The organism is Salipiger sp. D13 (genome assembly GCF_003703915.1).
Classification (GTDB): domain Bacteria; phylum Pseudomonadota; class Alphaproteobacteria; order Rhodobacterales; family Rhodobacteraceae; genus Salipiger; species Salipiger profundus.
On record NZ_RAPJ01000040.1, the window covers coordinates 1 to 54517 of the forward strand.

A 54517-nucleotide genomic window follows, 5' to 3' on the forward strand; every position below is an offset into this window, starting at 1 on the left:
GGTCTTCGGACCGCTGGGGCTCGTGGTGCGGGTCGCGGGCGCCGACGACATGGAGCGCCTGGCGCGCGGCTTCGAGGGCCAGCTGACGGTGACGCTGCACATGGACGAGGGCGACACGGCGCAGGCGCAGCGGCTGATGCCGGTGCTCGAGCGCAAGGCCGGCCGGATCCTCGTCAACGGCTTCCCCACCGGCGTCGAGGTCTGCGACTCCATGGTCCACGGCGGCCCGTTCCCGGCCTCGACCAACTTCGGCGCGACATCCGTCGGCACGCTGGCCATCCGCCGCTTCCTGCGCCCGGTCTGCTACCAGAACATGCCCGACGCGCTGCTGCCCGAAGATCTCGGGTGAGCGATGGCCGGGCCTCGGGCCCGGTCCTTTTCCGCCGCGCGGGTCGCGCGGCGGCGCGGGAGGGGGCGCTGCCCCCTCTTGGCGCGTGCCGCGCCAATTCACCCCCGAGGGTATTTGGAAAGAGAAGAAGCCGGGGCGTGGTACCTCGGTGCGCGGCTTGGGGTCAGGCGGTCGGCGGGATCTCGAGGCCGGTCCGCACCGCGGGGCGCTCGAGGAAGCGCTCGAGGTAGGCGACGCAGTTGGGGTGGTCGTGCCATCCCGTGACCTCGCGGGCGCCGTAGAAGTCGAGGGCGCGCAGCCAGGGCGCCAACGCCATGTCGGCGACGGAGTAGCTGCCGGCGATCCAGTCGCGACCGTCGAGCGCGGTCTCGACCACGCCGAGCAGGCGCCTGGCCTCGTTGATGTAGCGGTTGCGGGGGCGCGGGTCCTCGATCTCGGCGCCGCCCAGCTTGTAGAAGAACCCGAGCTGGCCGAACATCGGGCCCGTCCCGCCCATCTGGAACATCAGCCATTGCTGGATCTCGTGGCGCTCGCGCGCGGTCTCGCCTAGGAAGCGGCCGGACTTCTCGGCGAGGTAGAGCAGGATCGCGCCGCTTTCGAAAAGGCCGAAGGGCGTGCCGTCGGGGCCGTCGGGGTCGATGATCGCGGGGATCTTGCCGTTGGGGTTGAGCGAGGTGAAGGCCGCGCTTTTCACGTATTCGTCGCCGAGCGGCACGGTGTGGGCCTCGTAGGGCAGGGCCATCTCCTCGAGCGCGATGGCCGCCTTCACGCCGTTCGGCGTGGGATAGGAATAAAGCTGGATGCGGTCGGGATGGGCCGCAGGCCAGCGGGCAGTGATCGGGAATTGCGACAGGTCGGTCACGTTTCTTTCTCCGGATATGGTGGTGTCGGGCCCGCGATCGGCCATCTTGCCCGTTCCATCGGCGCCCGGCTTGTGGAACACATGAGAGCAAGCTGTGGCGTTCGCCGATCCGGTCAATCGCCGCGGTCGGGCGCAGCGGGAGAGGGAACGCAGACGTGATCAACGAATTCCGGGACTTCATCGCCAAGGGCAATGTCATGGACATGGCCGTGGGCATCATCGTGGGTGCGGCCTTTACCGGGATCGTGCAGTCGCTGGTGGGCGACATCCTCAACCCGATCATCGCGCTGTTTACCGGTGGCATCGACTTCTCGGGATGGTTCTACGCGCTCGACGGCGGCGACTACGTCTCGATCGACGCGGCGAAGGAGGCGGGGGCGCCGGTCTTCGCGGTGGGGCGCTTCCTGATGGCGGTGATCAACTTCTTCATCATCGCCTTCGTGGTCTTCGTTCTGGTGAAGATGGTGAACCGGGTGAAGGCGGCGGCAGAGAAGCCCGACGAGGTTGCCCCCGAGGTGAAGACCGGGCCCTCGCAGCTCGACATCCTCATCGAGATCCGCGACGCCCTCAGGAAGTGACGCCCCGCCGCCCGTGCCGGGCTTTCGCCGGAGCGGGAGGCGGGCTTGCGCCTCCGGCGATGCCGGCTCGGTTGCGCGGCGGGGGAGGCTTCGCTATCAGGCCCGCAGACGCGCAGAGGGTGCGCAGGGGATGCCATGAGCAAAGCCATGAAAATCGCCTACGGCAGCGTGCTGGTGGGCCTCGCGGTGCTCGCGATCAAGGCGTTGGCCTGGTGGTTGACGGGCTCCGTCGCGCTGCTGTCGGACGCGCTGGAAAGCATCGTCAACGTGGCCACGGCGCTGGCGGCGCTGATCGCGCTGCGGATCGCGCAGCAGCCGCCCGACGCCGACCATCCCTTCGGCCACCACAAGGCGGAGTATTTCAGTGCGGTGCTCGAGGGCGCCCTGATCGTCATCGCGGCCGTTCTCATCCTGCACGAGGCCTGGGGGGCCTTTCGCGATCCGCGTGTGATCGAGGCACCTTGGACGGGGCTCGCGATCAACCTTGGGGCGGGGGTGCTCAACGGCATCTGGTGCTGGGTGCTGCTGCGCGAGGGGCGGGCGCTGCGCTCGCCGGCGCTTTTGGCCGATGGCAAGCACCTGCTCACGGACGTGGTGTCCTCGATCGGGGTGACCGTGGGCGTGGTGCTGGCGGTGCTCACCGGATGGTACTGGCTCGACCCGGCGCTCGCCGCGCTGGTGGCGGTCAACATCCTCTGGTCGGGCTGGCAGGTGATGCGCGGCTCGGTCGGCGGGCTCATGGACGAGGCCGCTCCCGACGACGAGGTCGAACAGATGCGGGTGCTGATCTCGGACAACGCCGAGGGCGCGGTCGAGGCGCACGACCTGCGGTCGCGGCGCGCGGGGCGGGTGCTCTTCGTCGAGTTCCACCTGGTGGTTCCGGGCGACATGAGCGTGGATTCGGCGCATGACATCTGCGACCGGATCGAGGGGGCGTTGCATCATGCCTTCGAGGGCAGCCGCGTGACGATCCACGTCGAGCCAGAGCACAAGGCCAAGCACAGCGGCATCGTCGTTCTCTGAGCGATGCGGCGGCGGGCGGGCCCGCCACCGCCAGCCGGTTCAGCCGTTTTTCAGCGCCTCTTCGGGGGTGATCGCGTCGCGTCCGAGCGCCTCGCCCACCGCGAGGTTGGTCAGCCGTCCGGCGTGCACGTTGAGCCCGGCCCGCAGGTGCGGATCCTCCGCGCAGGCCGTCCGCCAGCCCTTGTCGGCCAGTGCGAGGATGAACGGCAGCGTGGCGTTGCCGAGCGCGATGGTCGAGGTGCGCGGCACGGCGCCGGGCATGTTTGCGACGCAGTAGTGCTGGATGCCGTCGACCTCGTAGACGGGGTCGTCATGGGTGGTCGCGTGCGAGGTCTCGAAGCAGCCGCCCTGGTCGATGGCCACGTCCACGAGCACGGCGCCGGGCTTCATGTCGGCGAGCATCGCGCGGCTGACGAGCTTGGGCGCGGCGGCACCGGGGATCAGCACCGCGCCGATCACCATGTCAGCCTCGGCCAGCAGTTCGGCCAGCGCACCCTCGGTGCTGTAGCGGTTGCGGAAGGTCGTGCCGAAGACGTCGTCGAGGTAGCGCAGGCGCGGCAGGGAACGGTCGAGCACAGTGACCTCGGCGCCCATTCCGGCCGCGATGCGGGCCGCGTGGGTGCCGACGTTGCCGCCGCCGACCACGACCACGTTGGCCGGCCCGACGCCGGGCACGCCGCCCATCAGCACGCCGCGACCGCCGTTGGCCTTCTGCAGCGCCCAGGCGCCCATCTGCGGTGCGAGCCTGCCTGCGACCTCGGACATCGGCGCCAGCAGCGGAAGGCCGCCGCGCGCGTCGGTGACCGTCTCGTAGGCGATGCAGGTCGCGCCCGAACGCAGCAGGTCCTCGGTCTGGCCGGGATCGGGGGCGAGGTGCAGGTAGGTGAAGAGCAGCTGGCCCTCGCGCAGCATCGCGCGCTCCGCCGGCTGCGGCTCCTTCACCTTGACGATCATCTCCGCCTCGGCAAAGACCTCTTCCGCACCCGGCACGATCCGGGCGCCGGCGGCGGTGTAGTCCGCATCCTCGAAGCCGGCGCCAAGCCCGGCGCCGCTCTGGATCAGCACGTCGTGACCCTGTGCCACGGCTTCGCGCGCAGCGTTGGGCGTGAGACCGACCCGGAATTCCTGCGCTTTGACTTCCGTGGGGCAACCGATTTGCATGAGCCTATCCTCCCGTCTGTTTTCACGGTAATCGTCGCATGCGCCGCTTGCAATTTCCGCGCGGATTTGGTGCGTTGCGCGGCATCTCATGCGCAGGACCTTCGACAAATGCCCGCTTCGACGAAAGAATCCACCATGGAACCGGACGAGATCGACCGCCGCATCCTGCGCGTCCTGCAGAAGCAGGGGCGGATGTCTAACGCCGAGTTGTCGGAACAGGTAAACCTGTCGCCCTCGGCCTGTCACCGGCGGGTGCAGCGGCTCGAGGCCGAGGGGTTCATCCGTGGCTACGTCGCGCTGCTCGATGCGCGCCGGATGAACATGCCCACCACCGTCTTCGTCGAGATCACCCTGAGCGCGCAGGCCGACGAGGTGCTCGAGGCCTTCGAAAAGGCCGTGGCGCTGGTGCCGGACGTGCTCGAATGCCACCTCATGGCGGGCAACGCCGACTACATCCTCAAGGTCGTCGCCGAGGATACCGAGGATTTCGCGCGCATCCACCGCCAGTATCTCACCCGGTTGCCGGGGGTGGCGCAGATGCAGTCGAGCTTTGCCCTGCGCACCGTCTTCAAGACCACCGCGCTGCCGGTCTGAACTGCCCCGGCACACCCGTTCTGCGCCGTGCTGTCGCGGCGTAAAGGGTCCGCTTGCGCCGGTTTCAAATGTCTGACATATCAAATGTCAGACATTTGAAATCGGGTTGCCGGAGGGGGGAGTCATGTCCTGGGATCACGTCATCATCGGTGCGGGCAGCGCGGGCTGCGTGCTGGCCAAGCGGCTGGCCGAGGGAGGCCGCCGCGTGCTGCTGCTCGAGGCCGGCGGGCGCGACACCTACCACTGGATCCATGTGCCCATGGGGTATCTCTACTGCATCGACAACCCGCGGACCGACTGGTGCTACCGCACCGCGCCCGACGCGGGGCTCAACGGCCGCTCGCTGATCTACCCGCGCGGCAAGGTGCTGGGCGGATGCTCCTCGATCAACGGCATGCTCTACCTGCGCGGGCAGGCGGCGGATTACGACGGCTGGAGGCAGATGGGCCTCGCCGGCTGGGGCTGGGACGACGTGCTGCCGTATTTCCGGAAGTCCGAGGATTTCGTCGAGGGCGAAAGCGAACACCATGGCGCGGGCGGCGAGTGGCGGGTCGAGAACCAGCGCCTGCACTGGCCGGTGCTCGACGACTGGCGCGATGCCGCCGCCGAGGCCGGCATCCCCAAGGTCGATGACTTCAACACCGGCGACAACGAGGGCGTCAGCTACTTCCGGGTCAACCAGCGCAACGGCTGGCGGATGAACACCGCAAAGGCCTTCCTGCGCACCACCGACAGCGAGAACCTGCGCGTCGAGACCCACGCGCATGTGCTGGGCCTGATCTTCGAGGGCCGCAAGGTTGTCGGCGTGCGCTACGAGCAGGGCGGGCAGACCCGCGAGGCCCGCTCGGGCGGCGATGTCATCCTGTCGGCGGGCGCGGTGAACTCGCCGCATCTGCTCCAGCTGTCGGGCATCGGCCCGGCAGAGATCCTGCGCGAGCAGGGCATCGAGGTGGCGCATGACGCGCCCGGTGTCGGCGGCAACCTGCAGGACCACCTGCAACTGCGCTGCTCGTGGCGGCTCACCGGCGCGAAAACGCTGAACCAGCTCGCCAACTCGCTGCTGGGGAAGATGGCGATCGGGCTGGAATACGTGGCGCGGCGCTCGGGCCCGATGTCGATGGCGCCCTCGCAGCTCGGCGCCTTCGCCAAGTCGCGCGAGGGGCTCGAGACCGCGGACGTGGAATTCCACGTGCAACCGCTGTCGCTCGACGCCTTCGGCTCGCCGCTGCACAAGTATCCGGCCATCACCGCGAGTGTCTGCAACCTGCGCCCGGAAAGCCGCGGCACCGTGCGCCTTGCCTCGAACGACCCGAAAGAGGCCCCGGTGATCGCGCCGAACTACCTCTCGACGGAAGGCGACCGGCGCGTGGCGGTGGACAGCATCAAGCTTTCGCGCCGGGTCATGGCGCAGCAGGCGATGGCGAAATACGCGCCCGAAGAGATCAAGCCGGGCCCGGCGTATCAGAGCGACGAGGAGCTCGCGCAGGCGGCCGGTGACGTCGGCACGACGATCTTCCACCCGGTCGGCACGGTCCGCATGGGCGCCGACGACGCGGCGCCGCTCGACGCGGAACTCCGGATGCGCGGCATCGGCGGCCTGCGGGTGGTGGATGCAAGCGTGATGCCGCGGATCGTCAGCGGCAACACCAACTCGCCCACGATCATGATCGCCGAAAAGGCCGCCGACATGATCCTCCGCGCCTGAGGCGTCCGCAACCGGACACCCTCCGCCCTTCTTCTCTTTCCAAATACCCTCGGGGGGAGCCGAAGGCGGGGGGCAGAGCCCCCTCACACCCTCGCGGCCAGCCGCGCCTCAGTCCTGCTTCGGCGCGTCGTCGTACTGCCCCGAGAGAATGCGCTGCGCGTTGCCCTCGGGATCGTCGTATTGCTTCGTCTTCACCGTCAGGATGAAGAACACCAGTCCCATACCGCCGAGAAACAGCGAGATCGGGATCAGGTAGAGCAGGATATTCATCGGATCACCTCAGTCTCAGCGCGTTCAGCGAAACGGTAATCGACGAGGCCGACATGGCCAATGCGGCGATCAGCGGCGAGCACAATCCCGCGATGGCGAGCGGCACGGCGATGACGTTGTACCACGTCGCGATACCGAAGTTCTCGCGGATGCGCTTCGTTGCGCGGCGCGCGGTGGCGATGGCCTCCGGCAGCGGTGCGAGCGCGTTGCCCAGAAGCACGATGTCCGACGCGACCCGCGCCGCGTCGAGCGCCGAGGCGGGCGAGATCGACACATGCGCTGCCGCCAGCGCGGCGGTATCGTTGAGCCCGTCGCCGACCATCAGCACCTTTGCACCATCGTCGGACAGGGCCCTGATCCGTGTCGCCTTGTCCTGCGGCAGCGCCTCGGCGATCCATTGCGGAATGGCCAGCCGCCGCGCCAGCGCCTCGACCGCCGCCGTGGTGTCGCCCGACATCAGGATCACCCGCTTGCCGGCTTCGACGAGACCGCGCACGGCCTCTTCAGCGCCGTCGCGCAGGCTGTCGGTGAAGGTGAACGCCTGCGCCGGGCCGTCGCCGACCTGCAGCCAGGCCGACGTCAGCTCGGACTGGCCGCCGCCGGTCCAGGCGGCACGGCCCAGCCGCACGGTGCGGTCGCGCCACCTGCCTTGCGTGCCATGGCCGGGCACCTCGGTGATGTCCTCGACCTCGGCGCGCGCGAGGCCGGCCTCGCGCAGCGCGGCGGTCAGCGCCACCGAGAGCGGGTGCGCCGAGCCCTCGGCAAGCGCCAGCGCGATCTGCAGGTCGGCACGGGTGAAATCGTCGATGTTGGTGACCTGCGGCGTGCCCGAGGTGAGCGTGCCGGTCTTGTCGAAGACCACGGTGTCGACCTCGGCGAGCCGTTCGAGCGCGGTCGCGTCCTTGATCAGCAGGCCCTTCCGGAACAGCCGCCCCGAGGCGGCGGTGGTCACCGCCGGCACCGCGAGGCCGAGCGCGCAGGGGCAGGTGATGATGAGCACGGCCGCCGCGATGTTCAGCGCGACGCGGAAGTCGGCGGTGTAGAGAAACCAGCCGATGAAGGCGAGCGCCGACAGGATGTGGACGCCGGGCGCGTAGAGCTTCGCGGCCTTGTCGGCGAGCGGTGTGTAGTTGGCGCGGCCCGATTCCGCCACGGCCACGAGATCGGCCATGCGATGCAGCGAGGTCTCACGGCCGACGGCGGTGGCGCGGACCACGAGCGGCCCGGTCAGGTTGACCTCGCCGGCGCTCACGCGGGTGCCGGGGGCGGCGTAGACGGGCAGCGTCTCGCCGGTCAGCAGCGAGCGGTCGAGTTCGGAGTGTCCTTCGGTGATCTCGCCATCGACCGGCATCCGGCCGCCGGGGCGAACACGGAGCAGGTCGCCGACGGCAAGTTCCGCGACCGAGACCTGCTCTTCGCCCTCGGCGGTCAGGCGCCAGGCGCGCGGCACCTCGAGCGCGGCCAGTTCCTCGGCGGCCGAGCGCGCGATGGAACGGGTGCGATGGTCGAGGTAGCGCCCGGTCAGCAGGAAGAAGGTCAGCGCGATGGCGGCATCGAAATAGGCGTGTTCGCCCGACAGCGCGGTTTCCCACAGCGAGGTCACGACCGCGAGCAGGATCGCGAGCGAGATCGGCACGTCCATGTTGAGCCGCCCGGCCTTGAGCGCCGACCAGGCGTTGCGGAAGAAGATCTGCCCCGAGAAGGCGATGGTCGGCAGGGTGATCGCCGCCGAGATCCAGTGGAACATGTCGCGGGTCGGCCCCTCGGCGCCGGACCAGACCGAGATCGACAGCAGCATGACGTTCATCATGGCGAAGCCCGCCACGGCGAGCCGCATCAGCAGGTCGCGGCCCGCCTTGTCGGTCTGCGTGGCCGACAGCGCGCCGGTGTCGAGCTCATGCGCCTCGTAGCCCGCGCCGGTGACCACCGGGATCAGATCCGCCGCCGTGAGGCCGGCGTCGGCCTCGATGCTCACCCGCTTCATGGTCAGGTTCACCCGCGCGGACTGCACGCCGGGCGTGCCGGCCAGCGCCTCTTCCACCGCGCGGATGCAGTTCGCGCAGTGGATGGTGGGCAGCGAGAGCACGACGGTGCTGTCGGTGGGCTCCTGCGCCGCGGCCAGTGCCTCGGCGGCGGGGGCGGCGGAGCAGGCGGGGCAGGCCGAGGCCGGCGGACGCAGGGCGGCGGTCATCGGGTCATCCCTTGACGTAGAGTTCCAGGCGCTGCTGGAACGTCGTGCCGTCGAAGGCCTCGGCCTCGAGCCAGATGTTCCAGTAACCGGGGGCGAGATCGTCGGCGGCAAGATAGGCGCGCCCGTCGAACCGGAAATCCGGTGTGCGGTCGTCGCGCACGGTGGTGGTGCGCCCGACCTTGGCGGTCAGCATCTTCGGCTGGACAGGGTAGCCCTTGGCGTCGGTGATCGCGAGCACGAGGCGCTCGCCGTCGTGGCTGGCCTCCACCGTCCAGCCAAGCGCCTCCTGCGCCTCGCGGCGGTCGTCGAAGGTCTGGCTTGCGATGTATGAGTTGTCGACCTCGAGCCCGGGGAAGGTGGCGACGGCGTTCCACGCCAGCGCGACGTTCACCCCGATGATGACGCCGAAGGCGCCGACGAAGATGGCCAGGACGTGCCAGCCGGTGAGCTTGAATTCGCGTGTCATCAGTTGTCCCGTCCGTTGAAGACCGTTTCCTTTTCGGCGCTGTCGCCGGTCGTGGTGTCCTCGAGCCGCAGCGTGAAGTCGGTGCGCTCGGCCTGCGCCTCGGGGGTGCCGCCGGGGGCGGTCACGTAGACGCGTTGAAGATACGTTTCGTTGGCCGGCACGTCGACGACAAGGTCGTCTTCGCCTTCGAGCGAGATCAGCAGTGCCGGGTTGTCGGTGATCGACAGCGCGTAGGGCCGGTCCTCGCCGTGCTTGTTGCGCAGCCGCACGTCGTAGGTGTTGCGGATCGAACCGTCGGAGAGCACCACGAAGGTGGGGTTACGCACCGGCGCCACGGTCATCTCGACCTCGGGGCGCAGGAACAGGGCGACGAGCAGGCCGACGCCCACCAGCGACCACAGCGCCGTGTAGAGGATCACGCGCGGGCGGAAGACGTGCTTCCAGACCGGACGGGGCGCGTGGCCCTCGCGTTCGCGGGTCTCGTCGGACAGTGCGAGGTAGTCGATCAGCCCGCGCGGCTTGCCGATCTTGTCCATGACATCGTCACAGGCGTCGATGCAGAGCGCGCAGGTGATGCAGGCCATCTGCTGGCCGTCACGGATGTCGATGCCGGTGGGGCAGACGTTGACGCAGGCGCGGCAGTCGATGCAGTCGCCGAGGTTCTCGGCACCGGGGCCCTTGCGGTGCTTGCCACGCGGCTCGCCGCGCCATTCGCGGTAGCCGACCGTCAGCGTGTCCTCGTCCATCATTGCCGCCTGGATCCGCGGCCACGGGCAGGCGTAGATGCAGATCTGTTCGCGTGCGAAGCCGCCGAAGGCAAAGGTCGTGCCGGTCAGCACGAGGATGGTGGTATAGGCCACCGGGTGCGCCTGCCCGGTCACGAGGTTGACCAGCAGGGTCGGGGCGTCGGTGAAGTAGAACACCCAGGCGCCGCCGGTGAACAGCGCGATCAGGAACCACGCCACCCACTTGGTGATCCGCAGGCGGATCTTGCGGGCGTCGAGCTTCTTCTGGCGGTGCAGGCGGAGGCGGGCGTTGCGGTCGCCCTCGATCCAGCGCTCGACGAGGATGAAGAGATCGGTCCAGACGGTCTGCGGGCAGGCATAACCGCACCAGACCCGTCCGAGCGCCGAGGTGAAGAGGAACAGCCCGAGCCCCGCCATCACGAGCAGGCCAGCGACGAAGTAGAACTCGTGCGGCCAGATCTCGATCCAGAAGAAGAAGAACCGGCGGTCGGCAAGGTCGAGCAGCACCGCCTGGTCGGGCAGGGCCGGCCCGCGATCCCAGCGCAGCCACGGCGTGATGTAGTAGATGCCCAGCATGACCGCCATCAGCACCCACTTGAGATTGCGGAATTTCCCGCTCACGCGGCGCGGAAAGATCGGCTCGCGCGCTTCATAGAGGGAAGGGGCGGAAGGTTGGGTATCGGCCACGGGGAATCGCTCCGGTCTCGGTTTGCCTGTTTGGGCTCCTTTTCGCGCCGCGGCCGGGTCGGAACCTTGACCTGCATCAATAATTACATCCCCGATGAAGCTTTTGCCGCCTCCCGCCGAAGCCATGAAACGAAGTGTCGCAGGGGCGGACGCATCACGCCGGGCCGGGTCACGAGGTAGTAGCCTTTCTTGCGGCGGTCCTCGAACAGCAGCCGCACCCGGCCGGCTGCGATGTCGGGTTCGACGAAGAGCCTCGCGGTGATCGCCACGCCCTGACCCTGCCGCGCGGCCTCGATCATCAGGTTGCCCGGCATCGCGGTCAGTCCGTGCTTGCGGTCCTGGCTGACACCATGTTCGGCGAACCACTCGGTCGCCTCGTTGGTCCCGAGTTCCTGCAGCCACGGGAAAGGCCGCAGGTCGGCGGGCGAGCGGATCTCGTGCTCTCCGACAAGCGTGGTCGCGGCGACCACGACGATCGGCGACTCCACGAGCAGGGCGCTCTCGACCCCCGTCCAGTCGCCGTTGCCGTAGCGGATCGCCACGTCGAGCCCGCCGGGTTCGAGCTGTCGCACCGCCGCCGAGGGATCGAGCGTCAGGCTCACGTCGGGGTGGCGTGCGCGAAAGCTCGGAAGCCGTGGCATGAGCCATGTCGCGGCGAAGCCCGGCGTGGCCGAGATTTCGAGCGGACGGTCGGCATCGCGCCCGGTCAGCTCGTCGGTCATGTGGAGGATCGTGCCGAAACCCTCGGCCAGCGACGCCGCCAGCCGCTCGCCCTCGGGTGTGAGGCGCATCCGGCGGCCGCTCCGGTCGAGCAGGCTCACGCCCAGCCATGTCTCGAGGTTGCGGATCTGCTGGCTGATCGCCGCGTGGCTCACGTTGAGCGCCTGCCCGGCCTCGGCCACCGAGCCGCGATCGGCATAGGCGGCAAAGGCGCGCAGCGCCGAGAGGGGAGGGAGTGCGGACCAATCCATGTCAGGTGAGCTTACATGTCGTCAGATTTCCTGACTCGCAGGAAAGGGGCCCGAAAGCGATATTGCAAGGGCAGAAGCGAACAGGAAGGAGATGACCCATGCTCGGTATCTACGCGAAAACTTTCATGACGGCGAGCCTTATGGAAAACACCCCCGCGCGCCGCGAGCGTCCCGTGGTGCCCGAGACCCGGATCGCCGGCACCCGCCGCAGGCCTGCCGGGCAGAAGTCGGAGCGGCGCGACTGACGCCGGTGCCGGGTTTCGCCGCGTCCCCGAGCGAAAGATGCATGTTCCGTGATGTTTGGAGCGGTGCGGGCTTGATCGGCGTGCGCGGCGGCTCATATGCTGGCGCACCCTCATGTGATCCGGCTTTGGCCGGCACAGACAAAAAGACGCCGGTGCCCCTGGAAACGCGCGAACAGGATGGGGCACCGGCGCCGGCCTCCGGGCCTTGCGGCCCGAAGGTGTCTCTTGCGAGGGCTTACTCTTCCGAGGCTTCGCCCCCGCCCAGCCCGTGGACGTAGGTGACCACGGCGCGGATCTCGGCTTCGCTCAACTCGGCGCCGCCCATCGGGGGCATGACCCCGTAACGGGCGTTGTAGACGGTCTCGTGCAGCGTGTCGTAGTCGCCGCCGTAGAGCCAGATCGCGTCGGTCAGGTTCGGCGCGCCCTGGAAGCGGTCACCGGTACCGTCGGCGCCGTGGCAGGCCGAGCAGTTGAAGTCGAAGACCTCGGCCCCCGCCTCGGCCATGTCCGGCGACGGCGGTGTCTGCCCCGAGAGGCTCATCACGTAGTTCACGACCTGCTCGATCTCCTCGTTGCTGAGCAGACCGTCACGACCGAAGGCCGGCATCTGCGAGAAGCGGGCGTCGGGATCGTCCTCGTTCCGGATGCCGTGCGACACCGTGTAGTGGATGTCCTCCATCGTGCCGCCCCACAGCCAGTTGTCGTCGAGCAGGTTGGGGTAGCCCTTGGCCCCCGCGGCGCCCGAGCCGTGGCATTGCGCGCACCAGGTGCGGAAGACCGCGGCGCCGGCGTTGTTGGCATAGGTGCCGAGCTCGGGGTCGTCGTTGATCGCGGTCAGCTCCACCGAGGCGAGCTGCTCGTTGATCGGCGCGAGGTCGGCCTCGTGCTGCTGGATGGCCTCTTCCACGTTGCCGCGGGTGGACCAGCCGAGCAGGCCGGCGGTGGCGGTCTTCACGCCCGGCCACGCCGGGTAGGCGATCGAGTAGCCGATGCCCCAGACGATGCAGGCGTAGAAGATCATCAGCCACCACTTGGGCAGGGGCTTGTTGTATTCCTCGATTCCGTCCCAGGAGTGGCCCGTGGTCTCGTATTCTTGGTGGTCGTTTTTCTTGTCGTCACTCATGTCCCGTGTCCTCAGTGCCTTGCCCGGTGGTCCGAAGCGGCCGTGGCGGGTTTGTCCTCGTTGCGGAAGAGGACGTTGGCGGCATCCGCGTGCTTCTTGCGGCTGCCCGGGCGCAGGGCCCAGACGATCACGCCGACGAAGAAGACGAACATGGCCAGCAGACCCCAGCTGTCCGCGAAATGCCGAAGGGCGTTATAGGTTTCGTGTCCCATCGGTCCCTCCTCAGCGGCTCGCGTCGGGCTCGAAGGTCGAGAAGTCGACCAGCGTTCCCAGCATCTGCAGGTAGGCGATCAGGGCGTCCATCTCGGTGATGCCCGGCGCGCCGTCGAAGTTGCTCACAGTCACGTCCTCGCCGTAGCGCTCGAGCAGACCGTCCCAGTCGCTGTCGGGATCGGCCTGGACCATGAAGTCCTGCATGCCGTTCTCGATCATCTCGTCGGTGTAGGGCACGCCGACGAAGCGGTGGGTGCGCATCAGGTCCTCGATGTGCTCGCCCTCGATCAGGCTGGCCGAGAGGAACCCGTATTTCGGCATCACCGATTCAGGCACCACCGACTGCGGATCGGTCAGGTGATCGACGTGCCACGCGTCCGAGTAGCGTCCGCCGACGCGGGCGAGGTCGGGCCCCGTCCGCTTCGAGCCCCACTGGAACGGGTGGTCGTACTGCGATTCAGCCGCAAGGCTGTAGTGGCCGTAGCGTTCGACCTCGTCCCGCATGGGGCGGATCATCTGGCTGTGGCAGACGTAGCAGCCCTCGCGGATGTAGATGTCGCGCCCCGCCAGCTCGAGCGGCGTGTAGGGGCGCATGCCTTCGACTTCCTCGATGGTGTTTTCGAGGTAGAAGAGCGGCACGATCTGCACCAGGCCACCGATGGTCACCACGATGAACGAGAAGATCGCCAGCAGCGTGATGTTCTTCTCGAGGATCCCGTGTTTGTCGAGAATTCCCATGATCTCGGCCCTCCTTATTCGGCCGGGGTGGCATGAGCCGCGGCGGCATCGGCTTCGACAGCCGGGCTCCGTTTCACGGTCATCCAGAGGTTGTAGCACATGATGATCGCGCCGGTGATGTAGAGGCCACCGCCAAGGGCGCGGACCACGTACATCGGGAACTTGGCGGACACGGTGTCGGCGAAGCTGTTGACCAGGAAGCCGTTGGCGTCGACTTCACGCCACATCAGGCCTTCCATGATACCGGTCACCCACATCGAGGCGGCGTAGAGCACGATGCCGATGGTGGCGAGCCAGAAGTGCCAGCTGACGAGCGACAGCGAGTACAGCCGTTCGCGGTTCCACAGGCGCGGGGTCAGGAAGTAGAGCGCGCCGAAGGTGATCATGCCGTTCCAGCCAAGCGCGCCGGAGTGGACGTGACCGATGGTCCAGTCGGTGTAGTGCGACAGCGAGTTGACCGCGCGGATCGACATCATCGGGCCTTCGAAGGTGGACATGCCGTAGAAGCCCACGGAGATCACCAGCATCCGCATGATGGGGTCGGTGCGCAGCTTGTCCCAAGCGCCGCTGAGGGTCATCAGGCCGTTGATCATGCCGCCCCAGGAGGGCATCCACAGCACGATCGAGAACACCATGCCGAGAGTCGATGCCCAGTCGGGCAGGGCGGTGTAATGCAGGTGGTGCGGACCGGCCCAGATGTAGATGAAGATCAGCGCCCAGAAGTGCACGATCGACAGCTTGTAGGAGAACACCGGACGCTCGGCCTGCTTCGGCACGAAGTAGTACATCATGCCCAGGAAGCCTGCGGTCAGGAAGAAGCCCACGGCGTTGTGGCCGTACCACCACTGGGTCATGGCGTCCTGCACGCCCGAGAACACCTGCACCGACTTGGAGCCCCAGATCGAGACGGGAATGCTCAGGTTGTTGAACACGTGCAGCATCGCGACGGTGATGATGAAGCTCAGGTAGAACCAGTTGGCCACGTAGATGTGCGGCTCCTTGCGCTTCACGATCGTGCCGACGAAGACGGCGAGGTAGGCGAGCCAGACGATGGTGAGCCACAGGTCGACGTACCACTCGGGCTCGGCGTATTCCTTGGACTGGGTGCCGCCGAGGACGTAGCCGGTTGCGGCCAGGACGATGAACAGGTTGTAGCCCCAGAAGACGAACCATGCCGTGTTGCCGCCCCAGAGCCGCGCCGCACTGGTCCGCTGCACCACGTAGAACGAGGTGGCGATCAGCGCGTTGCCACCGAAGGCGAAGATCACCGCCGAGGTGTGCAGCGGCCGCAGGCGACCGAAGTTCATGTAGCCCTGCGCCCAGTCGAAGTTCAGCGCCGGAAAGGCGAGCTGGGCGGCGATGAAGGTGCCGGCGGCGAAGCCCACGACGCCCCAGAAGGCGGTGGCAATGACGCCGTAGCGAACCACGCCGTCCATGTACGAGGTTTCGAGCACCCGGGCGGGCACGGGTTCGTCGGTGCGGCGCAGGGTCCACAGGAAAAGCCCTGCCGCCACCAGGAAGATGATGATGGCATGGACCATGTAAGCCACGTCTCGTGCGTAGTTGGCCGCGATCAGCGCGAAGACCGCGACCACACCCAGCACGAGGAGCTTGATGTAATTGAGCATTGTTCGTCCCTTCGTCTGACTCGCACGATTCGGATGCCGCACGAGCGGTTTTAGACTGTCCGGTTAATGCGGATTCCGATCCGGTCGCTCCTTGATCTGTATCAAGGCTTTCCCTTCCGGCGATTGAGCATGGTCAAAGTGTGTCCATTCGCGCAGGCGTAGAGTGGGCACGTAAGCCGGAGAAATCTGAGGAGACGAAAGACATGGGCTACAAGACGATACTGACGGTCGTGACGGATGACGCGCTGGCCCAGTCGACGGTCGAACACGCAGCCGCGGTTGCGGCGGGCTGGGATGCGCACCTCGATGTGCTGTGCTTCGGCGTCGACCGGACACAGACCGGCTACTACTACGCCGGTGCCAACGCGATGGTCCTGCAAGAGACCATCACCCGCGCCACGGCGGATGCCGAAGCGCTTGCCGTCAAGGTGCGCGGCCTGCTCGCCCGGACCGACGCCCGCTGGGCGGTCGAGGAGGGCGTGGCCCAGCTTGCCGACATCGGACGCCACGTGGCCAGCCGTGCCCGCTTCGCGGATCTCGTGGTGCTGCCGAAGCCCTATGGCAAGGACCATGGCGTCGAGCTGGAACCGGTGACCGAGGGGGCGCTCTTCGAGGGACAGACCCCGGTGCTGGTGGTCCCGGACAAGGTGAGCCCGGTGGCGAAGCCGTCACGGGTCGTGATCGGCTGGAACGAGAGCAACGAGGCGTTGCGCTCAGTGCGGGCTGCGATGCCGCTGCTTCAGTCCGCCGACAACGTGCACGTGGTGGTCATCGATCCGCCGCAGCACGGGCCGAACCGCTCGGACCCCGGCGGCGCGCTGTCGCAATATCTCGCGCGGCACGGCGTGAAGCCCGAGATCGACGTGCTGTCGAAGACCATGCCGCGGGTGTCGGACGTGCTCTGCCGCCACGTGCAGGACCTCGATGCCGATCTCGTGGTGATGGGGGCCTACGGCCATTCGCGCTTCCGCGAGGCGATCCTTGGCGGTGCCACCCGGAACATGCTCGAAAACGCCGAGGTGCCGGTGCTGCTGGCGCACTGAGCCTGCCGGAAGAGGGACAGATGGAGGGGGCGGCGCCTGCAGGGGCGCCGCCCTTCATCGTATCGCGTCGATCATCGCCTTCAGCGTGGCGGGATCGGCGTCGAGGTCGGCATCAAGCGCGTCATGTGCCGCCCGCCAGGCCGGGAGGGCCTGCTTGAGCAGCCCGCGCCCCTCCTCGGTAAGCGACAGCCGCCGTGTGCGCTTGTCGGCGGGGTCCGCCGCGGTGACGACCAGCCCGCGCCGCTCGAGCACCTTGAGGGCGGCTGTCAGCGTCGTGCGGTCTAGGGCGAGGAAAGGTGCAAGATCCGAGATTCGTGGCGGCTCGGGTCGGTTCAAGGACATCAGGATCGAGAACTGGCCGTTGGTGAGACCGTAGGGCTTGAGCGCCGCGTCGAACCGGCGCGCAAGCGCCCGCGCTGCCCGCTGCACCGACAGGCAAAGGCAACGGTCCCGCACATTCAGGGTGGTTTCGATCGGAAGGTCTGGGTCCATCACGTCAATAATGTTGATATCAACCTAGTATCGTGTCTATCCTCTTGAGATGCAACAGGAGGTATGCATCATGACCTATGTATCCGGCTTTCTGGCCGCCGTGCCCGAAGAGAACAAGTCCGCCTATCTCGAAAGCGCCCGCAAGAGCTGGCCTTTGTTCCGCGACTACGGCGCCACCGAAATGCGTGAATGCTGGGAGGACCTGGTGCCCGACGGCGAGGTGACGTCCTTTCCGATGGCGGTGAAGCGGCAGGACGGGGAAAAGGTCGTCTTCTCGTGGATCCTCTGGCCGGACAGGGAAAGCGCCGAGCGCTGCTGGCAGTCGATGGAGACAGACCCGCGCTGGAAGGAAATGGAGATGCCCTTCGACGGAAAGCGCATGATGTGGGGCAGCTTCGAGACCCTGTTCAAGGTCTGAAGGGGCAGGGGAGCGGACCGGGCAGGGATCGTTCCCTGCCGGGGGTCCGGGTGCCGGCGCCCTGAGGGGATCTCAGGCGAAGACCCCGCCGTCGGCATCGTCGCCGGCTTCTTCCAGCAGGCGGGTCATGTCCGGCACGGTGACGTGGCGCTTGCCCTCGAGAGAGATCACGCCGTCCTTGCGCAGCGCCGAGATCTGCCGGCTGACCGTCTCGAGCGTGAGACCGAGATAGTCCGCCATCGCCTCGCGCGTCAGCGGCAGGTCGAAGACCAGCGTGCCGGTGGTGACGCGCATGTTGATCGAGGCATCGCGGCGCGCGATGATCGACAGCAGCGATGCGATCTTTTCGCGCGCGGTCTTGCGCCCGAGCACCAGCATCCACTCGCGCGCCGCGTCGAGTTCGTCGAGGGTCATCTCAAGAAGGCGCTGGGCGATGTGCGGCGTCTCGCGCATCATCTCCTCGAACGGGCTTTTGCGGAAGCAGCACATCACCAGGTCGGTCGTCGCCACCACGTCGTAGGCGGCACTGCTGCGGCCGGGGCGGCCGACGAAATCGCTGGGCAGAAGCAGGCCGACCATCTGGGTGCGCCCGTCTTCCATGGTCTGCGTCAGGGTGGCGATTCCCGACACCACCGAGCCCACGAAATCCATTCGGTCACCGGACCAGATCACGGTCTGGCCGGCCTCGAACTTGCGGTAGTACTTGATCTCTTCCAGCCGTTCGAGCTCGTCGCTCTCGCAGCGCGCGCAGACAGCCCTATGACGGATCGGGCATTCCTCGCAGTGGGGTGACAAAGAAAGGCTGCGGTCGTTCAGCATGGCGGTCACAGTCCTGTTATCGGGCCATTCGGTCGGCTTGATCTGGGTCAAGGTTCGGCCCCTCGCGCAACTCTAAGTGTAAGCGCATGACCACGCGAACACAACTCTCGCGCCTTGGACTTTTCGATGCCAAAGTCCCGCGCTACACCAGTTATCCCACGGCGCCGCATTTCTCGGATGCGGTGAGTCCGGGCGATTTCGCCTCGTGGATCGAGGCGGTGCCGGAAAATGGCACGGTTTCGCTCTATCTGCACGTGCCGTTCTGTCGCAGGCTCTGCTGGTTCTGTGCGTGCCGGACGCAGGGCACCGCGACCCTGTCTCCCGTGGCCGCCTACGTCGAGACGCTCAAGGCCGAGCTTGAAATGCTCAAGGCGCATCTGCCGCGCGGGATCAGGCTGTCGCGTCTGCACTGGGGCGGAGGCACGCCGACGCTGTTGTCGCCGGAGATGATGCGCGACCTGATCGGCAAGGTGCAGGAGGTCGCGGATTTCGCCGATCACTACGAGTTCTCGGTCGAGATAGATCCGAACGAGATCGACGGCGAGCGACTCGACGTGCTGGCCGAAGGCGGGATGAACCGCGCCTCGATCGGCGTGCAGGATTTCGACGCGCAGATCCAGGAGACCATCGGCCGGCCGCAGGGTTACGAGCTGACCCGGCAGGCGGTCGAAATGATCCGCGCGCGGGGGGTGGCGAGCCTGAACGCCGACATCCTCTACGGTCTGCCGCACCAGAGCCGCGCCCGGATCACCGAGACCGTGCAGAAGCTGTTGTCCTTCGCGCCGGACCGCGTTGCGCTCTACGGCTATGCGCATGTGCCGTGGATGGCGAAGCGGCAACAGATGATCCCCTCGGACGCGCTGCCGACGCCCTCGGAGCGGCTCGATCTCTTCGAGACCGCGCGCAGGCTCTTCGTGTGGGACGGCTACGCCGAGATCGGTATCGACCACTTCGCGGCGCCCGACGACGGGCTGGCAATCGCCCAGAAGACCGGCAAGCTGCGCCGCAACTTCCAGGGCTACACCGACGACACCTCCGAGGTGCTGATCGGTCTGGGGGCGTCGTCGATCTCGAGGTTTCCGCAGGGCTACGCGCAGAACGCCCCGGCAACCTCGGCCTACACGGCCGCGGTGCGCGAGGGACGTTTCGCAACCTCACGTGGCCATGCCTTTCAGGGCGAGGACAAGCTGCGCGCCCGGATGATCGAGATGCTGATGTGCAATTTCCGGATCGACTCCGCCGAGCTGACGGCGCGCTACGGGGCCGATGCGGACGCGCTGTCGGCGATGTTCCGGCGCGCGAACGAGGCCTTCGACGACATGCTCGAGATCACCGAGGAGGGGCTGTTCATCCCACCGGAGGCACGACCGCTGACCCGGATGATCGCGCGCAGCTTCGATGCCTACGATCTGTCGAAGGCCGGACACAGCTCCGCAATCTGATCCAAAGAATTTTCGTCCGAAAATTCTTCCTCCCGCGCGATTGCCATCGCGCGGGTAAAAATCTTCGGACGAAGATTTTTGTCCGCCCCGCCCAGCCTTACCCGTCCAGCCTTACCCGGCGAGGTCGAAGGCTGCGGCAAAAAGCTTGCGGGTGTAGTCGGTTTCGGGGCGGGCAAAGACCTGCTCGGCCTCGCCCATCTCGACCACGTCGCCCTGTTTCATAACGATGATCTTGTGGCTCATCGCCCGCACGACCTTGAGGTCGTGGCTGATGAACAGGTAGGCGAGATCGTATTTCCGCTGCAGCTCGCGGAGCAGGTTCACGATCTGCACCTGCACCGTCATGTCGAGCGCCGAGGTCGGCTCGTCCAGCACCACCAGCCGAGGCCGCAGCACCATGGCCCGCGCGATGGCGATGCGCTGGCGCTGGCCGCCCGAGAACTCGTGCGGGTAGCGGTGCATCGTGGCCGGGTCCATGCCGACCTCGCGCATGACCTCTTCCACCGCCTGCCGCGCCGGCTTGCCGTCCGGCGAGCCATGCACGCCGAGACCCTCGGCGATGATCTGCTCGCAGGTCATGCGCGGGCTCAGCGAGCCGAACGGGTCCTGGAAGACGATCTGGATTTCCGAGCGCAGCTTGCGCAGCCGCCGTGTCGACCAGCCCCGCACATCCTCGCCGCGATAGGTGATGCCGCCCTCGGACTGGATGAGCCGCATCATCGCCAGCGCCAGCGTCGTCTTGCCCGAGCCGCTCTCGCCCACGACTCCCACTGTCTCGCCTGCGCGGACCGAGAAGCTCGCGTCGTTCACCGCCTTCACGTGGCCGACGGTCTTTTTCATGAAACCCTTCTGGATCGGGAACCAGATCTTGAGATGGTCGGCGCGGGCGACTTCCTCCGATTGCGGCGCTACCGGGTCCGGGGTGCCGGTGCTCTCGGCCGAGATCAGCATCCTGGTGTAGTCGTGCTGCGGGTTGCCGAAGATCTCCTCGGTGCGGCCCTGCTCGACGATCTCGCCGTTCTTCATCACGCAGACCCGGTCGGCGAAGCGCCGCACGATGTTCAGGTCGTGGGTGATGAACAGCATGCTCATGTGCTCGGCCTGCTTGAGCTCGGCCAGAAGCTCGAGGATCTGCGCCTGGATGGTCACGTCGAGCGCCGTGGTCGGCTCGTCGGCGATCAGCAGGTCGGGCCCGTTGGCAAGGGCCATGGCGATCATCACCCGCTGCCGCTGGCCACCGGACAGCTGGTGCGGATAGGCCGAGAGTCGGCTTTCCGGGTCGCGGATGCCGACCTTGTCGAGCAGGTCGAGAATGCGCGCCCGCGCCTTGTCCCCGGTCAGCCCCTGGTGCAGCGCGAGGCTTTCGCCGAGCTGCTTTTCCAGCGTGTGGAGCGGGTTGAGCGAGGTCATCGGCTCCTGGAAGATGAAGCTGATGTCGTTGCCGCGCACTTCCCGCAGGAGCTTGCCGGGGGCGCCGATCATCTCGCGGTCCTTGTAGAGCACCGAGCCCTCGACCCGCGCCGCGTCGCCTAGGAGCGACACGGTCGACAGCGCGGTGACCGACTTGCCCGAGCCGGATTCGCCCACCAGCGCCAGCGTCTCGCCCTTTTGCAGGTCGAAGGACACGCCCTTGACCGCGCGGCTTTCGACACCGTCCTGGCGGAAGGTGACGGCGAGGTCGCGAACCTGCAGAAGCGTGCTCATGAGAAGGTCTTTCTGGGGTCGAAGGCATCGCGCACGCCTTCGAAGATGAAGACGAGAAGCGACAGCATCAGCGCGAAGACGGTGAAGGCGGTGAAGCCCAGCCATGGCGCCTGGAGGTTCTGCTTGGCCTGCAGGGTCAGCTCGCCCAGCGACGGCGCCGAGGACGGCAGGCCGAAGCCGAGGAAGTCGAGCCCCGCCAGCGTCGAGATCGTGCCGGTGACGATGAACGGCAGCATGGTCAGCGTGGCGACCATGGCGTTGGGCAGCATGTGGCGGAACATGATGGTCATGTTCGACACGCCGAGCGCCTTTGCCGCACGCACGTATTCCAGGTTGCGGGCGCGCAGGAACTCGGCCCGCACCACGCCCACCAGCGCGGTCCAGCCGAAGAGCACGGTGAGGATCACCAGCAGCCAGAAACTTCGCCCGAGGATCGCGAAGAGGATGATGATGACGTAGAGCGACGGCGTTGCCGACCAGATCTCGATCACCCGCTGGAAGATGAGGTCGAGCCAGCCGCCGAAGTAACCCTGCAGCGCGCCGGCGACGATGCCGATGAGCGAGGCGCAGACCGTGACGATCAGGGTGAACAGGATCGACAGGCGGAAGCCGTAGATCACCCTGGCTGCCACGTCGCGCTTGGTGTCGTCGGTGCCAAGCCAGTTCTGGCCGTTCGGGGGGAGGGGGGCCGCGCCGGGCCGGTCGACGGGCGTGTTGAAGCTGTAGGGAATGGGCGGCCAGATGGTCCAGCCCTTCTGGAAGTCGCCCTCCTGCATCGTGCCTTCGTCGACCTGCTGCATCAGCCCCTCGGGGTCGTCGAAACAGGCATCCAGCCCGCCGGTGCGGATCAGGCACTGCACCTCGGGGTCGCGGTAGGCGGCCTCGGTGCGGAAGTCGCCGCCAAAGGCCGTCTCGGGGTAGAACTGGAAGATCGGCATCCGCAGCTCGCCGCGGTAGCTCACGAGGATCGGCTTGTCGTTGGCGATGAACTCGGCGAACAGCGACAGGGTGAAGAGGATCAGGAAGATCACCAGCGACCAGAAGGCGCGGCCGTTCTTTCGGAAGTTGCGCCAGCGCCGCTTGTTCAACGGCGAGAGCGCGAAACGGCCCGGCTTCGGTTGCGGCTCGACGGCGACGCCGGGCTCGGGCTGGGGGCGCAGGCCGCCGCCCATCTCGTAGCCGTCGTCGCGGCGCGCGGGATCGGTCTCGTAGCTCACGTCAGCCCTCCCGCTTCTCGAAGTCGATGCGCGGATCGACCAGAACGTAGGTGAGGTCCGAGATGATGCCGACCACGAGGCCGATCAGGCCGAAGATGAAGAGCGTGCCGAAGATCACCGGGTAATCGCGCGCCACCGCGGCCTCGAAGCCGAGCCGGCCCAGCCCGTCGAGCGAGAAGATCGTTTCGATGATCAGGCTGCCCGAGAAGAACACGCCGATGAACACCGCCGGGAAGCCCGCGATGACGATCAGCATGGCGTTGCGGAAGACGTGCCCGTAGAGCACGCGCCGCTCGGTCAGGCCCTTGGCGCGGGCGGTGATGACGTAGTGCTTCTTGATTTCGTCGAGGAAGCTGTTCTTGGTCAGCAGCGTCAGGGTGGCGAAGGCGGCGATGGTCGAGGCCAGCACCGGCAGCGCGATGTGCCAGAAGTAGTCGGCGATCTTCATCGGCCAGCTGAGAGCCTCCCAGTTGTCCGAGGTCAGACCCCGCAGCGGGAAGATCTGCCAGTAGGAGCCGCCGGCGAAGAGCACCAGCAGCAGGATCGCGAAAAGGAAGCCCGGGATGGCATAGGCCACGATGATGGCGCCGGAGGTCCAGGTGTCGAAGGAGGTGCCGTCTTTCACCGCCTTGCGGATGCCCAGCGGGATCGAGATGACATAGGCGATGAGCGTGGACCAGAGCCCCAGCGAGATCGACACCGGCATCTTCTCGAGCACGAGGTCGATCACGCTGATCGAGCGGAAGTAGCTCTCGCCGAAATCGAGCCGCATGTAGTTCCAGAGCATGGTGAAGAACCGCTCGAGGGGCGGCTTGTCGAAGCCGAATTCCTTTTCCAGCTCGGCGATGAAATCCGGCGGCAGGCCGCGCGCGCCGGCGTATTCATCCGATCCACCGCCGCCAGAGGCGACCTCGCCTCCGCCGCCGGCGAAGCCCTCGAAGACATCGCCCTGGCCTTCGACCTGGGCGATGATCTGCTCGATGGGGCCGCCGGGCACGAATTGCACGAGCGTGAAGTTGATGATCATGATCCCCAGCAGCGTGGGGATGATGAGCAGGAGTCGTCTTAGGATATAGGCGCCCATATGGGGTTACAGCGCTCCCTCGGCGCGCAGCTCGGCGGCCTTTTCCTCGTCCCACCACCACAGCGACATCACACCCAGCCCGTAGGGCGGCGGCGTGTCGGCGTAGGGGCGGTCATATACGTCGAGATAGGCGATGTTGTGCACGCCCTTGTACCACTGCGGCACCCAGATGTGCATCGCCCGCAGCACCCGGTCGAGCGCGTGAACGGCGGTGGTCAGTTCCTCGCGGCTCTCGGCGTCGGCGATGGCGCGGATCAGCTGGTCGACGCCTTCGTTCGACACGCCCGCGATATTGGCCGAGCCCGGCACGTCGGCGGTTTCAGATCCGAAGACCGAACGCAGCTCGTCGCCCGGGGTCTGGCTCATGGCGAAACGCTGGGTGACCACGTCGTATTCGAAATTCTTCTCGCGTTCCTGAGCCTCGGCGGCGTCGACGCGGTTGGCGTTGGCCTCGATCCCGAGCCGCTTCAGGTTCTCGATGTAGGGGTTGATGATCCGCTCGAACGAGGGGCTGTCGTTCAGCACCTCGACGGTCAGCCGTTGGCCGTCCTTGTAGCGAAAGCCGTCGTCCCCGACCTCCCAGCCAGCCTCGGACAGCAGCCGCCCGGCCTGCCGCAGGGTGCGGCGGTCGGCGAGATCGTCGGCGCTGGCCACGTGCGGGGTAAAGGCCTCTTCGGTGAAGACCGTCTCGGGGATGTATTCGCGGATGGGCTCGAGCAGCTCGAGCTCGGCCTCCGACGGCATGCCGGTGGCCTGCAACGTCGCGGAGTTCTCCCAGAAGCTGTCGGTGCGTTCGTAGAGGCCGTAGAACAGGCTTTCGTTCGACCACTCGAAGTTGAAGGCCATGCCGATGGCCTCGCGCACCCGCGGATCCTGGAACTTGTCGCGGCGCAGGTTGAAGAAGAAGCCCTGCGTGCCGGCGGGGCGCCCGTCGGGCAGGGTCTCGACCTCCACCGTGCCTTCCTGCACGGCGGGAAACTCGTAGCCGGTGGCCCAGATTTTCGACTGGAATTCCTCGCGGTACGTATAGGCGCCGCCCTTGAACGCTTCGAAGGCGGTCGTGTAATCGGCGAAATACTCCACGCGCAGAACGTCGAAATTGTTCTGCCCGCGGTTCACCGGCAGATCCCTGGCCCAGTCGTCGTCGCGGCGCTTGTAGGCGACCGAGCGGCCGGGCTCGACCGACAGCAGCTCGTAGGCACCCGATCCCATCGGCGGCTCGAGGCTGCTTTCGGCGAAATCGCGGTCCTCGTAGTAGGCCTTGGAGAAGATCGGCAGGCCGCCGGCGGTCATCAGGAGCTCGCGCAGCGGGCCGTCGGGGTTGAAGGTGAACTTCACCCGGTGCTCGTCGAGCGCCTCGGCTTCGAGGATGTCCTTGAACTGCACCCGGAAGCTCGGCAGGCCGTCCTCTACGAGGATGTTGAAGGAGAACACCACGTCTTCGGCCGTGACCGGCGTGCCGTCCCGGAACCGGGCCTCGGGGCGCATGTTGAAGACGATCCACTCGCGGTTCTCGGGGTACTCGACGCTTTCGGCGACAAGCCCGTACATCGCGTCGGGTTCGTCGAGCGTGCCGGTCAGCAGGCTGTCGTAGAACACCGAGGACATCGCCGCCGCGTTGCCCTTGAGGATGTAGGGGGTGAGGCTGTCGAAGGTGCCGAAGGCCCAAGTCGACATCTCCCCGCCCTTGGGCGCGTCGACGTTGACGTAGTCGAAATGGTCGAAGTCGGCCGGGTACTTGAGCTCGCCGAAGGACGAGACGCCGTGCGCCGTGATGATGTCGCTGTCGTCCTGCGCAAGGGCGGGGGCCGCAAAGGCAAGTCCGAGCGCGAGGATCGTTGATCCGATGAGGCGGGCGGGTCGGGTGGTGGCGGCGCGCGGCGTCGTCCGGATCATGTGCTCTCCCCTGTCTGGCGGCGGATGTCTCGCCGGTAGACGTAAGCTAGGCGCGCGCGGCGGCCATGTTCAAGCGGTCATTGCTAGAGAATACGTGAACAGCGCGCGACCGCTTTCGCGGCAGGCACCGCCGGACACGAAAAGGGCCACGGTTTCCCGTGGCCCGCAACCGGTCAAGCTCTGTGCGATCAGCCGTCGAGGCTGTCGAGGTAGGCGATCAGGTTCACCCGGTCTTCCGCGCTCTTGAGGCCCGCGAAGCTCATCGCGGTGCCCGGAGCACTCTCGCGCGGGTTCTCGAGGAAGTGGAAGAGGTTTTCCGGCGACCATACGTCGCCGACCTGCTCGAGTGCGCCCGAGTAGTTGAACCCGTCGACCGCGTCGATCTCGCGGCCCACGACGCCGTCGAGGTGCGGACCGGTGGCGTTGCTGCCGTCGATCTTGTGGCAGGCGCGGCACTTGCCGAAGACGCGCTCGCCGGCACCGGCGTCGGCCGAGGCCATCAGCGTCTCGAAGTCCTGGGGCTCTTCTTCCTCGGCGCTGCCGCCACCGCTGTCGGTCTCGATCACGTAGGCTGCGGCGTGCTCCTCGCCGTGACCGCCACCCACGCTGTAGAGGCTTTCGGCGACCCAATTGCCGAGCAGAAAGATCAGAAGAGCGCCGCAAACGCCGCCCACCGCCTTGGTAATCGTCATCGTGTCAAGCATGTGTAGCGTGTCCCAATTTTTCCCTCGCGGGTGTCTACGGCTTCCAATGGCTTCTGGCAAGGTATAGAAGCCGCGACCAAACGCGCAATAGGCGTTTTCCGTATCCAAAAGAAGAACAACCGGATGAGACGATGACAGACCGTATCGCCTTTCAGGGGGAGCTGGGCGCCTATTCCCACCAGGCCTGCCGCGACGCGCGGCCCGACATGGAGGCGCTGCCCTGCCACACCTTCGAGGAGGTGATCGAGGCGGTTCGCAGCGGCGCGGCGAAACTCGCCATGCTTCCGGTCGAGAACACCACCTACGGGCGTGTGGCCGACATTCACCGGTTGCTGCCGGAAAGCGGGCTGCGGATCATCGACGAGGCCTTCGTGCGGGTGCACATCAGCCTCATGGCGCTGCCGGGCACGCGCCTCGATGAACTCGAGAAGGTGCGTGCGCATCTCGTGCTGATCCCGCAGGCGGCAAGCTTCCTCGAGAAATACGGCATCAAGGGCGAGGCCTACGCCGACAGTGCCGGTGCCGCCGCCGAGCTGTCACGCACGCGGGACCGCACGACCGGGGTGCTGGCCTCGGACCTCGCGGCCGAGATCTACGGGCTCGAGATCCTCGCGCGGCACATCGAAGATCACGCCCATAACACCACCCGTTTCCTCATCATGGCGCCGCAGGCGGACCTTACGCGCCGGGGCGAGCATGGCATGATGACCACCTTCATCTTTCAGGTGCGCAACATTCCGGCGGCGCTCTACAAGGCGATGGGCGGATTCGCGACGAACGGCGTCAACATGACCAAGCTTGAAAGCTACATGGTCGGCGGCTCGTTCACGGCGACGCAGTTCTACGCCGACATCGAGGGCCACCCGGACGATCCGGCGGTTCAGCGGGCGCTCGACGAGCTGGGCTATTTCACCGAGAAACTCGAGATCCTCGGGGTCTATCCCCGCGATCCCCGGCGCGACTGAGCCGGCGGCAGGGAGGACACCGAAATGGACGAAAGCACGATCATCGCGCGGGTCAGGGCGACCGCCGCACGCCGGGTCTTCGGGGTGGGCACGCTTGCCGCGCTCGGGCTGATGCTGCTCTGGCTGGTGGTGGCGCAGCCGCCGTCCGGCCTCGTATGGCAGATTTTCCTCGTGGTGATGGGCGTGGGGGCGCTGTGGCTCGCGCAGCTGATGTGGCGGGCCACCGGGCGCGAGCTCTGGCTCACCGAGGAGGGGCTCGTCGACAGCACCGGGGCCGAGGTGGCGCGGGTGGACGACATCGAAAAGGTCGACCGGTCGATGTTCGCGATGAAGCCCTCGAACGGGTTTCTCATCCGTCTGCGCACGCCCGGGCCGCGGGCCTGGCAGCCCGGTCTGTGGTGGCGCATGGGCCGCCGGGTGGCGGTCGGCGGCGTGACCGCCGGGCGCGACACCAAGCCGATGGCCGATGCGCTGTCGATGCTGGTGGCCCGGCGCGACGGCCAGCTGCCCGAATAAGCGCGACGGGATCGGGATGCGGCCCCGCCTCCGGACGAGGGGCGCGGCCGCGTTTTCGTTCAGCCTCTCTTCAGCCTCCGTGACTGCGATTCTTCTTGTTTGGCTCGACGTTGTTCGTGCCGTCCTCGTTGGTGCAGTCGGTCGCGTTCTCGGCGTTGTTGTTGCACAGCGAGTTGCCGGGCGCGTCCTGGTCGCCGTTGCCCCAGCCGTTGTTCTGACCTTCCCACAGCACCTGCGACGCGTAGCGCGGATGGGTGAAGCTGTAGGTGCGGATCTCGAAGGCATCGAGACCCACGCGGAAGATCGGGTGGTAATCCTCCCAGGTCTCGACGATCACCAGCTGCGCCTTGTTCATCAGCACCGGAAGGCGTGACAGGTAGTCGTCCATGTCGCCGTTCGTCAGTTCGGGATAGTCGCCGCGCGCCGCCGACCAGATCAGTTTGTATGTCTGGTTGTTGGCGTTGTATTCGGCGACGCTGACGCGCAGGTCGGAACTGTGCAGGCCAGTCGCCGGATCCGGTGTCACCACGTTGCGGGTCAGCAGGCCAAGCAGCCGGTAGGCGTTGTCCATGTAGGTGCTGTTCACCGGGTCCGTCTCGCGAGAGATCATGTCACCGATGGCGTAGTTTGCCTTCTGGTTGATCGCCTGCTGGCGGATCACGTCGAAATAGACCCAGGCCGCCGCGAACAGCACGAACAGCGCCGGGATCATGATCGCCACCTCGAGGGTGACATAGCCTTCGGTTTCCTGAGCGAAGCGGCGAAGGCGGGATTTCAGTCTTGCAGGACGCATGTCATCGGCCTCCATCACATCGGTTCGTGAACGAAGCTGGCGGTCGAGACCAGCGCGGTATAGCCCTGAGCGTCCTTCGGCAGCTCGGCGGCAAGGTAGGAGGTCGGGCTGATCGGCCGGTACTTGTAGCAGGCCCGCAGCATCATGGTCTCGTGCTCCTGGCCGTGCTCGAAGGTGCGCTGCGGCGTGACTTCGCCGGTCGAGGTGTCGACGCAGTCGGCGTTCGCCTCCGGTTCCCGCCAGCTGCGCATGTTCAGCGTCACCATCTCGAGCTGCAGCGTTTCCTGGCAGTTCACCAGCACGCTGGCGCGGTCGCAGATCTTCGTCTTCAACTGGTCGTGGGTGTAGTTGCGGCCGGTGCCCAGCTTGACCTCTCGCACGGTCTGGTCCAGCGCGCGCTCGAGCGCGACATGGCGCATGGTGAGTGCCCCGAGCTCGATCGTGGACAGCGCGATGCCGACCATGAGCGGGGTCCACATGGCGAACGGGACGACCGCCGAGCCCTCGTCCGCGTCGAGAAAGCGACGCAGGCCTTTTCTGATGACGCCGATCATTGGGTAAGCCTCAGCTGGTTGAGCGTGTGGGCGATGGTCGAGAACGCATCCGCGATCTCGACCCCTTCCACGCGGAAGAAATGCGACGGGGACGACGCGCAGTTTTCCATCACGCCGGCGCCGTGGTCGGTCACCTCGAAACCGATGGACCAGATCAGGATGCCGTTGTCCTTGGCGGCGGTGCAGATGTTGGAGAGCAGCGTGTCGCCGGTCCCGGCGTCATACTTCTGGTAGTAGAAGTCGCCCCGGTCCCAGGAATTCACGTAGCGCGAGAGGTAATACCAGAGGTTGTAGCGGTCCCAGTGGGCGTATTCCGACTCGGAATTGTAGGCCCAGTCGCGAATGCGGAACGAGCGGTCGTGCTGGCCGTCGGTCATCAGCACGATGGTCTTGAGCACGTCCTCGTCATCGTAGTCGACGGGTCGCCCCTCGAACACGTTCGCCACGCTGCCGTTGGCGATCATGCCGCTGGCGATGGGGCGGGTCGACGGGTCGAGCAGGGCGGTGCCCCACTTCATGCCCATGAAGATCGAGGTCCCGGCCCGCGGCTGCAGGCTGTTGATCTGGCTTTTCAGCGCCGTTGTGTCGCGGCTCCAGGCCTGGATGCGCTCGTAGTCGTAGCGGGGGCAGATCGTGTCGCTGAGCGCGTTCGATCCGTTGTAGTTCCACTGGAAGTGCTGCATCTGCTCGTAGGTGCGGGTCAGGTCCAGCGCGGCCTCGCCGAAAGTCGCGGCGGGAAACTCGATGCAGTGCGAGTAGCCGTGCTTCCAGTCGACATCGAGATAGCTCAGGATCTCGGGCCCGGCGTTGACGTGCTCGGAGTAGGGCACCAGCGAGATCGAGACGAGATCCTCGTTGCCCTCGGCGAGCAGGGTGTCGACGAAATCGCCGGCGGCTCCCTGCAGCTGGGCCATCTTGTCATTGTCGTCCATCGACCCGGAAATATCGAGTACCATGGAAATCTCGACCTTGTTGATCCGCTCCATGGCCTGCGAGACGCCGTAAGCCTGCATGGTGTCGACGCCCAGGAGCCGCATGAAGTTCGACGGCATCGTCTTGTAGCCCTCGGCGGTGACGGTGCGGTAGTTCAGCCCCTCGTCGATCTCGACGTCGATGAGCGCGTCGCCCATCGCCATCTTGCCCATGTAGTCCTCGACCACGCCCTCGGCGTCGAGCTCGTTGTCGAGGTCGGCGGCGGCCAGCACCGAGCGGTCGAGCGTGTTCTGGATCTTGTTGCGCTGCAACTCGGCGTAGACGATGTCGATTCCGACCCCGCCGAAGACCATCATCAGCAGCGACAGGGCGACGGCCATGTAGGTCATGCTGCCCCGCTCGTCCCGACCGAATGCGCGCGCCCCTTGAAGCAGCGCGGCCACGGCTGTCGCGGTTCGCGGAACGCCGCTCCTTCTGGATGCTGAACGATTCATGTCAAACCCGTTTCCTTCCTGACGACCGGGACGGAAAATGCCTCGCGGCCGCAAATGCCCCCACAAGACACCCTTTGCGATGCGCATGTTATCGGCGGCCAAGATGGCCAAATTGGGGCGCATTTGACCGGAAATAATGGTGTTTCCTTCCGGTTCGCGGAACAAAAGCAGGAGCGTGCGCGCGGCTGTTTCGGGCGGGGCCACAATGCCCACCGCGCGGGTTAACCCGGTCATAAGGAGAGTCGGACAATCTGGCGAAAAAGGGATTTGCCCGTCGCCGCCCGGCCCCTACAGTTAACGACAGCGCCCCGGAGGACCGGCCCGCGCGATCTGCGGACGACGGGCGCATAAGGAGGAAACGCGATGTGTGCCGCACCGGCCAATGAGCCGACGTTCCGCGAGAGTGTCGACCTGATGTTCAACCGGGCTGCGGCCCTCATGGATCTGCCGCCCGGGCTCGAGGAAAAGATCCGGGTCTGCAACGGCACCTACACCGTGCGCTTCGGTGTCCGGCTGCGGGGCCAGATCCACACTTTCACCGGCTACCGCGCCGTGCATTCCGAGCACATGGAACCGGTCAAGGGTGGCATCCGCTTCGCCTCGGCGGTGGATCAGGACGAGGTCGAGGCGCTGGCGGCGCTGATGACCTACAAGTGCGCACTGGTCGAGGCGCCGTTCGGCGGCTCCAAGGGCGGGCTCAGGATAGACCCGCGCGAATACGACGAACACGAGCTCGAGCAGATCACCCGACGCTTTGCCTACGAACTCATCAAGCGTGACCTGATCAATCCCAGCCAGAACGTGCCGGCGCCCGACATGGGCACGGGCGAGCGCGAGATGGCCTGGATCGTGGACCAGTACGCCCGCATGAACACCACCGACATCAACGCGCGGGCCTGCGTCACCGGCAAGCCGCTGAACGCCGGCGGCATTGCGGGTCGGGTCGAGGCCACCGGGCGCGGGGTTCAATACGCGCTGCGCGAGTTCTTCCGTCACCCGGAGGACGTGCGCGCCGCGGGCCTGTCCGGCAGGCTCGATGGCAAGCGGGTGGTGGTGCAGGGGCTCGGCAACGTCGGCTACCATGCCGCCAAGTTCCTGTCCGAGGAAGACGGCGCCCTGATCACCGGGATCATCGAGCACGACGGCGCGCTCTACGATCCCAAGGGCCTCAACGTCGACCGGGTGCGCGACTGGCTGGTGCGCCACGGCGGGTTGCAGGGCTACCCCGAGGCCAACAGCGTGGCCGACGGCGAGGTCGTGCTGACCTCGGAGTGCGACATCCTCGTGCCGGCGGCGCTTGAGGGGGTCATCAACCTTTCGAACGCGCATCACATCAAGGCGAATCTCATCATCGAGGCGGCGAACGGGCCGATCACCGCCGGGGCCGATGACATCCTGCGCGGGCGGGGTACGGTCATCATCCCCGATCTCTATGCCAACGCGGGCGGCGTGACGGTCAGCTACTTCGAATGGGTCAAGAACCTCGGGCATATCCGTTTCGGCCGCTTGCAGCGACGGCAGGAAGAGGCGCGCCACCAGCTCGTGCTCGACGAGCTCGAGCGGCTCGACACCGCGATGGGGGATGCGTGGAACCTCTCGCCGGAGTTCCGCGAGAAGTATCTTCGCGGCGCTGACGAGCTCGAGCTGGTGCGCTCGGGGCTCGATGACACCATGCGGATCGCCTACCAGTCGATGCGCGAGGTCTGGCACGGGCGCGACGATGTCACCGACCTGCGCACCGCCGGGTTCATCGTGGCGATCCAGCGGGTTGCGCAGAGCTACCGCGCCAAGGGGCTCTGACGTCGGGACGCGTCGGCGCCCGGGTGCCGACGCGATGGTGACACTGCCGTTCGTCCGGGGTATGTCGGCCCGGTCATTCGGAAAAGGGAGCCTTCTGTCATGCGGATCAGAGCGTTGATCGCAGCCAGCCTGATTGTCACCGCGCCCCTCGGCGCTATGCCGGCCGCAGCCCAGGGCGCCGCGGAGACCGCGCGCTGCGACGAGTCGGCGAAGATCGTCATGGGCGCGGTGCAGGCACGCAAGGACGGCATCCCGAAGAGCGCCGCGCGCAAGGTCCTGCGCGAGAAGCTCGACCGCAACGCCGGTGACATGCTCGCCGACTGGATCTGGCAGCTCGAGGACGAGCAGCTGACGCCCGCCATCGGCGAGGCGTGGAAGACCCAGTGCCTGTCCCAGTAAATCCGGTCTGATCCGGCGGCGCGCCTGCGGCGCACAGGACCCGAAGGGCGCTGCCGCAGACCTGACACGCCGGCCCGGCGGCGCGGCGGACCGCCCCCGCCGGACCATTCAAATCGACGACCCACCACAGGGAGCTTCTGGACTCGCGCGCCGCGCGGGCCGATATTCGCACCATGAGTCTGCCCCCCGGTTTCCTTGATGAACTGCGCACCCGCACGAGCCTGTCACAGGTCGTGGGGCGCAAGGTCATGTGGGACAATCGCAAGTCGAACCAGGCCAAGGGCGACATGTGGGCGCCGTGCCCGTTCCACCAGGAAAAGTCGGCCTCGTTCCACGTCGACGATCGCAAGGGGTTCTACTACTGCTTCGGCTGCCACGCGAAGGGCGACGCCATCTCCTTTGTCCGCGAAAGCGAGAACGTCGAGTTCATGGAGGCGGTCGAGATCCTCGCCCGCGAGGCCGGGATGCAGATGCCGGCACGCGATCCGCAGGCGGCGCAGAAGGCCGACCGCCGCGACCAGCTTGCCGAGGTCATGGAGCAGGCGGTGCGCTGGTTCCGGATGCAGCTGTCGAGCGGTGCCGCCGGCGACGCGCGCGCCTACCTCGATCGGCGCGGGCTGACCGCCGACGTGCGCGACCGCTTCGAACTGGGATTCGCGCCGGCGGGCTGGCAGAACCTCTGGACGCATCTGCGCGGGCAGGGGGTGCCCGAGGACATGATCCTCGGTGTCGGGCTGGCGCGGTCCTCGGATCGCGGGCGCGAGCCCTACGACGTCTTCCGCAACCGCATCATGTTCCCGATCCGCGATGCGCGCGGCCGCGCCATCGCCTTCGGCGGGCGGGCCATGGATCCGAACGACAACGCGAAGTATCTCAATTCGCCCGAGACCGAGCTCTTCGACAAGGGCCGCAACCTCTACAACCTGCGCGCCGCGCGCGAGGCCGCCGGCAAGGGCCAGCCGCTGATCGTGGCCGAGGGCTACATGGACGTGATCGCACTGTCCGAGGCCGGCTTCGAGGCCTCGGTCGCGCCGCTCGGCACGGCGGTGACCGAGACCCAGATGCAGCTCCTGTGGCGGGTGACCGACGAGCCGGTGGTGGCGCTCGACGGCGACAAGGCCGGGCTACGTGCGGCCTACCGGGTGATCGACCTGGCGCTGCCGCTGCTGCAGGCCGGCAAGACGCTGCGCTTTGCGCTGATGCCCGAGGGCAAGGACCCCGACGACCTGCTGCGCGCCGAGGGCGCGGCGGCGGTCTCGAAGGTGCTGGAACAGGCGATGCCGATGGTGCAGCTGCTGTGGCGCCGCGAGACCGAAGGCAAGGTCTTCGACAGCCCCGAGCGCAAGGCGGCGCTCGATGCGCGGCTGCGCGAAGTGCTGCGCCAGATCCAGGATCCGGGCCTGCGGCGCCACTACGGCGACGAGATCAAGGACCTGCGCTGGCAACTCTTCCGGCCGCAACGCGCGCCGCGCGGCGGTCAGGGCGGAGGGCGCAAGCGTCAATGGAACGCGCCGGCGCCGCCAAGCGCGAGCGCGAAGAGCTCTTTCCTCGTCTCCGCGGGCGATGATGCGCAGATCGAGATGCGCGAGGCGGTCATTCTCGTCGTGCTGTTCCACTCTCCCGAGCTCATCGCGGAGTTCGAGCAGCACCTCGAGATGCTGGCCTGCGCCGATCCGGATCGCGCCACCCTGCGCGACGTGCTGCTCGAGCACACCGGCGACGATCCGCAGGCGCTGCGCGCGCTCGCCGAGCAAAGAATGGGGGCGGAGGCCCTTGAAACCCTGCTCTCTGCACGCCATCTCGCCGTCGTGCCCTGCCTGCGTCATCCCGGAGACATTGAACTCGCCCGGCTGACCGTTGCAGACGCGGTGGCCAAGAATGCCGCCGAAGGGGGGCTGGCGGCCGAGATCGCGGAAGCGGTCGAAGACTTCCAGCATGTCGCCGACGAAGCGCTGACGTGGCGTCTCGGACAGGCGGCCATGATGAGGAATCAGTCCGCGCTGCGAGGTGACGAGGGCGAGGTCGACTACGAGATCGCACCCAACGGTGTGAGGATGAGCAAGGAAGAGGTAGAGCGTGCTGAAGCCCTGCGGCAACAGATTCGCTTTTCCAAGCACAGAAGCTAGCTGTGCAGGTAGGGAAACTTGGAGGAAAACGGGATATGACGGGTGGCCGAATCAGTTGATTCCCCCCATGATTCGAAAAATTCGAATCAGTCCATCCGCGCGAACACCGGCCCTTGGGCCGCCTCCCTTTGACGGAGCACTTCATGGCAGCCAAAGATAACGACGACGCCAAGCCCGAGACTCAGGAAGACGCCCACAGCCTCGACATGAGCCAGGCGGCGGTCAAAAAGATGATCTCCGAGGCGCGCGAGAAGGGCTACATCACCTATGACCAGCTGAACCAGGTCCTGCCCCCCGATCAGGTCTCGTCGGACCAGATCGAGGACGTGATGTCGATGCTCTCGGAAATGGGCATCCAGGTCACCGAAGAGGAAGAGACCGAAGAGGACAACGCCTCGAAGGGCGGAACCGAGCTGGTCGACGCCTCCAAGGGCAAGGACGTCGCGCTGTCCTCGGGCGGGAGCGAGAAGCTCGACCGCACCGATGACCCGGTGCGCATGTACCTGCGCGAGATGGGCTCGGTCGAACTGCTGAGCCGCGAGGGCGAGATCGCCATCGCCAAGCGCATCGAGGCCGGCCGCAACACGATGATCCTCGGGCTCTGCGAAAGCCCGCTGACCTTCCAGGCGATCACGATCTGGCGCGAGGAACTTCTCTCCGAAGACATTCTGCTGCGCGACGTGATCGACCTCGAGACGACCTTCTCGGGCCAGATGGACGAGGACGGCGACATCGCCGAGCCGGTCGTCGACCCGGCGGCCGCGCCTTCAGAGAAGCCCAAGAAGGACGAGCCCGAGCTCGACGCCGACGGCAACCCGATCGCCCGCGACGACGACGAGGACGACGAAGAGCAGGCGAACATGTCGCTCGCGGCGATGGAGGCCGCGCTGAAGCCGCGCGTGCTCGAGACGCTCGACCGCATCGCCAGCGACTACGAGGCCCTGTCCGAGATGCAGGACGCGCGCATCAGCGCCACCCTCAACGAGGACGGATCTTTCAGCCAGTCGGACGAGGCGCTTTACCAGAAGCTGCGCTCGGAGATCGTCGAGCTGGTGAACGGGCTGCACCTGCACAACAACCGTATCGAGGCGCTGATCGACCAGCTCTACGGCATCAACCGCCGTATCATGTCGATCGACTCGAACATGGTGAAGCTTGCCGACCAGGCCCGCATCAACCGCCGCGAATTCGTCGCCGAGTATCGCGGCCACGAGCTCGATCCGAACTGGATGGAGAAGATGGCCGAGAAGCCGGGGCGCGGCTGGCAGATGTTCATCGAGCGGTTCTCGGACAAGGTCGAGGAGCTTCGTGCCGACATGGCGCAGGTCGGCCAGTATGTCGGTCTCGACATCTCGGAATTCCGCCGCATCGTGGGCCAGGTCCAGAAGGGCGAGAAAGAAGCCCGGCAGGCCAAGAAGGAGATGGTCGAGGCGAACCTGCGTCTCGTGATCTCGATCGCCAAGAAATACACGAACCGTGGTCTGCAGTTCCTGGACCTCATCCAGGAAGGCAACATCGGCCTGATGAAGGCCGTGGACAAGTTCGAGTACCGCCGCGGCTACAAGTTCTCGACCTATGCGACGTGGTGGATCCGGCAGGCGATCACCCGGTCGATTGCCGACCAGGCGCGCACGATCCGTATCCCGGTCCACATGATCGAGACGATCAACAAGCTGGTCCGCACCGGTCGTCAGATGCTGCACGAGATCGGCCGCGAGCCGACTCCGGAAGAGCTGGCGGAAAAGCTGCAGATGCCGCTCGAGAAGGTCCGCAAGGTGATGAAGATCGCCAAGGAGCCGATCTCGCTCGAGACGCCCATCGGCGACGAGGAAGACAGCCAGCTCGGCGACTTCATCGAGGACAAGAACGCGATCCTGCCGCTGGATTCCGCCATTCAGGAAAACCTGAAGGAAACCACGACCCGCGTGCTGTCGTCGCTGACGCCGCGGGAAGAGCGTGTCCTGCGGATGCGCTTCGGTATCGGCATGAACACCGACCACACGCTCGAGGAAGTCGGCCAGCAGTTCAGCGTGACCCGCGAACGGATCCGCCAGATCGAGGCCAAGGCACTGCGCAAGCTCAAGCACCCGTCGCGGTCGCGCAAGCTGCGCTCGTTCCTCGACCAGTAAGGAGCGCGCCATGTCTCTTCTCAAGCGTCTCTTCGGTGGCGGGGGCGGCTCTGCTGCCCCCACGCCCCGGGCCGAGCCGGTCGAATACAAGGGCTTCCGCATCACCCCCGAGCCGATGGCCGCGGACGGTCAGTTCCGCATCGCGGCGCTGATCGAGGGCGAGGTCGAGGGGGAGACGAAGAGTCATCAACTCGTGCGCGCCGACGTGCTGCGCGACCGGGACGACGCGGTCGAGGCGTCGCTTCGCAAGGCGAAGCAGATGATCGACGAGCAGGGGCCGCGCCTCTTCGGCTGATATTGTCGTGGGCGCCTTGACCGTCGGGGCGCCCCCGCTATCTGCCGCCTATGCCTGATTATCGTGCCATCTGCCAGATTCACGCCGCGGTGCTCGCCGCGCTTTTCGCCGCCTATCTGCTGCTGCCGGTCGTGCCGCTGTGGATCTTCGGTCAGGACATGCTTCCGGGCACCGTTCTGATGACCCGACGCGGCGCGATCCCCTTCCTCGGCATCGCCGCGATGCTGATGCTGTCCCGGAATGCACCCCGCTCCGAGGCGCGGCAGGCCATCGTCATCGGCCTGATCGTGGTCTACCTGGGCCTTGCGCTGGTCGGGGCGCAGGCAGCCCTGCGGGGCATCGCCGGCTGGCTGACCTGGGCCACCGTGGCGGTCGAGATCCTGCTGGCAATCAGCCTGCTGCCCCATCTGCGTTCGCGCGAGACCGACGCAACCTGAACCGACTAGGCGGGGCAGGGCGGCAACCGGTGCCGCCCGCCGCATCTGGAAGCGGTCAGCCGTTCGGCATCACGAAGACTTCCTGCACATTCGCCCGCTTGTCGGCGCTCAGCGCGTAGATCACCGCGTCTGCGATGTCGCTCGGGTGCAGCTTGTCGGGCTTCGGCTCGTCGAAGAACGGCGTGTCGACCATACCCGGCGCGATGACCGTGACGCGGGCCCCCCATTCGCGGAACTCCTGTGCGAGGTTTCCACCGTAACCGTGCACGAACCACTTCGTCGCCGAGTAGACCGACCCCTTTATGTGGGTGCGCCCGGCGGCCGAGCCGGTCAGCAGCAGGTGGCCGCCGTTCTTCTGGAAGTAGGCCGAGGCGGCCTTGGCCGTCCAGAGCACGCCCATCACGTTGAGCTGGATCATCTTGTCCCACTGCTCCGGCTCGCCCTCGAGCGTTCCGGCACCGGACACGCCCATGCCGGCATTGGCAAACGCCGCGTCGACGTCACCGAAATGCTCGGCCACGCGCGCCATTGCCTCGGTCTGGTCGGTCAGCGAGGTCGCGTCGCCGGGCAGGGCCAGCGCCTTGTCGCCCAACTCCTCGACCAGCGCGTCGAGCTTGTCCTGCGAGCGCGCGAACAGTCCGACGTTCCAGCCGTTGCGCACTGCGGCGCGAGCGGTCTCGGCGCCGATCCCGGAACTGGCGCCAGTGATGAAAAGCGTCTTGCTTGCCATGATCGTCCTCTCTTTCTTCATCTGTCGTTCAACGCGCGCGCTGCGGGCGCGGTTGCAACCGGGCAACAGGGCCGGGGAACCGACGCGGCATGAAGAACGTTGTGCTGGCGAATCGAAGGAGACTGAGAATGACCCGCCTGATCGCTTTGACCATCACCGCCGCCTTTGCTTCCGTTGCGGCCTTTGCCGCCTCGGACGCGATGACGACCGATGCGCCCGAAGTGATCGAAATCGAGGTATCCGCCGACGAGCTGGCGTCTTGCCAGGAAGGCCTGCGCGAAGCGGCCGAGATCCCCGCCGTGACCGACGCCGGCACACCGATCTTCTTCGATCGCACCGAGGACATGCCCCGTGTTGCTTGCGTGGTCACCGAGGCCTGATCACGGGGGAACCCCGGCCTCTGGCCATTTCCGACTTGCAGCATTAGCCACGATCCCATGGATTGAACGGACCGGGGGCGCAGGATGCAAACGACATTCACCATTTCGACGAACGGACCGGGGCTTTATGAATTCACCCGCGACGTCGTCGACTGGGCCGAGGGCACCGGGCTGCTCACGCTTTTCATCCGGCACACCTCGGCGTCGCTTCTGATCCAGGAAAACGCCGATCCCGAGGTGAAGTCCGACCTCACCGCCTATTTCAACCGCTTGGTGCCGCCGTCCGACGATCCGGCGATGAGCTATCTCACGCATACTTACGAGGGGCCGGACGATATGCCGGCACATATCAAGGCTGCGATCCTGCCCATCTCGCTGACCATTCCGGTCACGGATGGCCGTCTTGCGCTTGGCATGTGGCAGGGCATCTACCTGTTCGAGCATCGCAGCGCGCCGCATCGGCGCCAGGTCGTCGCGCACCTGAGCCGCTGAGCGCCGGGAATTGGTGCCCCGGTAAATCGCCTATCTTGTTGTCGCAAATAGCCTCTACCCAACCTTTGGCGTGTGCCCTATAGTGGCTGTGGATAAGTGGGGCCGCACCTCACCACCGAGGCAGAGACGACACGATAAGAGGACAGGCCATGCGCTGCCCGTTTTGCGGACATATCGACACGCAGGTAAAGGATTCACGGCCCGCGGAAGAGCACGTCTCGATCCGACGTCGTCGCTTTTGCCCGGCCTGCGGCGGTCGCTTCACCACCTACGAGCGGGTGCAGCTGCGCGATCTCGTGGTCATCAAGTCGAATGGCCGCCGCGAGGACTTCGACCGTGACAAGCTCGAGCGGTCGATCCGCATTGCGCTTCAGAAGCGGCCCATAGAGCCCGAACGCGTCGACCAGATGATCAGCGGCATCGTCCGCCGGCTCGAGAGCATGGGCGAGACCGACATCCCCTCGAAGCAGATCGGCGAGATCGTCATGGAGACGCTCGCCCGGATCGACACCGTGGCCTACGTGCGCTTTGCCAGCGTCTACAAGAATTTCCAGGCGGCCGACGATTTCGACAAGTTCGTCAGCGAATTGCGCCCCGGCGCAACCCTCGCCGAGAAGTGACCGACGATCTCGGCCACATGGCCCATGCCCTCCGGCTGGGCCGAAGACGCATGGGGCAGTGCTGGCCCAACCCGGCTGTCGGCTGCGTCATCGTGAAGGATGGCCGTGTTGTCGGGCGTGGCGCCACCGCCTCGGGCGGGCGGCCGCACGCGGAGCCGCAGGCGCTGGAGATGGCCGGCGCGGCAGCGCGCGGCGCCACCGCCTATGTCACGCTCGAGCCCTGTTCGCATCATGGAAAGACCCCGCCCTGCTGCGAGGCGCTCGTGCAGGCCGGCATCGCCCGCGTCGTGGCGCCGCTGGCCGACAGCGATGCGCGTGTGTCGGGGCAGGGGTTCGAGTACCTGCGCAAGCATGGCGTCGAGGTGACGACCGGCGTGTGTGCCGAAGAGGCCGCGCGGGACCATGCCGGGTTCTTCCTGAAGGTCGAACAGGGGCGCCCATGGGTGACGCTGAAGCTCGCCAACAGTTTCGACGGCCGGATCGCCACGGCGACCGGTGAAAGCCAATGGATCACCGGGCCCGAGGCCCGGGCCGCGGTGCACGGCCTGCGCGCCAGCCATGATGCGGTGATGGTGGGGGCGGGCACGGCGAGGGCCGACGACCCCTCGCTCACGGTGCGGGGCTGGGGCGCGGTTCGCCAGCCGGTGCGGGTGATCGTGTCGCGCCTGATCGACGTTCCGCTGATGAGCAAGCTCGCCAGCACCGCGCGTGAGGTGCCGGTCTGGGTGGTGCACGGCTCGGATGCCGCCACGATGACGCGCCGGGCATGGGAGAGCTGCGGCGCGACGCTTCTGCAATCGGAGGTGAGGGGCGGGCGGATCGACCCGCATGCGCTGCTTGCCGCGCTCGGGAGGCAGGGGCTGACCCGCGTGTTCTGCGAGGGCGGCGGACAGCTTGCGGCCTCGCTTCTCGCCGCCGATCTGGTGGACGAGCTGGTCGGCTTCACCGCCGGCATGGCGCTGGGGGCCGAGGGGCGACCCGGCATCGGCGCCATGGGCGTCGATCGGCTGTCCGAGGCGCCGCGCTTCGTGCTGGAAGAGGCCCGCGCGGTCGGAGCCGATGTCATGCACCGCTGGCGCCGCGCGTAGGGTGGGCGATCCGCCCACCGTGCCGTTCGTAAAGAACCAGTGAAGAGCCGGGCGGAACGGGCGCTCCGCCACGGGTCATGTCAGGGCGTCAGTGCACCGTGACCGGCGCCAGATCGTTCTGACGTGCAAGGATGAACGCAAGCTTGCGGTCTTTCACGAGCGCCAGCCGCTCGCCGTCGGCGTTGTGCACGGCGTAAAGCATCTCGAGCCCGTCGAGCTGGCTCTGCACTTCCTCGGGGAGATCCTCGGCGGCAACGGGGCGCACGTAGACGATGCGATCCTGACCCGGAAGCGAGTTGAAGTCGAACTTGGTATTCATAGGATTACCCCTTTCTGATCTGGATCGTCTGCACCACCGTCTCGGGACGGGAGAGCGTGAGATCCACGTGCAGCAGGCCGTTCTCCATCACAGCCTCGCCCACTTCGACGCCATCGGCCAAGACGAATGTGCGCTGGAACTGTCGCGACGCGATGCCACGATGCAAAAAGATGCGTTCCGAGCCGTCGTCGCCCTGCCGTCCGCGGATCACCAGCTGGCGATCCTCGACCGTGATGGCGAGGTCATCTTCCGAGAAGCCGGCGACGGCCAGCGTGATCCGGTAGGAATCATCCGAGGTCTGCTCGATATTGAAGGGCGGATAGCCCTCACTCGATTTCGCGGTGCGTTCCAGCAGCCGCTCGAGTTGCTCGAAGCCGAGCATGTGGGGATAGGATCCCAAGGTCATCTTGCTCATCGACACGTCCTTATAGGTAAGCGACCGTCCGTCGGGCCCCGGTTGTCGGCGACCCGTCTGTGTCAAATATGGGTAGCCGCGGGAATATGCGCAAGACCTTTGCCAACACGGCGAATATCGCTATTCTGGCCCTCCAAACCGCAAGGAGTCTGCCTGCATGGACGCGCCGCAAGATATCTCGATGAAGACCGAAGAGGTGCTGCGCGTGGAACTGGAGGTGCTCCGGCACGAGCACCGCGACCTCGACGATGCGATCGACGCGCTGCACACGCGTGGCGTGGTGGATGCGCTGACGCTGCAGCGGCTGAAGAAGAAGAAGCTCTTCCTCAAGGACAAGATCGCGCTGATCGAGGACCGGCTCACCCCCGACATCATCGCCTGAGCCGGTGGTGAGGTCGCGCTCGGTCCGTAGATGGTGGGTTCTCAACCTGCCGCTCGCTGAGCGGCCACGCTAGCCGAGCCGGTCCGCGGTCTCCCCCAGAAGCTCCGCCGAGCGCCGTAGTGCCTGTGCCTCGTCCCCTGCGAGCTCCGGCATCAGCGTCGCGACGATTCCCGCGCCGCCGACGACGCGCGGCAGGCTGAGCGCCACGTTCTTGACGCCCTCGACCTCCGGCGTGACCATCGACACCGACAGCACCGACCGCTGGTCGTCGCGCACCGCCTGCACGATCCGGGCAAGCCCCGCGCCGATCCCGTACCAGGTGGCGCCCTTGCCCTCGATGATGCGGTAGGCGGCCCGGCGCACGCCCTCGTCGATCCGCGCGCGCACATCCTCCGTGATCGGGGCACCGACCTGCGCCGCGAAGCGCGCCACCGGCTCAGATCCCGCCCGCGCCGAGGCCCAGGCCAGCACTTCGGAATCGCCGTGCTCGCCCAGCACGTAGGCATGCACCGACTGCGGCGCGACGCCGAGATGCCCGCCGATCAGGCTGCGGAACCGTGCGGTATCGAGGATCGTGCCCGAGCCGATCACCCGCTCGGCCGAAAGCCCGGAGACGCGCAGGGTGACCTCGGTCATCACGTCGACGGGGTTCGAGGCCACCAGCAGCAAGGCATCCGGGGCTGCACGCTGCACACCCTCGAGCACCTGCGCAAAGACATCGGCGTTGCGCGACAGCAGGCTCAGGCGGTCCTCGCCCGGTTTCTGCGCCACGCCCGCCGCGAGGATCACCACACCAGCCCCGTCGAGCGCGTCGTAATCCCCGGCGCGGACCCGGACAGGATGGGCAAAGGGCACGGCGTGGGCTATGTCCTCTGCCTGCGCGACGGCAAGAGCCTCGTTGCGGTCGACGAGAACGATCTCGCTCGCGCCGCCGCGCAGCGCAAGCGCGTAGCCCGCCGCCGATCCGACCATGCCTGCACCGACGATACCGACCTTCATGCCGTCTCTCCTTGCTTCGGGATCACGGGAAGACTGGCACGTCGGCGCATCGCGGGCCAGTCCGGGAAGCAGGAAACCCGCCGCGCAGCGTGCCCAGCCCTCCGATGGCCCGGACGGCAGGCGGTTTGCCCGTCGGGAGGGCGCGCCACGGCGCCCGGACGCCACCTCAGACGCCGAGTTTCTCGGTCAGCGCCCGCAGGGCCTGCCGCTCGTCGCCCCTGAGCGGCGCCATGCGGCTTCGGAACAGCGTCGCCTGGCTGCGCAGCACCGGCTCTTCCTCGAGGATCTTGAGATGGTTGGCGCGCAGCGTCTCGCCGGTCGAGGTGATGTCGGCGATGGCCTCGGCGGTGAGGTTCTTCACCGTGCCCTCGGTCGCACCCTGCGAATCGACGAGCTGGTAGTCGGCCACGCCGCCGCTGCGCAGGTAGTCCCGCACCAGCCGGTGATACTTGGTGGCGATCCGCATGCGCATCCCGTGCCGGGCGCGGAACGCCGCCGCCGCAGCGTCGAGATCGTCGAGCGTGTCGACATCGACCCAGCAGGCGGGCACTGCCACGATCAGATCGGCCTGGCCGAACCCGAGCTCGGCCAGCGGCTCGACCTTCTGGTCCCACTGCACGAGCTTCTCGCGGATCAGGTCGGTGCCGGTGACGCCAAGGTGAATGCGCCCCGCTGCCAGCTCGCGCGGGATCTCGCCCGCCGACAGCAGTACGAGATCGACCCCGCTGACACCCTCGACCGCGCCGGCATACTCGCGGTCCGAGCCGCTGCGCCGCAGCCCGACGCCGCGCGCGCCGAACCAGTCGAAGGTCTTTTCCATGAGCCGGCCCTTGGAGGGCACGCCAAGCTTGATGCTCATGCCGCACCTCCCAGTTGCAGCAGCAGCCCTGGCCGGATCACGCCGCCCACCGCGGGCGCCGCGCGTCCCTGTCCGAGCCGCTCGGTCAGCGCGTCGTAGCGCCCGCCGGTGGCGATCGGCGGCAGGTCGGGGCGTTTCGGGGCAAGGAAGCCGAAGACGAAACCGTCGTAGTATTCCATCGAGGTGCGCCCGTAGCTCGCCTCGAAATCGAGACGGTCGACGTCGATGCCCTGCGCGGCCATGGCCTCGCAGCGGCGCTCGAAGCCCTCGACGGCCGGCAGCAGGCCGGGCAGGTCGACGGCGATGTCATGCAGGTGTTCCAGCGCGAAGGGACAGGTCTCGCGCACCGCCAGCAGCGTGTCGATGAGCTGAACCTGGCTGCGGCAGAGCGGCCCTTCGGCGGCATCCGCGTGCAGCGCGGCGATGCGTTCGGCCACCTCGGTCTCCGAGCGCAGGCCGATGAAGTTGCCGGCCTCCGCCATCGGGTCCGAGGCTCCGAGCAGCGCCTTGCGCGTCGGCGGCACCGGCGTGCGGCCCGAGTAGCGGTCGAGCAAGGCGCGAAAGCGCCGCGGCCGCCAGATGTGCCGCATCAGCGCGGCGCGGCGCCGGTCCGAGATCTTCAGCGCCCGCACCGCGGCGGTGAGGATGCCGATGTCGCCGGTGACCGCGCGCAGCCCGTAGGGCGCCAGCGTGTCGGCGAAGCGGGCGAAGACCTCGGCGTCGGCCTGCGCCGGTGCGTTGTCGGCAAACAGCTCGTAGCCCACCTGGAAGTATTCCGAGGCGCGCTCGGGGTGATCTTCCTGCCGCCGGAACACCTCGCCGCAGTAAGTGTAGCGCGAGGGGGCGGCGCCGGTCTCCATGTGCATCTGCACCACCGGGACGGTGAAGTCCGGTCGCAGCATGACCTCGCCGCGTGCCGGGTCCTGCGTGACGTAGGCGCGCGCGCGGATGTCCTCGCCGTAGAGATCTAGCAGCGTCTCTGCGGACTGCAGGATGGCGCAGTCGACATTGGTCGCGCCGGCCTCGACGAAGGCGGCGCGCAGCCGCACCGCCTCGGCGCGTTCTTCCGCAATGCTCACGCCCATTGTGCCAGGATCTCCCGGATCTTCGCGACCATCTCGCCGCGCGGTACCTCGTATTGCGAAGGCCGCTCCTTCCACTCCTCGAGGCTCGCGCTCTCGGCGAGCTTCGCGCCGAGGACCAGGTCCTTGATCTGCACCACGCCGCGCTCCTTCTCGTCGCCGCCCTCGATGACGGCCACGGGGGAATGGCGCTTGTCCGCGTATTTCAGCTGGTTGCCGAAGTTCTTCGGGTTGCCGAGGTAGACCTCGGCGCGGATGCCGGCGTTGCGGAGCTCGGCCACCATCGCCTGGTAGTCGGCCATGCGGTCGCGGTCCATGACGGTCACGACCACGGGCCCCTGCACCTCGCCGCCGATCCGGCCCTTCTCGCGCAGCGCGGCGAGCAGCCGGTCGACCCCGATCGACACGCCGGTCGCCGGCACCGCCTGCCCGGTGAAGCGTTTCACCAGGTCGTCGTAGCGCCCGCCACCCGCGACCGAGCCGAACTGCCGCTTGCGGCCCTTGTCGTCGAAGATCTCGAAGGTCAGCTCCGCCTCGAACACCGGCCCGGTGTAATAGCCGAGGCCACGCACCACCGACGGGTCGATCTCGATCCGGTCCGACCCGTAGCCCTGCGCCGCCAGCAGCGCGCCGATCTGCTCGAGCTCGTCGACACCCTCGGCGCCCACCGCGCTCTCGCCGACGGCGGCGCGCAGGTTGGCGACCGTCTCGCCCGCGTCCGTACCCTTCGAGGTCAGGAAGGCCAGCACCGGCTCGGCCTGCGCCTCCGAAAGACCCACGCCGTCGATATAGGCGCCCGAGGCATCGAGCCGACCTTGGCCGAGCAGCTCGCGCACGCCCTGTTCGCCGACCTTGTCGAACTTGTCGATGGTGCGCAGCACCGCGGCCTGCTGATGCTCGTCGGCGACACCCATCGCCTCGAGCACGCCGTTCAGAACCTTCCGGTTGTTCACCCGCACGAGGTAGTCGCCGCGCGGAATGCCCACCACCTCGAGCGTGTCCGCCAGCATCGCGCAGATCTCCGCATCCGCCGCGACCGAGGCAGCCCCCACGGTGTCGGCGTCGCACTGGTAGAACTGCCGGTAGCGGCCCGGCCCGGGCTTCTCGTTGCGCCAGACCGGCCCCATGGCGTAGCGGCGATAGGGCAGGGGCAGATCGTTGCGGTGCTGGGCATAGACCCGCGCCAGCGGCGCCGTCAGGTCGTAGCGCAGCGCCACCCAGCCCTCGTCCTCGTCCTGCCAGGCGAACACGCCCTCGTTGGGGCGGTCGACGTCGGGCAGGAACTTGCCGAGCGCCTCGACGGTCTCCACGGCCGAGCTTTCCAGCGCCTCGAAGCCGTAGCGATGGTAGACCCCGGCGATCGCGCGCAGCATCTCGGCGCGCTCGCTCACGTCCTGACCGAAATAGTCGCGGAATCCCTTGGGCGTCTGCGCCTTGGGACGGGGGGCTTTCTTCTGCTTCGCCATGACCGGCTCCTGGCTTTCCGGATTGCGCGCTCCCCTTAGCCCGTCAGCCGCTAAGGGGCAAGCGAGCGCCGCGCCCGGCCCTTCTCCGGTTTCACAAATACCCTCGGGGGAGACGCGCGGCACGCGCGGCGGGGGCAGAGCCCCAGATCGGCCCGTGGACAAGGCGCACCCACGTCCATATGTCTCGCGCCAAAGGAGCCACGCCATGCCCAGCGACACCGACCCGATGCAGGAGCGCATCGCCCATCTCGAGCGCACCGTCGACGATCTCTCCGAGACCGTCGCCCGGCAGGACCGCGAGCTCTCGCTGCTCACCCGCCGCGTGGCGATGCTGATGGAGCGCGAGGCCGCGCGGCAGGACGAGGGCAGCGGCGGCGCGGTCTTCGGCGACGAGCGCCCGCCGCACTACTGAGCGCGGGGCTGTCAGAAGTCCTCGACCGCGAGCACCCCGTCGAGCGATTTCACGGCGCCCTTGATCTCCGGCGTCACCGGAAACTCCTGGTTTAGGTCCATCTCGACCTCGCCCGGCAGCCCGGTCGACGACAGGCACAGCCGCACCGGCCCGCGCCCGGCGCGCGGCATCTGCTCGGCGGCCCGGCCCAGCACCGAGGCCACCCGCGCGATGGTGTCCGGGTCCTCGATGAAGATGCGCAGCCCGGCGGCGCCGGCGTCGGCCACCACGTGCTCGACCGGGCCGATGGAGCGGGCGAGCAGCTTCAACTGGTCCGATTCCAGCGTCGCCTCGGCGGTGACCACCACCTTGGTGCCGGTCTCGAGGAACTCGCGCGACTTCTCCAGCGTGTCCGAGAAGATGGTAATCTCGTAGGCGCCGGTCGGGTCCGACAGCTGCGCAAAGGCGAAGCGGTTGCCGCGCGCCGACTTGCGCTCCTGCCGACCGGCGACGACGCCGGCGAGCTTGGCGATGCAGGCGCCGCCCCGGGCCTTCTCCTCGGCCTCGTCGAGCGTCATCACGTCACGCCGCTTGAGCGCCGGCATGTAGTCGTCGAGCGGATGCCCGGACAGGTAGAAGCCGATCGCCTTGAACTCTTCCGACAGCCGCTCGGCGGGCAGCCAGTCCGAGACCGGCGACAGACGCGGCTCGGGCAGGTCGTCGCCCGCGTCGCCGAAAAGCGACACCTGCGCCGAGGCGCGCTGCTCGTGCACCGCCGCCGAGTAGGCGACAAGCGCGTCGAGCGAGTCGAAGATCCGCCGGCGGTTGCGGTCGAGCTGGTCGAAGCAGCCGGCCCGCGCCATCATCTCCAGCGGCCGCTTGCCGATCCGCTTGAGGTCTACCCGCCGGGCGAAGTCGTAGATGTTGACGAAGGGCTTCTCGGGGCTGCCCGGGTCCTCGGGCACCGAGCGGCGCCCCGCGACAACGAGGCCCATCGCGTCGGTGCCGACGTTCTTCAGCGCGCCGAGCGCGTAGACCAGCTTGCCGTCCTCGACGTCGAACATCGCCTGGCTGCGGTTCACGCAGGGCGGGATGTAGTCGAGCTTCAGGCCCTTCTTCGTCTCGTAGAAATAGGTGGCGAGCTTCTCGGTCAGGTGGATATCGCAGTTCATGACGCCCGCCATGAACTCCACCGGGTGGTTCGCCTTGAGCCAGGCCGTCTGGTAGCTCACCACCGCGTAGGCCGCCGCGTGCGACTTGTTGAAGCCGTAGTTGGCGAATTTCTCGAGCAGGTCGAAGACCTCCTTGGCCTTCGCCTCGTCGACGCCGTTGGCCATCGCGCCCTTGGTGAACTTCGGGCGCTCGGCGTCCATCGCCTCCTTGATCTTCTTGCCCATTGCGCGGCGCAGCAGGTCGGCGCCGCCGAGCGAGTAGCCCGCCATCTCCTGCGCGATCTGCATCACCTGCTCCTGGTAGACGATGATGCCCTGGGTCTCGGCAAGGATGTGGTCGATCGACGGGTGCACCGAGGTGATCTTGCGCTGGCCGTTCTTGACCTCGCAGTAGACCGGGATGTTCTCCATCGGGCCGGGGCGGTAGAGGGCCACCAGTGCGACGATGTCCTCGATGCAGGTGGGCTTCATGCGCTTGAGCGCATCCATCATGCCGGTGGATTCCACCTGGAACACCGCCACGGTCTTGGCGTCCGCGTAGAGCCTGTAGGTCTTCTCGTCATCCAGCGGGATGAGGTTCATCTGGTTCTCGCCGCCGTCCGCGGGCTCGTAGAGCTGCGTGCCGTCGGCGGCGACATGGATCGGGCGGCCCGACTTGAGGATCAGGTTCACCGCGTTCTGGATGACGGTCAGGGTCTTCAGGCCGAGGAAGTCGAACTTCACGAGACCGGCCTGTTCCACCCACTTCATGTTGAACTGGGTCGCCGGCATGTCCGAGCGCGGGTCCTGGTAGAGCGGCACCAGCTCGTCGGTCGGGCGGTCGGCGATCACCACGCCGGCCGCGTGGGTGCCGGCCGAGCGCAACAGCCCCTCGACCTTCTGGCCGTAGGTCAGCAGCCGGTCCACGACCTCCTCGTTGCCCGCCTCTTCCGCAAGCCGCGGCTCGTCGCGCAGCGCCTGCTCGATCGAGACGGGCTTGACGCCCTCGACCGGGATCATCTTCGACAGGCGGTCGACCTGGCCGTAGGGCATCTGCAGCACGCGGCCCACGTCGCGCACGGCGGCCTTGGACAGCAACGCGCCGAAGGTGATGATCTGCGCCACCTTGTCGTGGCCGTACTTGTCCTGCACGTAGCGGATCACCTCTTCGCGGCGGTCCATGCAGAAGTCGATGTCGAAGTCCGGCATCGAGACACGTTCGGGGTTGAGGAAACGTTCGAACAGCAGCGAGTAGCGAAGCGGATCGAGGTCGGTGATCGTGAGCGCGTAGGCCACGAGCGAGCCCGCGCCCGAGCCCCGGCCCGGACCGACGGGGATGTCATGGTCCTTGGCCCACTTGATGAAGTCGGCAACGATCAGGAAGTAGCCCGGGAAGCCCATGCCCTCGATGATGCCCATCTCGAAATCCAGCCGCTCCTGGTATTTCTCGGGGCTGACCGCGTGGGGGATCACGGCAAGGCGCTTCTGCAGGCCTTCGTTGGCCTGGCGGCGCAGTTCCTCGACCTCGTCGTCGGCGAATTTCGGCAGGATCGGCGCGCGCTTGTAGGCCATGAAGGCGCAGCGTCTGGCGATCTCGATGGTGTTCTCGATGGCCTCGGGCAGGTCGGCGAAGAGCGTCGCCATCTCCTGCGGGGTCTTGAGGTAATGCTGCGGCGTCAGGCGCCGGCGCGGTTCCTGCTGGTCGACATAGGCGCCCTCGGCGATGCAGATCATCGCGTCGTGGGCCTCGTACATGTCGGACTTGGGGAAGTAGACGTCGTTGGTCGCGACGAGCGGAATGCCCATCTCGTAGGCCATCTCGACGTGGCCCCGCTCGGAGAGCCGCTCGGCCTCGGGCAGGCCGTCGTCGCCCGGGTGGCGCTGGAGCTCGACGTAGAGCCGGTCGTTGAAGATCTGGTGCAGCCGCGTGAGCAGGGTCTGCGCGGCGGCGCGATGGTTCTCGCGCAGGAGCCGGCCCACCGGCCCGTCGGGGCCGCCGCTGAGGCAGATGAGCCCCTCGGAATGGTGCTCGAGCTCGTCGAGCAGCACATGCGCGATCTGCCCGTCGTGCCGCAGGTAGAGGCACGAGTTGAGCTTCATCAGGTTCTCGTAGCCGCGTTCGTTCTGCGCCAGCAGCACGATCGGGGCAGGGGGCTTCGGCCGTTCGCCCTGCGCGGGTTCGACGTAGCGGAGATCGAGCTGGCAGCCGACGATCGGCTGCACGCCCGCGCCGCTCGCGGTCACGGAAAACTCCAGCGCCGAGAACAGGTTGTTGCTGTCGGTCACGGCCACTGCGGGCATCTCCATGGCCTCGCAGAGCCCTGGCAGCTTCTTCAGCCGCACGGCGCCTTCGAGCAGGGAGTATTCGGTGTGAACGCGGAGGTGTATGAATCGGGGATCGGCCATGGCGGCACATTATGGCGGCGCGGCGGGGGGCGAAAGACCTCTCTCTCGCCCGGACGTTCGGGCATGCCGGCGGGCGAGGAAGGCAATCGAGATCAAATCCGCCTTAATTTCTGCACCTTCTGTTGCGAGTGTGGGCGGCACATCGGATGGAACCCGTGCAGTAATATGCCGGCGCACGCATCGAACTTGGCAAGACAATTGAACTATTCTCAGCATCAGGCCGGGCTGAAGCAATCCGGCAGGCGATCAGGCGTAGCAGCCGTTACGACCGCCGAGGCGTCCGTGCCGCGCGTCAAGCGCTTGCGCCGTTCGGTGCTGCTGGCCTTGGCGGCGCTCGCTCCGAGGCGCACCGCGCGCTTTCTCGGACGCCGGTATCTGACGTCCGGCGCGCATGTCGCCCCCGGGCAGATGGCTGGCGCCGGTCCAGCGGACTTGCTGCCGCTGGATGCCGATGGCGGCATCCTCCGTTACAGCGCCGGCACAGGGGCCGGGCGGCCGGAAAAGCGCATCCTGCTCGTGCACGGGCACGACGGTCATGTGCGCCAGTTCGCCCGCCCCATCCGTGCGCTCCGGCAGGCCGGGGTCGGCGTGGATGCGCTGGTGCTTCCCGGGCATCTGGCCCCTGATCGCACCATTTGCAGCATGCGCAATATTGTCGAGGGGATAAAGGCTGCCGTCACGAAGCATGGCCCCTACGACGGCATCGTCGCGCATTGCGTCAGTGCCAATGCAACGCTCTTCGCCCTCGCCGAAGGGCTGCCCTGCGACCGCGCGGCCTTCATCTCGGCCCCGCTCGACCTGAAGGGGCTGATCCGGCTGGGCGGCACGCAATACGGGCTGCGCGGGCGCTGTCTCGACCTGTTCGTGCAGGAGGTCAGCCGGCTGGGCGCGCCCTACGCGGTCGAGACGCCCTGGCGCCCTTTGGCCGCCGGCTGTCGCATCCCGTTGCTGGCCCTGCATGCCCGTCACGACTACGCGGCGCCCGCGGCCGAGGTCGAGGCGCTTGCCAAGGTCGCGCCCGACGCGCGGGTAAAGGTCTTCGAGCAGGGCGATCACAACACGATCCTGAACATGAGCATCGCTGCCACGGCACTGGTAGCCTTTCTCGCCGACTAGGGTGCGGTTAGGCTGGGCGCGAGGGAGTGCACGGTTTGTTGGCTGACGCGGGGTGGCTGCCTGTCGAATAGGCAATTTCCCCTTGCCAACCGGGAAACCTCCCCCCTAGCCTAGGTGCGACACGGGATGGTCCGCGCGCCTTCTACGCCGCATCGAGGGCGCGCAGGAAACGGACAGGGTAAGGCGGCGGGTCTTTACACATGGATATCTCCTTTCTTCTGAACGGGGAAAGAGTGGAGCTGCGAGGCGTGTCTCCCACGCGCACCGCGCTCGACTGGCTGCGCGAAGAGCGCGGCCTTACCGGCACGAAAGAAGGTTGCAACGAGGGCGACTGCGGCGCCTGCACGGTGATGGTCACGGACGAGACGGGAAGCCGGGCGATCAACGCCTGCATCCTGTTCCTGCCGCAGCTGCACGGCCGCGCGCTGCGCACGGTCGAGGGGCTCTCGGGGCCGGACGGCACGCTGCACCCGGTGCAACAGGCGATGGTCGATCACCACGGCTCGCAATGCGGTTTCTGCACGCCGGGCTTCGTGGTCTCGATGGCCAACGCGCATCTGCGCGGCGACCGGCACCACGACGATGCGCTCGCGGGAAACCTCTGCCGCTGCACCGGCTACGCGCCCATCGTGCGCGCCGCCGTGGCCGCCGCCGACGACCCGGTGCCCGACTGGATGGCGGAGCCCGAGTTGCCGGAGGTGGCGGGCACCGTCTCGTCCGCCGACATGACCGCGCATGCGCCCGAAAGCGCCGATGCGCTGGCCGAGCTCTACGCCCGCCACCCTTCGGCGACGCTGGTGGCCGGGGCGACCGACGTGGGCCTGTGGGTGACCAAGGACCTGCGCGAGCTGCCCGAGGTGATCTTTCTCAACCGCTGCCGCGACCTGCAGCGGATCGAGGTGACCGACGACGAGATCCGCATCGGCGCCGGCGTGACGATGGACCGGGTGCTCGACCTCATGCGCGAGCATTTCCCGAGCTACGCCGAAATGCTGCGCCGCTACGGTTCGGCACAGGTCCGCGCGGCTGCCACCATCGGCGGCAACATCGCCAACGGCTCGCCGATCGGGGACAACCCGCCGGCGCTGATGGCGCTGGGCGCGCGGCTGCACCTGCGCTACCGCGACACCCGCCGCGAGATGGCACTTGAGCACTTCTTTGTCGAATACGGCAAGCAAGACCGCTACCCCGGCGAGTTCGTCGAGGCGATCACGATCCCGCGCCAGCCCGACCGGCTGCGGGTCTACAAGCTGTCGAAACGGTTCGACCAGGACATCTCGGCGGTCTGCGGTGCCTTCAGCATCCACGTCGAGGACGGCACCGTGACCGAGGCCCGCATCGCCTTCGGCGGCATGGCGGGCATTCCGAAACGCGCCGATGCGGTCGAGGCGGCGCTGGTGGGCAAGCCCTGGACCGACGAGGCCGTGGTCGCCGCTTGGGATGCCTGGGAGCAGGACTTCACGCCGATGTCGGACATGCGCGCGAGCGCCGATTACCGGCAGATCGCGGCGCGCAACATGCTGACCCGCTACCTGCTCGAGGACCTCGGTGCCGCGACCAACGTGCGCGAGGTGCGGGCATGAGCGTGACCAAGCCGCTGCCGCACGACGCGGCCCCGCTGCATGTCTCGGGCAAGGCCCGCTACATCGACGACATCCCGGTGCCGCCGGGCTGCCTTCACCTGGCCTTCGGCCTGTCCGCGATCGCCGCCGGGCGCATCCGCGAGATCGACCTCGAGGAGGTGCGCCGCGCGCCGGGCGTGGTGCGGGTCTGGGAAGCGAAGGACCTGCCGTCGGAGTGCGACTGCTCGCCGTCGCTGGGCGACGAGCCGCTGCTCTCGGGCGCGAGGGTGTCCTATGCCGGGCAGCCGGTGTTCCTCGTGGCGGCGACCAGTCACCTTGCCGCCCGCAAGGCGGTGCGCAAGGCGCGGATCACCTACCAGGAACGCGACCCGGTGCTCTCGGTCGACGAGGCGATGGCGGCGGACGCGCGTTTCGAGGACGGGCCGCGCATCTGGGAGAAGGGCGACGCCGCCGACGCGCTGGCCGAGGCACCGAACGTGGTATCCGGCACCATCGTGATGGGTGGGCAGGAGCACTTCTATCTAGAGGGGCAGGCGGCGCTGGTGCTGCCGCAGGAAAACGGCGACATGCTGGTGCATTCGTCGACCCAGCACCCGACCGAGATCCAGCACAAGGTTGCGCATGCGCTGCACCTGCCGATGCATGGCGTGCGGGTCGAGACCCGGCGCATGGGCGGCGGCTTCGGCGGCAAGGAGAGCCAGGGCAACGCGCTGGCCATCGCCTGTGCCGTCGTGGCGGCGGCGACTGGCCGGCCGGCCAAGATGCGCTACGATCGCGACGACGACATGACGATCACCGGCAAGCGCCACGATTTCCGCATCGAGTACAGCGCCGGTTTCGACGACGACGGCCGGCTCTGCGCGGTGGACTTCGTGCAGTTCGCGCGCTGCGGCTGGGCGCAGGACCTGTCGCTGCCCGTGGCCGACCGGGCGATGCTGCACTCGGACAACGCCTATGACATCCCCGCGCTGCGGGTCGAGAGCCACCGGCTCAAGACCAACATGCAGAGCGCCACCGCCTACCGGGGCTTTGGCGGGCCGCAGGGGATGCTGGGAATCGAGCGGGTGCTCGACCACGTTGCCCACGCGCTGGGCCGCGATCCGCTCGAGGTGCGGCGGGCGAACTACTACGCCGACGCCGCGCCTGTGGATGCGGCGGACGGGGGGCTGTCTGCCCCCCGGGCGTCTGAGGGTCCGAGCAGCGAGGCGGTCGCGCAGGGTGAAGCGAC

The 54517-nt window shown here is 67.2% G+C and carries 54 protein-coding genes and 1 pseudogene (1 of these 55 cut by a window edge); 26 read left to right on the forward strand and 29 right to left on the reverse strand.

Annotated features, from left to right (window positions below; genetic code table 11):
• Positions 1 to 349, forward strand: a pseudogene (locus D6860_RS22750) (aldehyde dehydrogenase (NADP(+))); the annotation flags it as partial.
• Positions 350 to 512: 163 nt separating this feature from the next.
• Here the strand turns inward: D6860_RS22750 and D6860_RS22755 are convergent.
• Positions 513 to 1256 carry a glutathione S-transferase family protein gene (locus tag D6860_RS22755; RefSeq protein ID WP_371683210.1) on the reverse strand — a complete coding sequence of 248 codons (744 nt, stop codon included), beginning with the start codon at positions 1254 to 1256 and terminating at the stop codon, positions 513 to 515.
• A 110-nt stretch (positions 1257 to 1366) separates the two neighbouring features.
• Here D6860_RS22755 and mscL point away from each other — a divergent pair, with 110 nt between their 5' ends.
• Positions 1367 to 1789, forward strand: coding sequence for a large conductance mechanosensitive channel protein MscL (gene mscL, locus D6860_RS22760; RefSeq protein ID WP_076623528.1), 423 nt, complete (start codon positions 1367 to 1369; stop codon positions 1787 to 1789).
• A gap of 135 nt (positions 1790 to 1924) precedes the next feature.
• The gene (locus D6860_RS22765) at positions 1925 to 2812 is read left to right on the forward strand and encodes a cation diffusion facilitator family transporter (RefSeq protein WP_076623529.1); all 888 of its coding nucleotides are present in this window, start codon (positions 1925 to 1927) and stop codon (positions 2810 to 2812) included.
• Positions 2813 to 2851: 39 nt separating this feature from the next.
• Here the strand turns inward: D6860_RS22765 and ald are convergent, their stop codons facing one another.
• Positions 2852 to 3973 carry an alanine dehydrogenase gene (ald, locus tag D6860_RS22770; protein WP_076623530.1) on the reverse strand — a complete coding sequence of 374 codons (1122 nt, stop codon included), beginning with the start codon at positions 3971 to 3973 and terminating at the stop codon, positions 2852 to 2854.
• Between the two features lie 135 nt (positions 3974 to 4108).
• Between ald and D6860_RS22775 the strand changes: the two genes are divergently transcribed.
• Together D6860_RS22775 and D6860_RS22780 are read left to right on the forward strand one after the other, a co-directional pair.
• Positions 4109 to 4567 (forward strand): Lrp/AsnC family transcriptional regulator, encoded by a 459-nt coding sequence (locus D6860_RS22775; RefSeq protein ID WP_076623531.1) that lies wholly within the window; start codon positions 4109 to 4111, stop codon positions 4565 to 4567.
• A 124-nt stretch (positions 4568 to 4691) separates the two neighbouring features.
• A complete protein-coding gene (locus D6860_RS22780) occupies positions 4692 to 6272 on the forward strand; it encodes a GMC family oxidoreductase (protein ID WP_076623532.1) in 1581 nt (526 codons plus the stop codon).
• A gap of 108 nt (positions 6273 to 6380) precedes the next feature.
• On the opposite strand, the gene ccoS is transcribed toward D6860_RS22780, so the two are convergent.
• From ccoS to D6860_RS22805, 5 genes are all read right to left on the reverse strand, one after another.
• On the reverse strand, positions 6381 to 6542 hold the full coding sequence (gene ccoS, locus D6860_RS22785; protein ID WP_017469336.1) for a cbb3-type cytochrome oxidase assembly protein CcoS: 162 nt from the start codon (positions 6540 to 6542) through the stop codon (positions 6381 to 6383).
• A 4-nt stretch (positions 6543 to 6546) separates the two neighbouring features.
• Positions 6547 to 8733, reverse strand: coding sequence for a heavy metal translocating P-type ATPase (locus D6860_RS22790; RefSeq protein ID WP_076623533.1), 2187 nt, complete (start codon positions 8731 to 8733; stop codon positions 6547 to 6549).
• A 4-nt stretch (positions 8734 to 8737) separates the two neighbouring features.
• Positions 8738 to 9199, reverse strand: coding sequence for a FixH family protein (locus D6860_RS22795; protein WP_076623534.1), 462 nt, complete (start codon positions 9197 to 9199; stop codon positions 8738 to 8740).
• Complete coding sequence (ccoG, locus tag D6860_RS22800; RefSeq protein ID WP_076623535.1) at positions 9199 to 10632, reverse strand: cytochrome c oxidase accessory protein CcoG; 1434 nt, start codon at positions 10630 to 10632, stop codon at positions 9199 to 9201. Before ccoG ends, D6860_RS22795 begins: the two co-directional genes overlap by 1 nt.
• Before the next feature lie 83 nt (positions 10633 to 10715).
• Positions 10716 to 11603 carry a LysR substrate-binding domain-containing protein gene (locus D6860_RS22805; RefSeq protein ID WP_076623536.1) on the reverse strand — a complete coding sequence of 296 codons (888 nt, stop codon included), beginning with the start codon at positions 11601 to 11603 and terminating at the stop codon, positions 10716 to 10718.
• A 98-nt stretch (positions 11604 to 11701) separates the two neighbouring features.
• On the opposite strand from D6860_RS22805, the gene D6860_RS25395 reads away from it, so the two are divergent.
• The gene (locus D6860_RS25395) at positions 11702 to 11848 is read left to right on the forward strand and encodes a hypothetical protein (protein ID WP_157895872.1); all 147 of its coding nucleotides are present in this window, start codon (positions 11702 to 11704) and stop codon (positions 11846 to 11848) included.
• A gap of 235 nt (positions 11849 to 12083) precedes the next feature.
• Here the strand turns inward: D6860_RS25395 and ccoP are convergent, their stop codons facing one another.
• The 4 genes from ccoP to ccoN are packed head-to-tail and all read right to left on the reverse strand — an operon-like array spanning position 12084 to position 15550.
• Complete coding sequence (gene ccoP, locus D6860_RS22810) at positions 12084 to 12971, reverse strand: cytochrome-c oxidase, cbb3-type subunit III (protein ID WP_017469788.1); 888 nt, start codon at positions 12969 to 12971, stop codon at positions 12084 to 12086.
• An 11-nt stretch (positions 12972 to 12982) separates the two neighbouring features.
• Positions 12983 to 13183 (reverse strand): cbb3-type cytochrome c oxidase subunit 3, encoded by a 201-nt coding sequence (locus D6860_RS22815; protein ID WP_076623537.1) that lies wholly within the window; start codon positions 13181 to 13183, stop codon positions 12983 to 12985.
• A gap of 10 nt (positions 13184 to 13193) precedes the next feature.
• Positions 13194 to 13922 carry a cytochrome-c oxidase, cbb3-type subunit II gene (ccoO, locus tag D6860_RS22820; protein WP_076623538.1) on the reverse strand — a complete coding sequence of 243 codons (729 nt, stop codon included), beginning with the start codon at positions 13920 to 13922 and terminating at the stop codon, positions 13194 to 13196.
• 14 nt (positions 13923 to 13936) lie between these two features.
• A complete protein-coding gene (ccoN, locus tag D6860_RS22825) occupies positions 13937 to 15550 on the reverse strand; it encodes a cytochrome-c oxidase, cbb3-type subunit I (protein WP_076623539.1) in 1614 nt (537 codons plus the stop codon).
• 203 nt (positions 15551 to 15753) lie between these two features.
• Between ccoN and D6860_RS22830 the strand changes: the two genes are divergently transcribed.
• Positions 15754 to 16593 (forward strand): universal stress protein, encoded by an 840-nt coding sequence (locus tag D6860_RS22830; protein ID WP_076623540.1) that lies wholly within the window; start codon positions 15754 to 15756, stop codon positions 16591 to 16593.
• 54 nt (positions 16594 to 16647) lie between these two features.
• Here the strand turns inward: D6860_RS22830 and D6860_RS22835 are convergent, their stop codons facing one another.
• A complete protein-coding gene (locus D6860_RS22835; RefSeq protein WP_017469103.1) occupies positions 16648 to 17085 on the reverse strand; it encodes a MarR family transcriptional regulator in 438 nt (145 codons plus the stop codon).
• Positions 17086 to 17155: 70 nt separating this feature from the next.
• Here D6860_RS22835 and D6860_RS22840 point away from each other — a divergent pair, with 70 nt between their 5' ends.
• Positions 17156 to 17503, forward strand: a complete 348-nt coding sequence (locus tag D6860_RS22840) for a DUF1428 domain-containing protein (protein ID WP_076623541.1) — start codon at positions 17156 to 17158, stop codon at positions 17501 to 17503.
• 72 nt (positions 17504 to 17575) lie between these two features.
• Here D6860_RS22840 and fnrL read toward each other — a convergent pair whose 3' ends face one another.
• Positions 17576 to 18322, reverse strand: a complete 747-nt coding sequence (gene fnrL / locus D6860_RS22845; RefSeq protein ID WP_076623542.1) for a transcriptional regulator FnrL — start codon at positions 18320 to 18322, stop codon at positions 17576 to 17578.
• 86 nt (positions 18323 to 18408) lie between these two features.
• On the opposite strand from fnrL, the gene hemN reads away from it, so the two are divergent.
• Positions 18409 to 19764 carry an oxygen-independent coproporphyrinogen III oxidase gene (gene hemN / locus D6860_RS22850; protein ID WP_017466928.1) on the forward strand — a complete coding sequence of 452 codons (1356 nt, stop codon included), beginning with the start codon at positions 18409 to 18411 and terminating at the stop codon, positions 19762 to 19764.
• A 111-nt stretch (positions 19765 to 19875) separates the two neighbouring features.
• Here hemN and D6860_RS22855 read toward each other — a convergent pair whose 3' ends face one another.
• The 5 genes from D6860_RS22855 to D6860_RS22875 form a co-directional block, all read right to left on the reverse strand.
• Positions 19876 to 21468 (reverse strand): ABC transporter ATP-binding protein, encoded by a 1593-nt coding sequence (locus D6860_RS22855; protein ID WP_017466929.1) that lies wholly within the window; start codon positions 21466 to 21468, stop codon positions 19876 to 19878.
• Positions 21465 to 22685, reverse strand: a complete 1221-nt coding sequence (locus D6860_RS22860; protein ID WP_017466930.1) for an ABC transporter permease — start codon at positions 22683 to 22685, stop codon at positions 21465 to 21467. The genes D6860_RS22855 and D6860_RS22860 overlap by 4 nt, the downstream gene beginning before the upstream one ends.
• Position 22686: 1 nt before the next feature.
• Positions 22687 to 23769, reverse strand: a complete 1083-nt coding sequence (locus tag D6860_RS22865) for a microcin C ABC transporter permease YejB (RefSeq protein WP_076623543.1) — start codon at positions 23767 to 23769, stop codon at positions 22687 to 22689.
• A 6-nt stretch (positions 23770 to 23775) separates the two neighbouring features.
• Positions 23776 to 25665, reverse strand: a complete 1890-nt coding sequence (locus D6860_RS22870) for an extracellular solute-binding protein (protein ID WP_128549315.1) — start codon at positions 25663 to 25665, stop codon at positions 23776 to 23778.
• A 188-nt stretch (positions 25666 to 25853) separates the two neighbouring features.
• Positions 25854 to 26369, reverse strand: coding sequence for a c-type cytochrome (locus D6860_RS22875; protein ID WP_017467600.1), 516 nt, complete (start codon positions 26367 to 26369; stop codon positions 25854 to 25856).
• A gap of 131 nt (positions 26370 to 26500) precedes the next feature.
• Here D6860_RS22875 and D6860_RS22880 point away from each other — a divergent pair, with 131 nt between their 5' ends.
• A complete protein-coding gene (locus tag D6860_RS22880) occupies positions 26501 to 27334 on the forward strand; it encodes a prephenate dehydratase (protein ID WP_076623545.1) in 834 nt (277 codons plus the stop codon).
• A gap of 24 nt (positions 27335 to 27358) precedes the next feature.
• Positions 27359 to 27850, forward strand: coding sequence for a hypothetical protein (locus D6860_RS22885; protein ID WP_076623546.1), 492 nt, complete (start codon positions 27359 to 27361; stop codon positions 27848 to 27850).
• A gap of 70 nt (positions 27851 to 27920) precedes the next feature.
• Here the strand turns inward: D6860_RS22885 and D6860_RS22890 are convergent, their stop codons facing one another.
• From D6860_RS22890 to D6860_RS22900, 3 genes are read right to left on the reverse strand one after another with little or no spacing between them, the layout of a single operon-like run.
• The gene (locus tag D6860_RS22890; protein WP_076625359.1) at positions 27921 to 28643 is read right to left on the reverse strand and encodes a TadE/TadG family type IV pilus assembly protein; all 723 of its coding nucleotides are present in this window, start codon (positions 28641 to 28643) and stop codon (positions 27921 to 27923) included.
• A 14-nt stretch (positions 28644 to 28657) separates the two neighbouring features.
• A complete protein-coding gene (locus D6860_RS22895; RefSeq protein ID WP_076623547.1) occupies positions 28658 to 29197 on the reverse strand; it encodes a TadE/TadG family type IV pilus assembly protein in 540 nt (179 codons plus the stop codon).
• Positions 29194 to 30519, reverse strand: a complete 1326-nt coding sequence (locus D6860_RS22900) for a Tad domain-containing protein (protein WP_229743323.1) — start codon at positions 30517 to 30519, stop codon at positions 29194 to 29196. The genes D6860_RS22895 and D6860_RS22900 overlap by 4 nt, the downstream gene beginning before the upstream one ends.
• Before the next feature lie 468 nt (positions 30520 to 30987).
• Between D6860_RS22900 and D6860_RS22905 the strand changes: the two genes are divergently transcribed.
• From D6860_RS22905 to D6860_RS22930, 6 genes are all read left to right on the forward strand, one after another.
• Positions 30988 to 32424, forward strand: coding sequence for a Glu/Leu/Phe/Val family dehydrogenase (locus D6860_RS22905; RefSeq protein WP_076623549.1), 1437 nt, complete (start codon positions 30988 to 30990; stop codon positions 32422 to 32424).
• A gap of 99 nt (positions 32425 to 32523) precedes the next feature.
• On the forward strand, positions 32524 to 32823 hold the full coding sequence (locus D6860_RS22910) for a hypothetical protein (protein WP_076623550.1): 300 nt from the start codon (positions 32524 to 32526) through the stop codon (positions 32821 to 32823).
• Positions 32824 to 32996: 173 nt separating this feature from the next.
• Complete coding sequence (gene dnaG / locus D6860_RS22915) at positions 32997 to 34949, forward strand: DNA primase (RefSeq protein WP_076623551.1); 1953 nt, start codon at positions 32997 to 32999, stop codon at positions 34947 to 34949.
• Positions 34950 to 35092: 143 nt separating this feature from the next.
• Positions 35093 to 37078 (forward strand): RNA polymerase sigma factor RpoD, encoded by a 1986-nt coding sequence (gene rpoD / locus D6860_RS22920; protein ID WP_017467216.1) that lies wholly within the window; start codon positions 35093 to 35095, stop codon positions 37076 to 37078.
• 10 nt (positions 37079 to 37088) lie between these two features.
• Positions 37089 to 37373 carry an HlyU family transcriptional regulator gene (locus D6860_RS22925; protein ID WP_076623552.1) on the forward strand — a complete coding sequence of 95 codons (285 nt, stop codon included), beginning with the start codon at positions 37089 to 37091 and terminating at the stop codon, positions 37371 to 37373.
• 50 nt (positions 37374 to 37423) lie between these two features.
• On the forward strand, positions 37424 to 37810 hold the full coding sequence (locus tag D6860_RS22930; protein WP_076623553.1) for a hypothetical protein: 387 nt from the start codon (positions 37424 to 37426) through the stop codon (positions 37808 to 37810).
• Between the two features lie 55 nt (positions 37811 to 37865).
• Here the strand turns inward: D6860_RS22930 and D6860_RS22935 are convergent, their stop codons facing one another.
• Positions 37866 to 38540 (reverse strand): SDR family oxidoreductase, encoded by a 675-nt coding sequence (locus tag D6860_RS22935; protein WP_076623554.1) that lies wholly within the window; start codon positions 38538 to 38540, stop codon positions 37866 to 37868.
• A gap of 128 nt (positions 38541 to 38668) precedes the next feature.
• Between D6860_RS22935 and D6860_RS22940 the strand changes: the two genes are divergently transcribed.
• From D6860_RS22940 to ribD, 4 genes are all read left to right on the forward strand, one after another.
• Entirely contained in the window at positions 38669 to 38920 is a 252-nt protein-coding gene (locus tag D6860_RS22940) for a hypothetical protein (RefSeq protein WP_076623555.1), read from the forward strand.
• 84 nt (positions 38921 to 39004) lie between these two features.
• Positions 39005 to 39412: a secondary thiamine-phosphate synthase enzyme YjbQ gene (locus D6860_RS22945; protein WP_076623556.1), complete on the forward strand. Its 408-nt coding sequence runs from the start codon at positions 39005 to 39007 to the stop codon at positions 39410 to 39412.
• 149 nt (positions 39413 to 39561) lie between these two features.
• The gene (gene nrdR / locus D6860_RS22950; RefSeq protein ID WP_076623557.1) at positions 39562 to 40032 is read left to right on the forward strand and encodes a transcriptional regulator NrdR; all 471 of its coding nucleotides are present in this window, start codon (positions 39562 to 39564) and stop codon (positions 40030 to 40032) included.
• 17 nt (positions 40033 to 40049) lie between these two features.
• The gene (gene ribD / locus D6860_RS22955) at positions 40050 to 41120 is read left to right on the forward strand and encodes a bifunctional diaminohydroxyphosphoribosylaminopyrimidine deaminase/5-amino-6-(5-phosphoribosylamino)uracil reductase RibD (protein ID WP_076625360.1); all 1071 of its coding nucleotides are present in this window, start codon (positions 40050 to 40052) and stop codon (positions 41118 to 41120) included.
• Between the two features lie 88 nt (positions 41121 to 41208).
• On the opposite strand, the gene D6860_RS22960 is transcribed toward ribD, so the two are convergent.
• Together D6860_RS22960 and D6860_RS22965 are read right to left on the reverse strand one after the other, a co-directional pair.
• Positions 41209 to 41439 carry a DUF1150 family protein gene (locus tag D6860_RS22960; protein WP_017468682.1) on the reverse strand — a complete coding sequence of 77 codons (231 nt, stop codon included), beginning with the start codon at positions 41437 to 41439 and terminating at the stop codon, positions 41209 to 41211.
• A gap of 4 nt (positions 41440 to 41443) precedes the next feature.
• Positions 41444 to 41854: an Hsp20 family protein gene (locus tag D6860_RS22965; RefSeq protein ID WP_017468683.1), complete on the reverse strand. Its 411-nt coding sequence runs from the start codon at positions 41852 to 41854 to the stop codon at positions 41444 to 41446.
• Positions 41855 to 42011: 157 nt separating this feature from the next.
• On the opposite strand from D6860_RS22965, the gene D6860_RS22970 reads away from it, so the two are divergent.
• Entirely contained in the window at positions 42012 to 42236 is a 225-nt protein-coding gene (locus D6860_RS22970; protein WP_017468684.1) for a YdcH family protein, read from the forward strand.
• Between the two features lie 69 nt (positions 42237 to 42305).
• Here D6860_RS22970 and D6860_RS22975 read toward each other — a convergent pair whose 3' ends face one another.
• From D6860_RS22975 to hisS, 4 genes are all read right to left on the reverse strand, one after another.
• Positions 42306 to 43235, reverse strand: coding sequence for an L-lactate dehydrogenase (locus tag D6860_RS22975; protein ID WP_076623558.1), 930 nt, complete (start codon positions 43233 to 43235; stop codon positions 42306 to 42308).
• Between the two features lie 166 nt (positions 43236 to 43401).
• Entirely contained in the window at positions 43402 to 44094 is a 693-nt protein-coding gene (gene hisG / locus D6860_RS22980) for an ATP phosphoribosyltransferase (protein WP_076623559.1), read from the reverse strand.
• Complete coding sequence (locus D6860_RS22985; RefSeq protein WP_076623560.1) at positions 44091 to 45179, reverse strand: ATP phosphoribosyltransferase regulatory subunit; 1089 nt, start codon at positions 45177 to 45179, stop codon at positions 44091 to 44093. Before D6860_RS22985 ends, hisG begins: the two co-directional genes overlap by 4 nt.
• Positions 45170 to 46642: a histidine--tRNA ligase gene (gene hisS, locus D6860_RS22990; RefSeq protein ID WP_017468035.1), complete on the reverse strand. Its 1473-nt coding sequence runs from the start codon at positions 46640 to 46642 to the stop codon at positions 45170 to 45172. Before hisS ends, D6860_RS22985 begins: the two co-directional genes overlap by 10 nt.
• A gap of 205 nt (positions 46643 to 46847) precedes the next feature.
• On the opposite strand from hisS, the gene D6860_RS22995 reads away from it, so the two are divergent.
• Positions 46848 to 47054 (forward strand): SlyX family protein, encoded by a 207-nt coding sequence (locus tag D6860_RS22995; protein ID WP_076623561.1) that lies wholly within the window; start codon positions 46848 to 46850, stop codon positions 47052 to 47054.
• Positions 47055 to 47065: 11 nt separating this feature from the next.
• Here D6860_RS22995 and dnaE read toward each other — a convergent pair whose 3' ends face one another.
• Positions 47066 to 50590, reverse strand: coding sequence for a DNA polymerase III subunit alpha (gene dnaE, locus D6860_RS23000; RefSeq protein ID WP_076623562.1), 3525 nt, complete (start codon positions 50588 to 50590; stop codon positions 47066 to 47068).
• Positions 50591 to 50653: 63 nt separating this feature from the next.
• Here dnaE and D6860_RS23005 point away from each other — a divergent pair, with 63 nt between their 5' ends.
• The 3 genes from D6860_RS23005 to D6860_RS23015 all read left to right on the forward strand — a co-directional run.
• The gene (locus D6860_RS23005; RefSeq protein WP_128549316.1) at positions 50654 to 51706 is read left to right on the forward strand and encodes an alpha/beta hydrolase; all 1053 of its coding nucleotides are present in this window, start codon (positions 50654 to 50656) and stop codon (positions 51704 to 51706) included.
• Positions 51707 to 51906: 200 nt separating this feature from the next.
• Positions 51907 to 53289: a xanthine dehydrogenase small subunit gene (gene xdhA, locus D6860_RS23010; protein WP_076623564.1), complete on the forward strand. Its 1383-nt coding sequence runs from the start codon at positions 51907 to 51909 to the stop codon at positions 53287 to 53289.
• A protein-coding gene (locus tag D6860_RS23015; RefSeq protein WP_093411871.1) for a xanthine dehydrogenase molybdopterin binding subunit crosses the window boundary here: on the forward strand, positions 53286 to 54517 show its 5' end (the start). The gene runs 1255 nt beyond the window's last position; only the first 1232 of its 2487 coding nucleotides appear in the window; it begins with the start codon at positions 53286 to 53288; its stop codon lies beyond the right edge, outside the window. Before xdhA ends, D6860_RS23015 begins: the two co-directional genes overlap by 4 nt.

What these genes read in the sequence shown, in the direction of transcription:
- D6860_RS22755 (WP_371683210.1), bottom strand. Translation starts at nt 1,256, where the DNA reads ATGGCCGATCGCGGGCCCGACACCACCATATCCGGAGAAAGAAACGTG.
- D6860_RS22765 (WP_076623529.1), top strand. Translation starts at nt 1,925, where the DNA reads ATGAGCAAAGCCATGAAAATCGCCTACGGCAGCGTGCTGGTGGGCCTC.
- ald (WP_076623530.1), bottom strand. Translation starts at nt 3,973, where the DNA reads ATGCAAATCGGTTGCCCCACGGAAGTCAAAGCGCAGGAATTCCGGGTC.
- D6860_RS22775 (WP_076623531.1), top strand. Translation starts at nt 4,109, where the DNA reads ATGGAACCGGACGAGATCGACCGCCGCATCCTGCGCGTCCTGCAGAAG.
- D6860_RS22780 (WP_076623532.1), top strand. Translation starts at nt 4,692, where the DNA reads ATGTCCTGGGATCACGTCATCATCGGTGCGGGCAGCGCGGGCTGCGTG.
- ccoS (WP_017469336.1), bottom strand. Translation starts at nt 6,542, where the DNA reads ATGAATATCCTGCTCTACCTGATCCCGATCTCGCTGTTTCTCGGCGGT.
- D6860_RS22790 (WP_076623533.1), bottom strand. Translation starts at nt 8,733, where the DNA reads ATGACCGCCGCCCTGCGTCCGCCGGCCTCGGCCTGCCCCGCCTGCTCC.
- D6860_RS22795 (WP_076623534.1), bottom strand. Translation starts at nt 9,199, where the DNA reads ATGACACGCGAATTCAAGCTCACCGGCTGGCACGTCCTGGCCATCTTC.
- D6860_RS22805 (WP_076623536.1), bottom strand. Translation starts at nt 11,603, where the DNA reads ATGGATTGGTCCGCACTCCCTCCCCTCTCGGCGCTGCGCGCCTTTGCC.
- D6860_RS25395 (WP_157895872.1), top strand. Translation starts at nt 11,702, where the DNA reads ATGCTCGGTATCTACGCGAAAACTTTCATGACGGCGAGCCTTATGGAA.
- ccoP (WP_017469788.1), bottom strand. Translation starts at nt 12,971, where the DNA reads ATGAGTGACGACAAGAAAAACGACCACCAAGAATACGAGACCACGGGC.
- D6860_RS22815 (WP_076623537.1), bottom strand. Translation starts at nt 13,183, where the DNA reads ATGGGACACGAAACCTATAACGCCCTTCGGCATTTCGCGGACAGCTGG.
- ccoO (WP_076623538.1), bottom strand. Translation starts at nt 13,922, where the DNA reads ATGGGAATTCTCGACAAACACGGGATCCTCGAGAAGAACATCACGCTG.
- ccoN (WP_076623539.1), bottom strand. Translation starts at nt 15,550, where the DNA reads ATGCTCAATTACATCAAGCTCCTCGTGCTGGGTGTGGTCGCGGTCTTC.
- D6860_RS22830 (WP_076623540.1), top strand. Translation starts at nt 15,754, where the DNA reads ATGGGCTACAAGACGATACTGACGGTCGTGACGGATGACGCGCTGGCC.
- D6860_RS22835 (WP_017469103.1), bottom strand. Translation starts at nt 17,085, where the DNA reads ATGGACCCAGACCTTCCGATCGAAACCACCCTGAATGTGCGGGACCGT.
- D6860_RS22840 (WP_076623541.1), top strand. Translation starts at nt 17,156, where the DNA reads ATGACCTATGTATCCGGCTTTCTGGCCGCCGTGCCCGAAGAGAACAAG.
- fnrL (WP_076623542.1), bottom strand. Translation starts at nt 18,322, where the DNA reads ATGCTGAACGACCGCAGCCTTTCTTTGTCACCCCACTGCGAGGAATGC.
- hemN (WP_017466928.1), top strand. Translation starts at nt 18,409, where the DNA reads ATGACCACGCGAACACAACTCTCGCGCCTTGGACTTTTCGATGCCAAA.
- D6860_RS22855 (WP_017466929.1), bottom strand. Translation starts at nt 21,468, where the DNA reads ATGAGCACGCTTCTGCAGGTTCGCGACCTCGCCGTCACCTTCCGCCAG.
- D6860_RS22865 (WP_076623543.1), bottom strand. Translation starts at nt 23,769, where the DNA reads ATGGGCGCCTATATCCTAAGACGACTCCTGCTCATCATCCCCACGCTG.
- D6860_RS22870 (WP_128549315.1), bottom strand. Translation starts at nt 25,665, where the DNA reads ATGATCCGGACGACGCCGCGCGCCGCCACCACCCGACCCGCCCGCCTC.
- D6860_RS22875 (WP_017467600.1), bottom strand. Translation starts at nt 26,369, where the DNA reads ATGCTTGACACGATGACGATTACCAAGGCGGTGGGCGGCGTTTGCGGC.
- D6860_RS22880 (WP_076623545.1), top strand. Translation starts at nt 26,501, where the DNA reads ATGACAGACCGTATCGCCTTTCAGGGGGAGCTGGGCGCCTATTCCCAC.
- D6860_RS22885 (WP_076623546.1), top strand. Translation starts at nt 27,359, where the DNA reads ATGGACGAAAGCACGATCATCGCGCGGGTCAGGGCGACCGCCGCACGC.
- D6860_RS22890 (WP_076625359.1), bottom strand. Translation starts at nt 28,643, where the DNA reads ATGCGTCCTGCAAGACTGAAATCCCGCCTTCGCCGCTTCGCTCAGGAA.
- D6860_RS22895 (WP_076623547.1), bottom strand. Translation starts at nt 29,197, where the DNA reads ATGATCGGCGTCATCAGAAAAGGCCTGCGTCGCTTTCTCGACGCGGAC.
- D6860_RS22900 (WP_229743323.1), bottom strand. Translation starts at nt 30,519, where the DNA reads ATGACCTACATGGCCGTCGCCCTGTCGCTGCTGATGATGGTCTTCGGC.
- D6860_RS22905 (WP_076623549.1), top strand. Translation starts at nt 30,988, where the DNA reads ATGTGTGCCGCACCGGCCAATGAGCCGACGTTCCGCGAGAGTGTCGAC.
- D6860_RS22910 (WP_076623550.1), top strand. Translation starts at nt 32,524, where the DNA reads ATGCGGATCAGAGCGTTGATCGCAGCCAGCCTGATTGTCACCGCGCCC.
- dnaG (WP_076623551.1), top strand. Translation starts at nt 32,997, where the DNA reads ATGAGTCTGCCCCCCGGTTTCCTTGATGAACTGCGCACCCGCACGAGC.
- rpoD (WP_017467216.1), top strand. Translation starts at nt 35,093, where the DNA reads ATGGCAGCCAAAGATAACGACGACGCCAAGCCCGAGACTCAGGAAGAC.
- D6860_RS22925 (WP_076623552.1), top strand. Translation starts at nt 37,089, where the DNA reads ATGTCTCTTCTCAAGCGTCTCTTCGGTGGCGGGGGCGGCTCTGCTGCC.
- D6860_RS22930 (WP_076623553.1), top strand. Translation starts at nt 37,424, where the DNA reads ATGCCTGATTATCGTGCCATCTGCCAGATTCACGCCGCGGTGCTCGCC.
- D6860_RS22935 (WP_076623554.1), bottom strand. Translation starts at nt 38,540, where the DNA reads ATGGCAAGCAAGACGCTTTTCATCACTGGCGCCAGTTCCGGGATCGGC.
- D6860_RS22940 (WP_076623555.1), top strand. Translation starts at nt 38,669, where the DNA reads ATGACCCGCCTGATCGCTTTGACCATCACCGCCGCCTTTGCTTCCGTT.
- D6860_RS22945 (WP_076623556.1), top strand. Translation starts at nt 39,005, where the DNA reads ATGCAAACGACATTCACCATTTCGACGAACGGACCGGGGCTTTATGAA.
- nrdR (WP_076623557.1), top strand. Translation starts at nt 39,562, where the DNA reads ATGCGCTGCCCGTTTTGCGGACATATCGACACGCAGGTAAAGGATTCA.
- ribD (WP_076625360.1), top strand. Translation starts at nt 40,050, where the DNA reads ATGGCCCATGCCCTCCGGCTGGGCCGAAGACGCATGGGGCAGTGCTGG.
- D6860_RS22960 (WP_017468682.1), bottom strand. Translation starts at nt 41,439, where the DNA reads ATGAATACCAAGTTCGACTTCAACTCGCTTCCGGGTCAGGATCGCATC.
- D6860_RS22965 (WP_017468683.1), bottom strand. Translation starts at nt 41,854, where the DNA reads ATGAGCAAGATGACCTTGGGATCCTATCCCCACATGCTCGGCTTCGAG.
- D6860_RS22970 (WP_017468684.1), top strand. Translation starts at nt 42,012, where the DNA reads ATGGACGCGCCGCAAGATATCTCGATGAAGACCGAAGAGGTGCTGCGC.
- D6860_RS22975 (WP_076623558.1), bottom strand. Translation starts at nt 43,235, where the DNA reads ATGAAGGTCGGTATCGTCGGTGCAGGCATGGTCGGATCGGCGGCGGGC.
- hisG (WP_076623559.1), bottom strand. Translation starts at nt 44,094, where the DNA reads ATGAGCATCAAGCTTGGCGTGCCCTCCAAGGGCCGGCTCATGGAAAAG.
- D6860_RS22985 (WP_076623560.1), bottom strand. Translation starts at nt 45,179, where the DNA reads ATGGGCGTGAGCATTGCGGAAGAACGCGCCGAGGCGGTGCGGCTGCGC.
- hisS (WP_017468035.1), bottom strand. Translation starts at nt 46,642, where the DNA reads ATGGCGAAGCAGAAGAAAGCCCCCCGTCCCAAGGCGCAGACGCCCAAG.
- D6860_RS22995 (WP_076623561.1), top strand. Translation starts at nt 46,848, where the DNA reads ATGCCCAGCGACACCGACCCGATGCAGGAGCGCATCGCCCATCTCGAG.
- dnaE (WP_076623562.1), bottom strand. Translation starts at nt 50,590, where the DNA reads ATGGCCGATCCCCGATTCATACACCTCCGCGTTCACACCGAATACTCC.
- D6860_RS23005 (WP_128549316.1), top strand. Translation starts at nt 50,654, where the DNA reads ATGCCGGCGGGCGAGGAAGGCAATCGAGATCAAATCCGCCTTAATTTC.
- xdhA (WP_076623564.1), top strand. Translation starts at nt 51,907, where the DNA reads ATGGATATCTCCTTTCTTCTGAACGGGGAAAGAGTGGAGCTGCGAGGC.